Genomic DNA, 54,757 nt, shown 5'->3' with positions numbered 1-54,757 from the left:
TAAGATCAATGTCGCCGAGCCCATTCCATGGCTTCTCGATCTCGGCCAGGCGTTCGGCTCTGCTGGTGAGGACATGCGCAACGACATCCCGCAACAGGGTCGTTTTGCCCGTCCCTGGAGGACCATTCACGGCGAATAGCCCTTTCTCCGAAAGATCGCGGACGGCGGCGTTGACAGCCCCTTGTTGCAACAGGGTCAGAGAATGGAGCCCTGGGCCGGGCCACCGGGCGAGGGGAAAAAGCGCGGGCTGAAGGAGGTGCGACAACTGTCGCCTGTCACTGAGCGTATCCCAGCTCTCGTCGGGGCGATCGAGACCGAGATAAGCTCTTGTGGCGGCAGGGACGCCCGGCAGGTCCCTTTCAATCGCCATAAGGTCCCTGAGATAGAAAGTGGCGAGGATATCTCCGCTTGGCGGATTTTTCTTTATCGTCCTGATAGCGCAAGGGGTCACGATCCAGAGATCCTCCGGAACGCCCAACTCGGTCCGCAGCTTGCGCGATACGTCGCGCAGATCTTGCCAACTTAGGGGACGCGGGCGACCTTCGGCATCGGTCGGCGAAAGGCGGGCTGTCACCTCGTGCAGCAGTGGTGATTCCTCGCTTTCCCACGCCGAAAGATCGGCAGTAGCGCCATCGGCGCAGAGCTTCCCGATACCCCAGGCAAAGCTTGCAAGCGCCATACTGTCAGGCACGAGGATCCCGAACTCATCTAGAATTAGAGTTGCGGCGAGGACATTCCCCCGCATCTTACGATCCACGGTATCCTCATCAACCTCATCGCCGAAAACACCGTCGAGGAGTTTCATAGCGCCTGCTGTCGGCATCGCCGCAAGGACGATCTTGTACCAGGGACGAGATTTGAGTTGCCGCTTCCGCGCAGGCGTGGCGTCGCCCTCATTAGGCAAAACAGCTTGGCCATCCGGGGAAGCGATCGGGTCTTCCGCTTCGGTTATTTCGGTCTGCACCTCACCAAACCACGGCGCGATATCGTCGTCTTCAGGAGTATCCCAGAGACTTTGCCCGGTCTGCGCCTCAGTTGCCCTGTTACGAATCTGGCCACCTATTGCCTGTGCATAGCCGTTCCAGCCCCCCGCCTCTACAGTCCCGGGCGTGAGAACCTCAACGCCGATCCAGGATCTCAGCGCGTTGCGAACAGTGTCGGGACTGGATGCTTTGCTAGTCATGCAGGGAGGCTATCCTTGCCGCGCTATCCCGGCAACGAATTTGGCCATGTATGACGCGCAATACGCAAAATCTTGTCGGGATTCCAATGTCTTGGGCCTGAATCAGCTGACCTTTTGTGTGCCCTGTACTACAGAAAGCAAGAAATGCGTATCACGAGAAGTACGAGATTAAGGATATGAAAGAAAAAGAAACTTTCTCCGCAGCACCCGTGCGTAGGGTCCATTACAAACGGCCTCGCGCCGTGCGTCCAGCCTTACGCAGCGCGCTCGCGCTGCGCAGCCTCGTGCCGGAAGGCGCGGGGCAACCTTGCTTCAGAGGATTGTTGTTCACCGCTGCAGCGGCATGAGGGACGAAGTGCATGGGTGGGGCCTCCCCGCAAGCAAAAAAAGGGGCCCGGCAAGAGCCCGACCCCGAAAGTCATCCGCTATCATTCGCCGGGGCACGGAGGCTCCGGATCGCTGTGGAAAATATTGTAATGGGCGTTGTAGACGATCTGTGCGGTTTCGTCGGTCCGTCCCTGTGCCTTGAGGATCAGATAGGCGTTTGAGGTCGCCGCGATCCAGCCGAGGTTATGGGCCTTGGTCGTTGCCTCATCATATTCAGCGTCGCATTCGCCGGTGATGACAAGGTCGTGGGTTACCGGGTCGGTGTAGCCAGTGTAGCCACCGGCATAGTGGTCCGCCCGTCTGACCTGTTCCTCGATCTGGGCAATGAGCGCGAATCCTCTGATTTGCGCTGCCCGGTAATCGGGGTCATTGGGTCCGACAAAGCGATCGAGATGGGGATCGGTGATTGACATGGCAGTCTCCTTGTCTCCCTTGCCTGCGCAGGGGAGGAATGATGGGAAGATGAGATCTCGGGAGGGCATGGAGTTGCGTATCTGAGCCGCCGGTGCCGGTATAAGCGGCGTTCGGCCCTTGCCTCCACGAGTGGCTATGGCAGAATGCACCGTGACGGGCAGGCCATCGGGGAAGGACGATGGACATGCCAAAGATGACGGAAAGGGATCGGCTCGCCGATCTGGAAGCGCGTCAGCGCAAGATGAATGATGAACTGGAAGGCGCGCGCCGTGCCCTGCGCGGCAAATATGCCGCAATGATCGCGGAGATGCCGGTGGAGAAACTCACGGAAAGGGAGTTCCGCGAGCTTCTCACACAGGCGATCCGGGTTGGTGGCAGTGCGGCGCTGACGGCGGTTAAAGGGCTGCCAGCGGCGATCTGATCACGCCGCTGATCATTCACAGGTTCCGGCAGGGATGCGCCTCGAGAAAGCTGTCCCTGTCGGAATCCGACCTCAGGGTGATGAACCGCGCTTCGGGCCCGAACCAGATCATGATGAAGCGCCGCTGCGCCGCCAACCGGTGGATATTCGCAAGGCTCCCCCGGCTGCGACCGTCCCAGATCACGAGACCGCTGAAGGCATCGCGCGCCATCGCCGCATCCTTCGGGACATGGAAGGCGGCGGTGCCCTTTCGCCCGGAAGAAGGAATGTTCCGGACAGGCCAATCGCCCAGATTATTACGTGGTCCCTCGCCGGAGCAGTAGACCGTGACGGCAGCGATATCCCGGTCGGCAAGATGGCGCTGGACCAACCGATCCACGCCCCGCGCGTCCCCGATCAGGATGGGAAGCGCGCGCTCGATAATGCCGCCGATGCGTTCGATGACAGGTTCGGGAAGCGTGGTAATGGACAGCGATCCGGAAATGAAGACGGCCGAACCGGAGAGGTGTGATGGGGTATGCTCGGACATGGCTTTAATCTCCTTGAGTGAGCCACCCCTCTCTCCCCTCCTCTCCTCTGGTGGCAGGACGCGGGCCTTGCCACCTCAGCCAACCCCGCCCAGACCGCACCCGAAGGGTGTCCCTGCGGCGAGCACGGCGGAGCCGCGCGCAGACGGCCGGGACCGCCCTGGCGGTTCCGCATCGCGCCCGCGACGGACCCGCTTGCGGGTCCCTGAGCGGGGACGAATGTGACGCTGGATAAAAAAAGATGAGGACCGGCCCGGCGAACCGGACCGATCCTCAGCCGGAACCTCACTGCGCCTCCCATCCCTGATCGCTGAGCCTGACGAACCGCGCCGGGATCCGCTTTTCCTTAACGAGGCGCGCGAGGTGAGACTGCAGTCCCGACCCTTCGCAGACCAGCGCCTCGACAGGCCGCAGTCCGACCATCTGTTCGTTGCGCACGAACCCTGCCCTCTTCCCCAGCTTGGCGCTGAGGCGGAACGTGATGAGCTTCACCTTACGCGAGGCGGCCCACGCTGCGGCCATGGCGTCGCAGCCCTTGTCCTGTGCGGTGGTCGCCAGCAGCATCATCGGGTTTCGCGCTTTCGTTTCGTCGAGCTTTCCCCAGATAAGGCGCTCGTCGAACCAGCAGTCCGCGCCGCCGGAGAAGATCACGACGGACCCTTCCGGGTAGTGCGCTTCGTTCTTGCGGAGGCGGCGGGCGGCGAGGAAATCGGTGGCGGCGATCACCGAGGCGGTGCGCTTGCTCGATATCAGCGACCCCTTCGGAGCGGACCACGGGCGGCCGGTTTCGGTGTGGAAGACGTCGGCGGCGTAGTCGCGCATGCACCGCAGGGCGTCGGTGGCTTCATCGAGGAATTCGAGATTATCGCGCGCTTGCTCAAGTTCGACGCCGTGGATTTCACTGCCGTCGGCGCACCGCAGCAGCTCCTGAACATCGCGCGTCGCCTTGTCGGCTTGGCCCGCCCACTGGTCGGCGACGTGATGGAAACTGTTGACGATGCCCCATGCGAGGCGCTCCGCGGCTGGCTGCAACCGGGTGTCCCGAAGCACGTCGAAGAGTGTCGTGACAATGAGTTCGACGGCAAGTTGGGCTTCCCGCGGATCGGGCATGTCGGTCGCCATTTCTTCCTCACCGCGCCCGATGCGGATCCCCTCGAGATTGGAGGCGAAGGCGGCGTGGAAATCGTCGGTGGTGGCGGCTGTCTCCTGCGCGATGAATTCGGCGATGTCGGAGAACGGGCGGACGCTGCGGTTGATATTCGTCATTGGAACCTCCTGCTGAAACGAAAGAGGTTCCCCCTTGGGCACGGGCTCCGAGCGGCGGGGTCAAGGATCGCGAAGCGACCGGCGCAGCCGGCGATGGGGGTCACGATTTTTTTGGGCGGCCACCTACATTGCAGGCCCGGCGCGACGCCCGACCCGCCCAAAAAAATGGTGGGGCCCCGTCGTCCTTGAGGCCGACGCGGTCCCGTGCCAACATAGGAATTCTTGAGAGAGAGAAGAGGCTTTGCGAATCTGGGGCTCGATGCCCCTGATTCGCAAATGGGTGCCTGCGAGCGCTGCCCTCAATGTCCATGGACGGTGAGGGCCGGGGTCAAGGACCGCAAATGCGGTCGCGAAGCGGCGGCGGGGGCAACGATTTTGCAAAGCAAAATGGTGGGGCCCCGCCGTCCTTGACGCCAACCGACACCTCCATGACGATCATGGGAATGGGATGCCCGCACGTCCTTCCACCTGATCGGGCGCGCGTCCTCCTCAGGGCGCTGGCGGAACATAGGCGGCAAAGGGATCGCCGTCATGCAAGTGCCCGAACGGCGTGAACAGATATTCCTCCCCGCTCCGGCCGACGGCGCAGACCACAAAGCGGGGTTCGCCGGAAACCGCATCGACGCATTCCATCAACGCGAGATTGCCGTCCATGGCGGCATCCAGCAAAGTTTGAAAATTGGCTCGGTGATGATCGGGTATCGCCATCATGCGCTCCCATAAAAAACGGGGACAGCGCGTAGCGCCGCCCCCGACAGGATGAAGGAAGTTCGCCGACGTTACGCCGCCCGACGCAGCCGACCCCGCTCCGGCGGAGCGACCTTCTCGGCCGGAGCCTGATCCGCCTTGCGGAAGGCATGGATAGGGACACCTGCCTTGCGCAGGGCCTGATAAAGGTTGGCCTGAATGCCTGACCCCTCCCCCAGCAAGGCTTCGACGGGTTTGAGATCGACCAGCTTGCGGTTGCGCGCGAAGGGCGCACCGCGTCCCGAGCCTGTCAACGAGTAGGTCACGAGCTGGACCTCGCGGTTCCCCGCCCATGAAGCCACGATCGCATCGAACCCCTTGCGCTGCGCGGTCGTCACCAGCGTCATGTGCGGGATACGCTCGAGGATGGAATCGAGCCGGTCCCAGAGCAGTTGCCAGTCATGCCATTCGGCATGACCCGAGGCGACGACGATCGGACCACGCGGGCGGTAACGCTCGCGGTCGGCCAGTTCCCGGGCGCGCAGGAAGTCCTGTATGGACACCTGCGTGGCGGTGGCGGCCTTCGAGACACGCGAGCCGCGCGCGGGCGACCAGGGACGGCCCGAGAGCACGCGGAAGGTTTCGGCGGCATAGTCGCGCATGCACTCGACCGCCTCGCGCTGTTCGGACAGTGACTGGCACAGGAGCTGCTTCTCCTCCAGTTCGGTGTTGAACACTTCGGAAGGCTCGGAACGGCGCATCATGTCGCGCAGCTCGTCGACTACTGCGTCCTCCTGCTTTTCCAGCTTGCCAGCGACGAAATGGAAGCTGTTGACGGTGCCCCACGCGATTTCGGGCGCGAGCGCATCGAGCCTTGTATCGGTCAGCAGGTCGAAGATCGTGGCGATGATCCCCGCGCAATCCGCCTGCGCGTGCAACGGATCGGGCATGTCATGCTCGCCCGGTTCGTCGCCCGGCTGGATGATCGAAAGCGGGATAGGATCGCCAAAGGCGCGCTGGAATTCCGGCGTTGCCGTCATCTCGGCGAACAATGCCGGCAGGTCTGCGAAGCGGCTTATGCTGCGCGAACGGTCTTGGGTCATGAGACTTCTCCTGCATGATGGAAAAGAAAAGGGGCGAGACGCGATGGCGTCCCGCCCCCATGGTGTCGGATCAGTGCATGCTCGCCCGGATGCCGGCGAAGGCAGCGGAGCGCGTCAGGCCGGCCCCGACGATTTCAGCGGCATGCGGGGCAAAGGGCGTGCCCTCGAGCAGGTCGTAAATGGCAGCGATGATCTCGCCGCAGGTGATCCCGGCCGGGATTTCCGGAACATGGGCCGCAGGAAACGGCGGCGAAAGCATATCCCGGATGGCGGGACTGGCCATGATCGCTGCGCAGAGCGCGGAGAGATCGGCGAAGGGGGCGAGGTCGTGCAACGAAGGGAGCGGCATGGGCTGCCTCCTCAGACAAGAGAAAAGAAAAGGGCCGGGGAAGCCTGACGCCTCCCCGGCCCGGAACCTGTTCCGATCAACCGGCGATCAGAACGGATCCTCCTCGCCGAACGGCGCACCCGCGCCGGTCAGTTCGCCATTGGCACCGGCAGTGCTGCCGCCGAAGCCATCCTGATCGCGCGGTCCGCGATCGTCATAGTTCGTGCGGCTGACGCCCATGCCACCGCCGAAGTCGGAACGCATGGTGTCGCGCCGCCACGCGACCATGTAGCCCCCGTGATCGGCCGGGAAGAGCGCGATCGGCATCGGTTCGGGCAGGCTGGGATCGTCGATGTTCCCGGCGAGGAACACTTCGCCGGTGCGCTTCGAGACGGCTTCCCACAGCGCGCCGATCTGGACCCAGCGGCGTGCGACGTTCAGGGCGAGGATCTCGTAGACCGGAGCCTTCTCGTTCTCGCTCATCACCTTGCGCAGCCCGATGCGGGGCAGGTCGATCGTGCGGGTGGCGATCGAGCCCGTCAGGCGGTTGTTCACATTGAAGATTTCACCGATGTTCATCGTCTTGACCTTTCGAATGTCGCTCGAAGACCATTCTCCGGCGACACCCTCCCCGGTCCTTCTCTCCTCTCTGTCCTGCCCTCTCCCCGCGCGCCGCCCGCCCGTGGGACAGCGCTCCGCATGCCTCCCGCGCGACGCCTCCCCGCCTGCCCCACGCGCAACACCGCGGCCCGCCCACAACTCTGCGCGACCACCGCGGCATGGCGCGGAGCCGGGGTGGAAGATGCGGGGCCGAAGAGGGGTTGGGGAGCGAGGCTGGAGGCGCGGCGGTAGCCGCGCTGGCGCTACGCCGGCGGGAGTAGCGGTAGCGGCGGGGGCGGCATGATCAGGCGGTTCCTGCAGGCAGACCGAACGGGTCCATGCCGGGCGGCACCGGCCGGTGCGTTTCCGGTAGCGGGAACCATCAGGGGGTGGTGGCGGGCCGCACGGCGGGATCGCCGAACACTTCGTCCCTATCGGGGATAGCTTATGGCACGCACAGCAAAGCGCATGGATCGCGATGGACTACGAAGCGGCGGACGACGCCTTTGTGCTGACTGCACTGATCGTTTCAGCCAACGTCCGTGATGGGTGCCAAGGCCGCCGGCACCAGATATGTCCCATGCCGCGCTGGAGCCAGGGATCAAGCCGTCCGGGGGAGGTCATCCGGATCATTGGCGGGCGGGGGAGCACAGGCTGACCGGCATTGAAACGCTCGATCCATGTGCGGATATGGGATCGTTGCTCGATCGGAACAGCAGCGGCCGCACGCTGGAATTCAAGAAGATCGAGAGGCGCGTTGGCGATGATCTCGTCGATCTCGCCGGGATCGAGTAACCCTTCGGCACGGATGAACGCGGTCATCGAACCGGGACGTTTTTTCGTCGATTTGCGCCATAGCCCTTCAACGGTTCGAAGCCTCGGCGCGGCGCGCGCTTCAAGCAGGACGATGAGCCGCAATTCCTCGCGAGGCAGTGCGCGGACCTCCGAAATCTGCATTGCCGTGCAGAAGAAACATGAACTTTTACAAAATCTTGGCAAGCCAGCATCTGCGATGATGTGTTCACAATCCTCGCGCGTGAGACCCCATTCCCGAAGGGGGTACCTGTACTCAAAAAGATCTGAAACATGCCCTTCGCGATGAGCATAACGCTGGTTGTCCCGGGCGGAGCAGTCGTAGCCGATCAGGCGGATAACCTTGCGCCCATTCGCCCAGGCATGCTGCGCCGGAGGCCATGCCTTGACCCACTTATCCTGCGGCGAAATTTTATGCCGGGCCGAACAGCTGTGCTGCCCGGAGGAAATCGACGGCAATGTGCCGTTCGTCAGGCACGCATCGAGCAGCGAGGTGTAGGGTGGCCAATGCTTGAAGAACCGGGCCTGATATTCGACGACCTCGTTGGGAACGCCATGATCGTCCATCCACTGGTGGAAGACAGGGATAAGCCGCCTCGTGTGTGGCTGCTCGGGCATGGCTGCCAGCAACGTCATGTCCGGGATTTCGCCGCGGCGGACCAGTTCGATGATCATCGCAGTCGAATTGGTGCCCGCACCCCATGCCGCGACGACGGGCGCACGACTGCCCGCGCTCATGCGACCATCGCCAGCCAGCGGTCCGGCCAGGCCGGCGGCCGCATCGTAACCTTGTAGGATTGCAGGGGTGCGACGCCGTGCACGACATAATGCGGAACCCCGGTTTGACCTCGCAGTTGCTGTGCGGTTCTGAGGGCATGATCGAAGGAGGAAAGTTTCTTCCTCAAGGGCGAGAAGCCGTTGCTTTGGTCTGGCGGGGACATGGAGCCTCCAGTAGAATAGGCGAAAAATCAGGCCGCGATCGACAGATCGTCGGCAGCGGCACCAGTATTTCGAGTGGTACGCCGATGGGGATTGGTAACGTGCTCGCGTAGATCATCAGCCTGATCGGCTCGGAGAGCCTAAAACGCGATCTCTTGGGGATCGTGTGGGCTTCGTCGTTCAGTCCGAATTCCGCAGGATGCCGGGGGACGGGCTTCGGGCATAATGGACGCCCGCTACCCCGAAGGTCCGCTCGAAACTCTCGGCCGTTTCGCCACGGGCACAATAGTCGATGCAATCCTCGCAAAGGCCATAGCCGGTATCGCGATTCCAGTGCTGCTCGAAATGGCCGGCATATTGACCGCAACAGCAACAGGTTTTCCAGGCAGATGGCATGATGTCCTCCATCCGGTTTGACGGTGGGTGTCGAGGATCAGGGTTGTGAGCAGCAGCGCAGAGTGCCGCCATTGCTTTCCAGAACTTCCGCTTGCGCCAGTCGCCATTCGGCCATGGCGGCGTCTTCGCGCTTCTGGAAGGTGGGGCGTTTCTCGAAGGGGCGCGGATCGCAAACGATGCGCCATTTGCCGTCGGGATAGTTTCGGGAGACACAACCGATCGCACCATTTGGGTAGCGGACGCCGTGAACATACCAGCCGCCATGTCTCCAGCGGGAATAGGTAAATTCGGGTCGTGCGGATAGTGACGCGGAAGGGCCGCGATGGTCAGACGATGACATGGTGACCTCCGTGCTGGAACAGGATCAGGCAGCGAGCGGAAGGTCGACATCGACCGCGTCCGCAGGATCGAGCGCGAGCAGGCTCTGAAGCGTGACAGGCGTGCGATTTGCCCGCCGGGTCTTCGGGCCTCGGACAGGCCTTGCAGGATCGTTGAACCGACAGCCGATACGCGCGGCATGCTTGCCGATGACGGCGGGATCGCGGCCCAGCGCCTGGGCGACATCGACCATCGAGACGCCATATGTCCAGGCATTGCGGATCGCCCTGTCCTCGTCGGCGCTGAACGCGCGCATGAACCCGTGGGTAAGGCCCATCCGGTTGGCATGGTAGAGAACGGCGCGCACCCCGCGGCCAATCTGGTCGGCGATCTGCCGTGTCGGAATCTTGCCATAGTCCTCCCGCAACCGGGCTTCTTCCTCGGCTGTCCAGACGGGCCCCTGCCGAAAGCCGTCGCGATGGACATGGGTGCCGCGCAAGCCCAGCGCTTCGACCCGCCATCGGATCGAGTGCGGCGTACGCCCAAGACGTTCGCGCAGCGGCGTCAGGCTCGCGCCGGTCGTGTAGGCATGGCGCAGAAGATCGTCTTCCTCAGCAATCCATGGACGTCCCCAGCCCCGACCATAGCCCAGTTTTCGCAGGCGTTGCCCGAGGCTGCGACCGTTGCGGGCCGGATAGCCTTCGGCCGTCAGAACCTGCGCAATGGCGACATAGCGTGCGCCGGTCGATGCCAGTTCGAGCGCACGGGTCATTTCCGCGTCGCTCCAGTCGTCGGGCTGACAGGCATGGCGCAGGCCCAATGTCGATGCGCGGGCAATGATGCCAGTGAACGGACGGCCGATCAGGCTCGCGATCTGGGCGACGGGAACGCCCTTCTCGTAGCCGGCGCGAAGTTGCGCATCTTCCCATCCACTGTAGGGGGGCGATCCGGGCTCGGACAGGTCCAGGAGCCGTGCGCGAGCATAGAGCGCACTTACACCGCGGCCGAGCCGGGCGGCCAGCGTTGCCGTCGGTTCGTACGCATAGCATCGTGCCATCTCCTCGTCGTCCCATTCGGCCCAGGACCGCCGCGAGTTACGGCGCAGGCCAAGATCATGGATACGCGTGGCGACGCCCGCCCGAGGCCTGCCAAGCATGGCCGCTATCTCATCGATCGTGCGATCGTCGGCGAAAGCGGCGCGCAGACGCGCCGTCTCATCAGGGAGCCATGCATCCGCGCGGAAGGCCAATTCTGCAAGCGGCGCGGTCGGAAGTGCTTCCGCCTCGGGGACGAAGGGGATCAGTTCGACGATATCGGCGTCGAGATCGAAGCTTTTATGGGTCATGATGCGCTTCCTTCAGACCAGACCGACGACGGGCGTATCGACGACGCGCAGGCGCAACCGGGCCGACAGACGCGCAATACGCGTATCCCCGCGCGGCATCGTGTCGGACGCGCCGATGGTAGCGAGCAGATCCAGTCCGGCGTCGACATCATTGGCGGCAAGCGCAAGATGGCGGGCAAGATCGTCGGACGTAGTGGCATTAGGTGCAATGTTTCCCAGGGCACCGACAATGCGTGCGGCGGCGGGAGCGGCAGGGTCGAGCAGAAAGGCATCGAGCGCGCGCTGCCCCCGCATGGCAGTATGGGTGGTCCTGACCGGCGCAACCTCGCGCAGATTTTCAAGGTCGAGCAAAGTGCGGCTTTCGTCCGGGCCGAGGTCGGCAGCGGCCACAAGGTCAGGCGTGCGGCCGATATGCGGCGTGATCGTCGGATCGATCTTCGCGAGCACGGGCGTGGCGGACAGCGCGGGACCGAAGGCGAAGAACTCGCCGGGTGGAAGCAGGCGCAATAGCGCTGCCTGATCGCTGCCGAACCCGAGCAGGTCCGCGGCGCGCGCCACATCGCGGTCGAAGACGTTGAGGCCGATCAGATGATTATGCAGTTCCGAGACCACCGAACTGGCGAGTTTGGCGAGGCGCTGCGTAGCGATGATTGTGCCGATGCCGCGTTTGCGCCCCCGGGCGCACATGTCGGTCAGCGTGGCAACGCCCAGGCGGCGGGTTTCCGCATCACGGGCGGACGCTGCCATATGCGGTGCCAGCAGATGCGCTTCGTCGATGCATACCAGCACCGTGTGCGCCCAATGTTCGCGTTGGGCTGACAGAAGCCCGGCGAAAAAGGCGGCCGCCTTCTCGATGCGGTGATCGGGTTCGAGATCGGTGAGATCGAGGTGCAACGCGATCCGGTGCTGGCGCGTGCGCAGCGCGAGTGCGGTGAGCCCGTCATTGGCATAGTCGCGCGCGACCACGGTGGTGGCGCCGATATGCGCGGCGAGATTGGCGAACTCTCCCTCCGGGTCCACGATGATGGTCGTGAGATAGTCGAAGGCTTCCTCGATGATCCGGCGCAGCGTCTGGCTCTTGCCCGCGCCCGATGATCCCTGGATCAGGCAGCGACCCGACATCAGCTTGCCGAGATCCAGTTCGAGGGGACCGGTCGAGCAATGGCCGAGCGGGACGCGGGCATCGCGGGTGAAATTGCTGATGGGAATGTTCATCGGACATACTCCTTGACCGACCGCCAGAAGGCGGTCGTTCGCGTTGAATGTGGAGGGGGAATTCAGGCGGCGATCGCAGCCGGAAGAATGATGGGTCCAGCATTGCGCCAGTCATGACCGGCCGCTTCGAGCGCGTCGGCCACAAGAGTGAACTGGTGATCGCGGTCATCGTGGAGGATACCGAGCGCGCAGGGGTCGGCCATCACCTGGCTGAGCAGATCAGCTCGATAGGCGTCGAAATCCTGCCCGGCCCCGAACGGTTCTTCGCAGGTGATCCAGAGCGACGCCTCGATCTCGCGGATCAGCGCAGCCGCGCGGTCGAGCATCGGATCGTGGAACAGCGAGCGGCGGCGCAGCAGAAGTTCCGGTTCCCAGCGAGGCCCATCGGGCTGGTCGATTTGCCGTGCGGCAGCCTGCCAGCCGGTTTGCGACAGCGCTTCGGGCGGCAGGAAGGCGAAGACATCGTTGAACCAGCGCATTTGGTGCATGCAATGGATCCGCGCGCCGATAGCGTCGCGTCGGTCCAGCGCATCGGGATGCTCGGCCTCGAGCGCCGCTTCCAGTTCGGCGGGTATCAGCGCTATGAAGCAGGCACTCAGCTGCGGATCGGGAACGGCGCGGGACGCATAAAGTTCGGCCAGCGAGACTGGTGAAGGGACGGGAGCTGGAGCTTCGACAAGGGCGGACGCGACCGCGTGCCAGAGCGCATCGGGATAATCGGCCAGGGCGACGACATGTTTGAGCGTGCCACTGTCGTCCGCGTCGATCAGGTTGAGGCGCGCGCCACTGCGGATCGACGCAATGGATGCGGGATCGAAAAGAGCGACCTGCAAGGCCGAGCGCTCGAGGCTGCTGAGCGCGACATGGGTGACAGGGTGGTCGATGGAGGCCGATGGCATGGTCATGCTGCAATCTCCGTGGTTTCAAGGATCTCCACGACCAGTGTCGTGTCGTTCTCGCAGGCTTCGCAAAAGGCTGCGTCGAACACCGAGCCCAGCACCCAGTCCTGGGTGTGATCGTCCCAGCAGGCCCAGGCGTCGCGCATCACATCCGCGCTGCCGCAAGAGGCGCAGCGCACGGTCGTCCCGGCCACAGGCCTCGCGGTGGCCACCGGTTCGGCAAGGTCGCCGGATTGCGTTGCCGCTATTTCCGTAGTTGCGGGAAAGACCGGAAATCGATCGCAGGGCGGTTCGTCGCGGTCGAAGCTGATCCAGTTGGCGCCGGTCGTGCGGGCGTGGGTCAGCAGAGCCCAGATCTCAGGGGAAAGGTCGTCGGGGCGCTCCGGCCAGTCATCGAGCAGGCCAAGATGGATCCAGAAGCCATATTGGTGTGGCTCGATCGACAATAGCGGATGATCGACAATGAGGCGGCCGCCGCTTCGGCGTGCGTTCCGGATCAGACCGTCAATAGTGTCGCGCTCGGCAAGGGGAAGATGCGCCGTCGAGCAGGCGCAAACGGGGAAGCGGCGCATGGCCGGTCTCCTTCATTGGGGCGGCGGATAGGAGTAGCGGGAGCGCCAGACACTCCCGCCGGCGGTTCAGTTCGAGAGGAAATCCACGGTGAAAGCGTCGCGCTCAGCGTGGATGACGATCTTGCGATTCTGCGGGATCAGCCAGGTCAGATGCTCCCGTGCGTTTATACTGATGGCCTCAAGGACGGCTGCGTCTTCTCCGAGAAGAATCCGTGTCGCTTCCTGCCGGGCATCGCGCTCGAACGTATATGACTGGGTTTCCCAACTATCGCTGTCGCCATCGTCGATCGAACAGAATAACGTCGCGTAGATCAAGCGCCCCAGGCGGTCCGGTTTCATGCCGCCCTCGTGCGTTGCGAGAATGATGGCTTCTTCGAGATCCCAACCTCCATTGCGACAGACAAGAGCCGGGATTTCGACGGAATGGATGCTCCGCAACGCACCCTCGTGCCTGGTATTGGCGACGATCAGCTCGGCCACGATTCTGTCGACGAGGCCGGAAGCCAAATCAGCGGGCAGGCAGGTCTCGTCATCATAATGATATTCAGCACCATCACGGTGAATGCGAAGGGAGGCCTGCTCTATGATCGGCACTTCGTCGTACCAGGCATAGCCTTGTAGTGAGCTTTCCGCTTCGACCAGGTGAAAATCTTGAAGCGGCATCTTGTCTCGAGCGAGCGCCAGAGCTTGAGCGATGTCGGGGTCCGTCGTGGGAACAATCAGCATTGCGCCTTGAGGAGCCATGATTGCGCTGGCGCGTCCATGGCAGTCGTCGGCCGTTTCCGGGCGCCACATTGAAAGCCCGGAGCGGGCCTCAGGAAGTGCAACGCCAAGTTCGTGCGCCCGTCTCCAGGCGGAGAATGGGAGGCGATGATCGGGCTGGGTGGCGATGAATTTGTATAGGGCCCGTTCCGCGGCTTCGCGAAGAACCTTCAGTGCGGTGCTTTCGATAACGTCCTTGCGGGCCGGGAGTACCAGATGGATTTCAGGCGCGTCGACAATATCGATCCGGACGGCCCAGTGGTCGAAGCTGTCCTTGACTTCGCGAATGGTGGGCAAGGGGCATTTGACACGCAAACCGTGAAAGTTGATGCGGCGGCCATCTTGCCAGTCAGGGTCGAGATTGTAGCCGCCGATACGGCAGCCGCAGGCGTCATCGACCAGCAGCGCATCCTTGAGGAAATCCTCCCGCGGCTGCAACACCCCGTTCATCGTCATCGGCAAGGGAAAGTGGAGCGCGATATCCGCGACAATGCTGTGTAAACCGAAATGCCAGTCATCGGGCATTTCGATCGAGATCAGCGTGCCCCAGCCGATCGTGCCTTGTTCAAGGGCAAGCGGTGCGCCGCTGTCCCATGCCTGGGCCGGTATGCGCACTTTCCATGCCGTGCCGGCGGATGGCGAAAAGGACTGGATTTCGACGGAGCGGCCGGCAAGGCTGAACATGCCCATGCCGGCGGGGTCTTCGGACCGTGCGATGTCATGGTCCCAACCGGAATGTCCGAGCAGCAGCAGGGCGGCCGGATCGTCGATGCCGCAACCATCGTCGCGAACATGAAGGGAGAAGCGGCCGTCCTGCCGGGTGAGATCGATGGCGATGCGCGTAGCACCGGCCCGCCGCGCATTCTGGCACAGCTCCTGGAAACAGTCGCGGCTATCCCCCGAGAAAAGGCGAGATGCGCGGCGGATCGCGTCCTGGCTGACGGCCGTCTGGATGGTGGCGGGAAGAGGCATGATCATCTCCGGTCTCGACGACGGACCGTCTGTCCGCCTCCCTTGCGCCGCCCCCTCCCCCTTCATCCCGGTTTGCGGATGCCAGTTGGGCAAGACGGTTGCCGCCGGGATGACCGTCCTGCAAAGGGAGGGTGATGAGCCAATCAAACGATGTGAAACTGCGCGACCTTGTGCGGCGATTGCCCGACTGGATGCGAAAGGATCTGGCCTCGAGCGATGCGACAAGGCGGGAGCGCGCGGAAGATGCCCTCCATGTGATGCTGCTGTCGTTGCTGGAGGGTAGCGCCGATGGCGCATGATGTGGTGGGACGCGCTAGCGGGCAGCATGATCGTCGGCGAGGAAAGTCGACCAATCCCCATATAGGATGCCGCCATATTCGATGAGATCGTCGATCACGTTGAACTGCCAGTCGCAAAGCGGCCCATGACCGTTACTGACGCCGCTGGCTTGCCACTGCGCCATGACCTCCGGGAAAAAGCGTTCAATGACATCCGGGGCCGCGGCGAATTTCAGATGACACATATAAGTCACATGGATCGAGGCGAGCGGTCCGATAACGGGGCCATCGCTGCCCCAGTCCTCCATCTGCTCGTCGGGCGTGGCGCGGCCATGGTAGAGCCGAAGATAAAGCTTGCCTCGTTCCAGCGGTAGGGCGGGAAGTGGCGGCGGTGTCTGCGCACTGGCCGAGCAGCTGGGTGCCGCGGCGCGCTCAAGCGTTCCCATCATCGGGATTTCCTTTAGAGTGTGGGATCACCAGTCGTGGACCGGCAAATCATCCGAGCGGTCACCGTCGCAATCGAGCAGCAGGAACTGGAAGCCTCGGCTCCTGCCGAAGGCCATCAAGCGCAGCAGGTCTGCCGGCAGTTGCGCCTGGCGCGCTTCTTCGAGCGACCGCGTGGGCACGAACCAGCCGTAGACGGAGGCGGCGATGTCGATCGGCCGCTCGGTCGGCGGCCAGGATGCCCAGCCATCGAGAAGGCCGGCGGTCTGGACCGTGAGATGCGCGGTCGAGAGCACACAATAGCGTCCCATTTCCACCGGTTCCGAAGTGCTGGTTGCCTTGAGACCTGGCGGCACAACCTGCAGCTGGTCCTTTGCGCATCCGTCCGACGGATGTCCGTCGAAATAAACGGCGATCACCGTCTCATCATCCAGCGTGGCGGGATCGCGTTCATCGCCGGTTTCTTTCCACCAATCCCGGCACCACGCGGCGATTTCCGCGTCCAGCGTGGCCGCATCGATGGCGGCATGGATATTGGTGCCATAGCGGTGCTCGATAGCGGCGGCATGAAGATGGACCGGCCAAGGCAAGGGCGATCGTTCGATTCGATCCTCGGCGCCGCGGATTTCCGCGATCAACTGGGTCCGTGCATGGTTTGCGAGGTCATCGGGATATTCGATGGCGGAGCGTGCCCGCGCCAAAAGGGCGAGGTGATCCTGGCAGCTGGCTGTATCTGTCGGTGCCGACGATGCCGCTTCTCCAATGCCGGTTGGCGGAGCCTGTTCAGCATCCTGTCCCGTCATATCGGAGTGCAGGACCGGGTGGTGCGGATGGGTCCAGTCGACATTCTCGACCATCCATCGGCCTATATAGGCCCAGTCGCAACCGAAGGGGCAATCGTCATCGACGTCCTGCCATGCGCGTTCGATCTTAGGGGTCCAGCTGAGTACAATGGGACGTAGGGAATCAGCTCCAATCCTGTCGAATGCCCTATGGATGGCGAGGGCACGCTGGAGGGCATCGGGATCGGTGGGAGGCCGGTCGCGAAAGTTCAGGACCGTTTCCCAAAGGCAGGCGGCGATTTCGAGACGGAATGAGGCATGGCTGGTCATGGGCTGGATCCTGCTTCAGGCTGCGCGGCGTTGATTGTCGGTGCAAAGCCCGAGATCGGCGGCCATCAGCGTCTCGATCCGCGGTGCGAGGCTATCGAAGGCTGCGTTGAGATCGATGCCGGATATGCGATGGCTGGCCTCGCCAGGACCATGATCGATCTGAAGCATCGGCGGAACAAGACGCGCGGTCATTTCAGGGAAATGGCGTGCAGGATGATGGCCTCGACACGCCGCGAGACGAGATTGAGCCGCGCCGCCAGGCCGCAATGCATGGCGAGATAGCGCTCGAACCAGCGGTTCGGCGCCAGCACGTCGGCGAGCCGGGTACAGGGCTGTCGTCCGGCCGGTGTCACGGCATGAAGAATGACCACACGATGACGACGGAGGGGAGTGAGCTGGTCCAGCGGGACAAGGACGCGGTAGCTGTAAAGCGGAGCCTGCCCGCCGATGCGGGCCCTGCAGGTGATCATATCCATCGGTGGGTTTCCTTCACATGGGCGCGCAATGCTGCTCGCGGTTTCCCACACACCCCCTCCCCCTCCGCTCCGCTTCGCGGTCCGCCGAGCGGTCTGGAAACTCTGCAGAAATGGGCCGGATTGGGCTGAAGCGGATGTCAGCTCTCGGCCTCGCCGCCATGGCAAGCTGCGTTGTCGTAGATGGGCCTGTCGCCCGGCCGCCATGGGATGGGATGCCAGATGCGGCCGTTATAGCTGATGCGGCCGACGATGACGCCGTCGCGCATGAGTTCGGCTTCCGGGAAAGCGCTGGCGCCAAGGCCGGTCTGATCGCGGCGTTCGCAATAGCCGCGCGACGCATGCTCAAGCGTTTCCACCAGGAGGTTGGGATATCCGGCTTGCCTGACGATCAGGGACACCGGCTTTTGCTGGCCTGGTTCGGTATATGTGATTTTCGTGGTCGGGCGCATGGCTGCGTTCCTCAATGGCAGGGCATCATGGGCGGGGAACGTCGTAACGAGGGTCGCATCCTGGCTCGCCGGGATAGAAGCCCATCGGATCGGGCAGGAGGAGCTGAACGACGGCATATTCATCATGGCCGAGAAAGCGCCCAACCTGGATGGTGAATGCGGTGCGAGCCTCAGCCCCGGCAAGGCGGGGACGGATCGGGAAAGCGCCGCCGATATCGATATCCTTGTCGGGCACATGGTCCGTCTGGCGCATTCGCTGGCCCACTTCGTTGAGAACCGATGCCATCAGGATCGGCGCGAAATTTCCGATAATCAGCAGCTCGGGGAGGCCCGGGCGCGCGTTGCCGATCGTGTAGGCAAAGCCCGCATTGTCGGCGTCGGGGAAGATTGCGAAGATATGCTGCCCCGTCCTGTCGATGTTGGATTGAATGATGGCCCTGCCGGTCGTGGGGATGATCATGATGGGTTTCCAATCTCGCGATGCGAGCCCGCGTCGCGTGGTCGAAGAGAGGTCAATAGCGCGGGATCGCGGAGGCGAAGCGGCGCAGCATCGCCGCCATATGCTTGCGCAAATGCGCCTTGTTGGAGATGATCGCTTCCGGCTTGAGCAGGTCGCCCTGCGGCGTCATGAAGCCGGTTGCGGACGTTCCGTCTGTGAGCTCGACGACGATCTGATGGCCGCGCGGGCGGACGGGACCGCCATAGCGGGCGATAAATTCGCCAAGGCGGCCGGAGAGCCCCTGGGCGACCTTCGTCCAGCAGATATGCCCGCCGGCCATGATTTCGCCGGTATCGAGCCCACGATCGATCCAGGCGCGAAACTGGCCGCGTTGCTGGATCACCGAGTTTCGCGTCCGCTCCATCGTGCGGCAGAGGGGAAGGAGAGCGGCGTGATGGTCGATCCAGTCGAGATCATCGCCGTCTGCAACGACCAGAATATCGTCGGGATCGACATCGGCGAGCAGGACAGGCAAGGGGTTCTGCGCACATTCCGTTTCGGCATTGCCGACGCTATCCCAAAGGCAAAATCCCTGGCCGGGAACGGCAAGGATCATTGTCATGTCCTGATGGCCTGACCGGGACTGGAACATGGCAGGAAGCGCAAGGCCTGCATCCGCGGCGGCAGTCGCACCTATGATCAATAGGCGCCTGGACCATCGCGTGGGACGCGGCGCATCTGTCGGGAAAGGCCAACTGCTTGGAAGCGGCCGGGACATCGGCTGGACAGAGGCGGTTCGTGGTTCACGCTGCGTGGCGGCCGCGGCGGCGGCATAGGCGCGCCGCGCGGCATCGAACGGATCGTCGAAGCAGCCATCGCCATCGCGAAAGCCCTGGGCATAGGCGCTGTCGAGGGGATCAGCGCTAGCGCCAGACGAAGTATGGAAGCATCGGCGCGGCTCCCAGCCTGATATTGCTGCGATACTGCCATCCGCATAGTAAACCGCGTCGTCCCAGTCATAGCCATGGCGTACGGAGGCCTGGAGGATGAAATGATCGCGCGCGTCGGCCTTCCCTTCGGCGATGCGGCGTTCGACGAAGGCGAAATTCCTGCGCTTCCGCTCGCGCTCCCCTTCCTTGCGGATGGCGTCGTTGAGGGGGCGAAGCGCCGCGACGCGCTCGCGAATGCGGGCCATCCGGTCCTGGGCTGGCGCCTCGTTCGGAAGATCGGGGAAGTCAGCCCATGCGAGAGCGAGTTGCTCTGCATGATATTCGGGGCGGCCCCGCGCGACCCAGCATCGCGCGTCGGCGGGATCGAAGGCTGTCGAAGCTTCAATCATGGCGGAAGGCCTCGGCACCGGAGGAAGGCAGCGACGGCCCGCAACCATGCTGGACGGAATTTTTGAGAGGATTGTCATGCATGCGCGATCTCCTCGAGGATCACGCCATCTCTCCCCCTCTTCTCCAGGGATCGGATCATGACGGGCGTGGTTGGGATCGGCATGCGACGGATTCGCCGTGCCATCTGACGACGGATCGCAGCGACGGTGGTCCTGCTGGCGACCGCGACGCGGTTATGTCATTGTCCGGTCGTGATCGATCCGTCGCTTTCCGAGGCCGTCAAAGCCGTTGCTTCGTTGCAGGGGGCGTTTCGCCTGCGATCGGGGCAGACCTCATCGACATATTTCGACAAGTATCGCTTCGAGGCTGACCCGGCGCTGCTAAGGCACGTGGCGGCCGAGATGGTCTCGCTCTTGCCCGAGGGCAGTGAGGTTCTTGCCGGACTTGAGCTTGGCGGCGTGCCGATCGCAACCGCCATGTCGCTTGAGACCGGGCTGCCGGCCGCTTTCGTAAGAAAGAAGGCAAAGGATTATGGCACCTGCCAAGCCGTCGAAGGTGGCGACATCGCGGGCAAGCGCGTGGTGCTTGTCGAAGATGTGATCACGACCGGCGGCGCGGTCGCGGACGCCGCCCGGCTGATCGAGGAGGCAGGCGCGCAGGTGATCGCTGTGGTCTGCGCCATATGGCGGGGAGATGGACCACCCGCAATTGCCGCTGCGCCCGGCCTTCCAGTCTTTGCTGCGATGCAGAAGGGTGATCTTCTCGACTGACGATGTCGGACTGCTCAGTCGAGATGACGGCTATGTCGACGATAAGCCGGCCGGCAGGTGAACAACGGGCTATGATGTGGCTGGCGCAGTTTATCGGTCTATGTGCGACCACGTTCTCTGCCCGCGACAGCGCGGCGGATGCGATCCAGCACAAGCTGGTGATCATAGGGCTTGGTCACCGACGGTTCGCTCTCGCACAAATCCCCGGCCTTTTTCGTGGCCGTCTCGAGCGTACCAGCGAGAATGACATCTATCGCAGGGCGCTCCTTTCTGATCCAGGACGCAAGGGCAAAGCCATCCTCATCCGTTCCCCCAATTTCGGCCAGAACGAGATCGATGGAGGCGTTGACGTCAGTAAGGAACATGCGCGCTTCGGCGATGCTCGTGGCTTCGATCACCCTAAACCCGCATTCACGAAGGTAAGCCGCGAGTGCCGTGCGCACCAGAATATCGGCTTCCACCAGCAGAAGGCTTGTCATTCGGTGTCCTGTGGCTCCAGACCTAAGGTCGAGAATATCAGTGTTCTGGCGTCCTTCACAGCATAGGGTTTCGCGATGAACGGGATCCCGGGATCGAGGCTGTCGACCGGGATTGCGCCCGAAGTGACAATAACGGGAATCCTGGGTTCCGTTTTGCTGATCCTGTGTGCCAGACCAATACCGTCCATCGAGCCGGGCATCTGCACATCTGTAAAGACAAGGTCGACAGGTGCGTTCGACTGGCAATAGGTCAGCGCTTCGTCGGCGTTCGATGCTTCGATCACCGTCATGCCTTCCTCGCGGAGATCGTCTGCCAGGAAGGCTCGAAGCAACGGATCATGGTCGACAACGAGAATGTGGAGCTGCCGAAGATCTTCGGCGACGGATGGTATCACCACTACAGTCCCCCTATGCGCCTTTTCGCTTTGCTCTGCCGGGTGAACGATTCACGCGCTGATTGGTCCCCGACTGAACGAATTTATTTTGGCGGGGCTGGAACCATTTGCCGCAAGGGCGTGTGATAGCCATCCAGGGGCCTGGCTATCGACGTTACAGAATAGGGAACGACGCGAATCGACGTCTATTTCAGCATGTTGGCTGGTCTCCTGACGGCGGCTGCAGCATGGAGTCACCGTCAGGAGTGGAGGCCATATGCTGCTTTGAAGCCGCGGCCCGGCGCGCGCATAGGCGGGAAGCCGGTGACAGGCCAGAGCATCGGGTTCATCCGTCGACGGATGGAGGCCGTGATGCGACGTGAAGATTGCGGGCGTGCGATCAGGTCTTGCCCGAGGGCTTCTGCACGATCGACATCGCCAGCACGCCGTGGCGCATGATATATTCGAGAATACGCATCGGCATCGGTTGATGGAGCGGCGCGCCGTCGTCGCAGAGCCTGCCGTCCTCCATCCATCCGCCAATGAATATAGTGATGAGGGGGCCGTCGGAATTATCCTTGTGCCAGACGGATCCGATGCGTTGGCCCTGCTGCTTGGGTCTTATGCCGCAGGTGCCGGTGGGGCGCTTCGGCAGGGGAAAGTCCGAAGGCCCCATGATCGCGCGCAACGGCTGGAAACGCGGATCGCCGGCGAGACAGCGCCGCAACGAACGGACGGATCCGGAAACGAGAAAATAGTGATCGAGGGATGCAGGCTCGAAGCCGACGATCGGATGCGGCGGCGTGTCCCATAGCTCGAGAAGCCTGTCCACATCGCTTGTTGGCGGGGCGAGGCTGTCGATATCGGTCCCGCGCAAGGGTATGACGGGAATATCGAGCGCGGCCATGATGATCGCGGGTTCGACCGAAGAACTGATCGCGAGAAAGTCGCTATAATGGGAGGCTGCCTCGCGGATGAGGAGCCAGGCCCTGCCGAAGGCAGGGTGGCGGATCGCATCGGGAAAACCGGCGCGCAAACCCAGCAAAGCCGCCGGATTCATCGAGGGCAGGATGACCTGGAGTTCGGTGAGGATTGCCCGATCGACCGCCTGCGCAATGGCCGCCCTGTCCTCGCCGTAGCGTTCAGCAGCAGCCACATTCGCCTGGGCCACATTGAGGAAGAAATGCGAGAAGATATCCTGTTCGAAGGGCGCGCCGTCGAAGCTGTAACGATCGGTCATAGGCTAAAGCACTAAAGGCCTCCCGCGCTCAAAGGATGGACATGGCCGAACGTGGCCGGCACGCCGCCTTGCCATTTGATTGTGGATATAGCGGTCATAGGCATCAACCAGGGCAAGGTGTCGCTTGGGAAAGTTGGTGCCGAACCCTGGCGCCGGGCCTTTAGCTATTGTCCTCGATGGGCGCTTCAGGGCCATTTTTCTTGATCGAGTCGATCGCATTCTTCGCCGAGGCTTTGCTGCTGTAGCCCTCGGTCGAGAACAATATCTCGGCATTGTACCTGAAGCGTACGCGAAACTCGCCAGCCTTGTCCTTATAGATTTCGAACTTGTGCGCCATGTTGCGTGGCCCTTCTCCCAGACAATGGTCGAACAAGTCTACAGCCGGAACGATCGCTTGCAAGCCGATCGGCATGTCTGCCGACAAGATCGAGGGTCCTGGACACCGGGCGAAGCGTAGACCGCCTCTGCGCGTAGAAGACCAATTGAGGTCGGCGTGGCACAAGGCGTTCGCCTCATGGCCTCAGAGAGCGGGCGGCGCGTGCAGGAAGCGGATCAGCCAGTGTGCGGCAAACAGGGCCGCGATCGATAGCAGGATCGAAGCGGTCACATAGGTTACGGCCAGAAGCGGCTGGCCCCGTTCCCACAGCAGCACGGCTTCGAGGGAGAATGTCGAGAAGGTTGTGAAGCCGCCGATGACGCCGGTTGTCAGGAACAGGCGCACAGACGGGGGAAGACCGGTCTTGAGTGCCCAATATTCCGCAACGAGGCCGATGAGGAAGGAGCCGACGATGTTGATGGCGAGCGTTCCGAAAGGAAAGGCTGCGCCAAAGCATCGCAGGGCCAGAAGGCCGACGGCATGGCGCAGCATGCCTCCGATACCAGACCCCACGAACACCAGAAGATAACCCACGCACGCCTCCTTCTGCGCCCGGGAGCGCGAAAGCAGGCGTCATCAGCAATAGCGCGGTTTTGAGGGAGACACCATTCCCTTCGGTATCGGGATAGCAATGCTGACCATCGTCGGCAAGAAGGTGCCGCAACTGGCGAGAAGATGCCTTAACCGGCGGCTTTGCCGGAACCGGCAAGGGGGCGGCCGGCCGCATCATAGCGATCGGGATTGGCTGCCTCGACATGCCATCCGAACATGGCGCCGGCTTGCATGGCTGCGATCGCGGCGGGCCTCGCATTGAAACTGGCATTGAACGTATCGACGGCGATGAGCGAAGGCATCGGCCAATAGCCGGTCTCGCCGCGCTTGATGATGATGGTCTCGCCGGTCTCCGGATGAGGACAGGCGCACATATCTGGAAGTTTTTCCAGATTGGTGAGACGCCGCGCCGCGTTGTCGAGGCGAAGCCTGGGCAAGTCCCAGAGCCAGGATGGCCCGAACTGGTTGCGGATCATGCGAAGCGATGCGCTATTTGGCTCCCGTTCGTCATCGCCGTTCATCCATTTAAGAGTGAGCGCGTCCTTCCAGCGCCGGCCATGACGCGCGCGGAAATCGAGCAGCGCGCGCCACATGCAATCGTCGGGTTCTTGCATGATGATGTCCTTGATCGGGACCGGCCACTCCGCCGCACGATGCGCCGGAGAGGCTGGCTATGGCCGACTTGATCGCAGATGAGCGTCAGGCGGACCGGACGGTGGCGGTGCGACGGAGATCGGGAATGCGCGCATTATCGTAGACGCTGTTCACCGACATATGCAGCGCCTGCTGCTGCGCGCTGAACCATGTCGCGGCAGGGATCCGATATGTCTCGGTGGCGAAAGGGTCCGACCCGCTGAAAAAGGCGACGTCGACGGTGAATTCCTGGAGAGGGGCGGATTTGTGGGGACGCATGAGGGCATCCTTTCATGAGAAAGGGCATCCTGGCGCGGGACCAGGATGCCGGACTGGAAAGGGAAGAAGCGGACGAAGGCCGGACGTCAGAGCGCCTGTTCGAGGAGCTTTCGGGCCTTGGTTTCCAGTTCGAGGCGGCTGTCCTGATGGGGCTTTGTCCGGGCGAGCGCGGTTATGCCCTGCACGAAATCATAGATGGATTCAGGCGGCCGGCCTTCCTCGGCGAGCACCGTCTGGATGATCTTCGTGGTTTCGGCCTTCGAGAAGCCGCGCCTGCGCAGGAAAGGCTCGCGATCTTCGTCCTTGCGCGCCACGATCCGTTCGCGGGCGGCCTTGATGCCGGAGATGAAATGCGACGGCGAGGAATTCGCGAAATGCTCGAGTGCCGGAGCGGCCTGATGGGCAAAACGGGCGCCGGCGAATTTCGAGTGACGGATGTTGACTTCCTCGAAATTCTCGACACCCCAAAGGCATCTGTTCGCGCATACTCCGCGCAAGTAAAATGTCGCGATGCCGAGCGTTTTCGAGCCGACCTCGCTGTTCCAGGCATAAAAGCCGCGAAAGTACAGGTCAGGATCGCCATTTGGCAGTTTTCCTGCCTCGATCGGATGCGTATCATCGACGAGGAACAGGAAAATATCTCTGTCCGATGCGTAGAGTGTGGTCATCTCCTTGGTGATATCCACGTGGGGATTGTAGGTCATGCTGCCCCACTGGATTGTGCCAGGCACCTTCCAGCGCGTATCGCCGACACCATCACCGGCAAAGGCCATTACAGCCTGGACCAGTTCCCAGTCGAAAATGCGCCCATATTCGGAACCGGTAGCAGCGCGCAGTTCGGTTCTGCCATTGTCCGTCTGCAGCAGTTTGACCTGCTCGCCGCGGTGGGTCATGAGCCCATGTTGCAGGTTGATGCCCGCAAGGGCCGCTGGAAGCTGGCGCAGATAGGAAGCCGGTGCCCCAACGAGGCTCGCCACCTGGCCGAAGGACCAGTTGGTCGGCGCCAGGGGGCGATCATCGCCGGGCGCCATCAGCATCAGGCGTTCGGGATTGTCACTTTTCGCCTCGACCCGGATCGCGCGGCTTTCGACGATGCGCGTGGTCGCCCGGTCCGCGCGGCCACGAACGGCATCATAGAGGCTGGTGAGCGAGAGATATTTCTCATCGTCGGGCCGGGAGAACCATTCCGACGATACGCGGCTGCTCATTCGGCCACGCGAGACATCGATGCGATAGGGGGCGGATGCGGGGGGCGCTTCGTTCATGCGGGCAAGGGTCGCCATGGGAACCATCTCCTTGAGATAGAGGAACGACGGGACGATCCACGTCTCCCGTCACATTCCCGCCCCTCCCTTCCCTTTCCGGCGTCTCGCGATCCCGGCTTCGCAACAGCCTGATTTGCCGCTAGGATAAAGGCCGCGTTCCGAATCTTCCTTCTGGCTCTTCCATCGATCGCCAGGAGGCCATTAAAGTGACAACGTTCGGCATATTGGTCCGGCTGAGGCGGCTGATGCTGTCTGCGGACCTCGGTGCCAGGCGAAGCCTGACGGAGGCTTTTGCCCTGGAAACCCTCGTGATCGCGATGGGCGTCGCCGGTCCCTATGCGCTCAAGCTGCTGATCGACACGCTGGCCGGACCAGTGGGACCGCCCATGCAATTGTTGTTGTACATCCTGCTGTTCGTGGGATGCTGGGCGGCCGCCGCCATCCTGGAAACGGCCAGGCTTTCCTGCACCGCGAAAATGGTCGATGCACTGGCGCGGCAGCTTAAAACCCATGCGCTTGGCGCCGCCCTGCCTCGAATCACGGCGGCACGCGACAGCCGGAGCGGACGCGTTCCCGGCATGCTGGAGCGATTGCCCTATAGCCTGACGCTGGTCGTGGAAGGATTGATCTGGCGGCTGGGGCCCGTGTTCCTCCAGGCTCTCGCCAGTCTTGCGGTGATCGCCAGCCTGATCGAGCCTCGCTATGTCCTGATCCTCGGCATGACGCTTTTGGGGTTCCTCGGGGCGACCTGGATGGGCGCGGCACGCCACCGTGTGCATGCCGACGCGACCAATGCGGCTGCATCGCATGTGTCCCGCACGATCAGCGACATCGTGCGCAATGCCCGCCGTGTCATCCTCAACGGCGCTCTCGACCGCGAACTCCACTATGTGGGCAGGACATTAAGCGCGAAGCGGCAGGCCAGCGCGGCCATGTACCATTCGCTGACTGTCATGGCGGCGCTGCAGTTCTGCATCGTGGGGGCCGGGCTTGTGGCGCTGCTCATGCTGGCCGGTCTCGATGTCGGCAAGGGGCGAATGACGGCGGGCGAATTCGTGCTGTTGCAGACCTATGCCTTCCGACTGACGGTTCCGCTGAGTTCGCTGGGCTATATTCTGGCTCAGGCCGGTGTCGCGATCGCCAACATTCGCGACGTTCTGGCATTGACGAATGCCGAGGATGAGCGGGGTTCCTGGCAGCCCGACCGCTTTGCCAACGCCGATCTCGCCGCCGAAAATCTCAGCTTCCGCTATGATGATGGCCTGCCCGCCCTCGCCGGGATTTCGCTGCATATCGCCTCAGGCCGATTCGTCGCCATTGTCGGCCCGAACGGGTCGGGCAAGTCCACGCTTGCCCAAATCCTTGCCGGCGTGCTCGCACCTGCCGCGGGAAGAGTTGAAATTGCAGGGGTCGATATTGCGACGATCCCCTGGGGCGAGCGTCATCGCTATATTCTTTACGCCCCGCAGTTCATCGGCCTGTTCAACCGGTCGTTGCGGGAAAACATCCTCTATCCCCCGGCGAACCAGCCCATCAGCGACGTCGAGGAACTTCTTCATGTCTGGCGCTTCCACGAACCTGGAAGACCGATCGACTTCGATATGGAATTGGGGGAACAGGGCGAACGCCTGTCGGGAGGCCAGATCCAGAAGCTGGAGCTTGCGCGCCTGGCGGGGGTGGACGTGCCGGTCTTGATCCTGGATGAAAGCACGTCCGCGCTCGATCCGCGCAGCGAGGCCGATGTGATCGCGAGGCTGCGGGGCAGGACCAATAGCGCGACGACGCTCATCATGATCACCCATCGGCTGGCGACAGCGAAGGGTGCCGACCAGGTCCTTTTCATGAATGGCGGTGAGCTGGTCGGCAGCGGAACGCATGCGGAGCTGATGAGGCGATGCGTGACCTATCAGGATCTCTGGCTTGCTCCGCAAGAATGATGCTGGCAGGCCGCTTCCCGCCAACGCCTTGCATGTTTTACAAAATGGCCTATATGTTCAACGCAAGGAGTTTCCGATGGCGACGAAGCACGAAGATCATTTGTCCCTGAGACATGAAGCGGTCGTGGCCGCCGCGAAAGCGGCAGGCTTGCTGTCAGGCACGAACAGCGCCGTCGGCGCGCGCGTGCCGCGTGAACTCATCAATCGCGCCAAGATGCGCAGCGGGATTGCCTCGACCACAGATCTCGTCGAATATGCTCTTGCCAAAGTGGCGCTCGAGGATGATTTCGGCGCCAGGCTGGTAGGCCGGAAGGGTTCCATTCCTGCGGATGTTGCGCTTGGGATTTGATCGCAAGGCGTCGCTACGCAGGATCAGGCCGCAGCGGCGGGCAGCAAGACTGACACGGCGGTCCGAAGAGGAATTGCCGCTCGTTCACAAGGCAGCCGTCGTCGGCCGGGAGCTCCTGCTTGACACCTGCGTCTATATCGACGTGCTTCAGGGCAAGACGTCTCTCGAAGTAGACCGCTTGCTGGAAAACCGGATCGTCAACCATTCAGGCGTGGCGCTTGGTGAAATGACCCATCTGATGGGTGCGCTCGATCCGGCCGACAAGCGCACAGCGTCTGTTCTCAAGATGCTGGGGCGAACGATCGACGATATTCCCGAGCATCGCCTGAGCGTGCCCTCTTCGCGTGTGTTCGGCGAGGCAGGCATGCTGGCAGGAATGGCAACACGCCTTTCCGGTCAGCCGCATTCCATCGCGCTGCTCAACGATGCCCTACTGTTTCTTCAGGCTGCGGCGACAGGTTGCGATCTGCTGACGGGAAACCGGCGCGATTTCGATTTTCTGGATCAACTCATGCCGGGGACGGGCCTGATCCTCTACTGACCGCTGGTTCACCTATTCGTGTCACGTTTCATCGCGCAGGATGGAATAGACGTCATCACCGTATAGGCGCGCGGCCTGGCAGCTTTCATCCCAGAAATGCGTTCCGGCGCGGAGGCGAGCGGCCACCCAGAGTCCGGTGTCCAGGTTGCGCCAGATGCCGATGGCGGTCCACAGTCCGTGCGGAGAATATTCAAACCAGAGTTGGCGACCGAGCTGGCCGCATTTCATCTGAAATGCCCAGCCGCGACGGTGGCGCTCGGCCCTCACCTCGTTCCCCGCATATAGACCGGGCACGATGCGTTCCATGCTTTCGCCGTGGCGGATCATCGAGAGTCCCCGGCGGATTCAAGCGGTTCGGCCTGGAAGATGTCGGCTGCCCATTGCGCGATCCACGGTTCGGAAATTTCGTCGTGCGACAGTTGCCCCTCTTCGATCAGCGTCCGGATTTCGGCGCGCGCCTGTGCAATCGCCTTCTCCCATGGATCGCGTGGCGGTCGGTCATCGGGGCCGAGCGGCAGCTCGCCCTGTATGGGCGCGGGAGTGCGGGCGGATCGCGCATATTGGCGGCGCGCCCATCTTTCCACATGATCGGCGACGAAGGCGTCGGTCTTGGAGATGCCGCGCTGGCGCGCCTCGATTCTGCTGGCTAGCCCGAATGCCTGGCTGTCTGTCGACGCGACACGATGTTCGAGCCCGCGGAGCTTGCTGAGGGCCGTGCCTTTTATGCCGAACCCGTGAATCATCGTCTTGGCGCCGAGAATGCGATCGAGATGCTCGAAGATGGCGATCACCCCATCGCTGCCGCCTACGGGTCTGCGGCACATGGAGCCGATACCAATCAGAGGTACCGCGTCGATGATATCGCTCAGCGCATCGATGCAATTTTCATAATCGCCTGCGACCCGGCCTTGTATTACCGGCATGAAGCGATGGGCAATGCCGCGGTCATGAGCGCCGCGCCAGCAATCGCGGTTGACCCGGATGGTTCTCGAAATCCGGTCGCGCACCTCTTCGCGATCGGGTGCGATTTCGGGTTCGACGCAATAGTCCATGCTGGCGAACCAGCGGAACGGATAGCTTGCGGCGAGATCGAGATAGTCCTTAGTTGCCCAAGGATATGCGGAGTATCGCGACAAAGCCACGAATCCCGCACTGTCCAATGCAATGCGGGACAATCCGCCGGCATTTTTCAGTAAATCGAGGCGCCACCCCTGCCATTCAGGCCAGCCCTTGCTGCGATGCCAGCGCGAGAGCGCGTTCGCCGAGATGAGTGTCGGCACCTGCATGACACGGGCGCAGTTCAATATCGGCCCCTCGCGCAAGTGCGGAAGGCCGACCATGATCTCGATCGCCATGGGGCTCAGGCCGCGTGCCAGCAGCACCAGCGTTCTGCGGCCTGCCGAGCGCGGAGCAGGCCATGATGCGCGCTACACCATCTGCGGAAAGATGGATCGAGAGCAAGAGCGGGGTCACCGAGCTGACCGATCACATCCTGGACGAAGACATCGGCCGGATCCTTGCCGAGCCCGGCGCGCGCAGCGGTGATGGCCGTCTGAAGCCGCGCCGCCATCTCCTCGGCTTCCTCGATAGAAATATCCTCGACGGCGCGCATGCCGCCGCGTGGTCCGCAGATGGCAAGCGTTATGACTGTCATCCCGGCCGGCGTCCGGCTGAGCGCGGTGATATGGACATGATGGAACATGCCGGTCTCCAGATATGTGAAATCGTGGGGTTCAGAAAAGGCTCAACTGTTGCGGCATGGCCGGCGGCGATGCTCGGGGCTCGCGCGACGGTGAAACTGCGTGATTCATCGGGGCCGGCGCAGGCGGCGCTTCGACAGCATGGACGAGCGTCTCACCGGCAGGCTCTTGGCGTCGTCGATGGGCGAGCCGGGCGTTCCATCCGCCCAGAATATGGGCCGGTGTGTACCAATGTTCGCTCGTTTCGCCCGATAGGGAGTTTCCAACCATGAGATGCGCCGGGATATGCAGCAGCGAGAGCTGGACATAAGCCATGTGGATCGCGCGCGGGTCGATATCGATCGCGGTGACATGAAGATGGCGCTGATAGTTTATACCAAGGTCGCGCATGGCCTCAGCAAGCGCGATCACCATCGCCCCCGCGCCGCAGGCCGGTTCCATGGCGGTCACGAAGCCATGGCCGCCGATGATCGCTTTGACGCTTTCGCAATCGCCGATGGTCACCTGGGCCATGAAGCGACTAAGGGTGTAAGGGGTGAAGAACTGGCCGCGCGCCTTGTTGTGCAGTTCAAGGTCGTGAAACAGCGCGCCCAGCACATCGCCCGGGCAGACCTCGAGAGCTTGCACCAGTTCGGCGAGGACTCGTGGAAACAGATCGATCACATCCGGCCGGTACTGCCCGACAATGTCGAGATAGCGCGCCTCGCGTGGCTCGCGCTGCCGCAGATCGACGCTGTTGGCCATTGCGAGTGCCATGGCCTCCATACAGTGGCCGAAAACGGTGTAGAGATCGTGGCGCGGCTGGCTGCGGCGGAGCAGCGTCGCCATCGCCTTGAGATAGGGCTCATGCATCGGAGCCTCCGGATCGGTGATTGGGGGGGCGCGTGGGCGTGGGCGGATGGCCCAACCGCAGCAGAATCTCTTGCGAGGCGCTTTTCGTGACCGCCCGGAATTTGCGCGGACTGAAGAGGGCAGGCGCGGATAAGGCCCTGCTCAGGCGGCGTTCAGGCGAATCCACTCGTACAGCAGGTGGTCATCCGGACCATATTCCGAGCCGATGGCGATCCGGATCAGACGGCCGTCACAGGCGAAGGCCGATGCTCGGGGGAAGCTGAGGTAGGAGCGTCCTTCAAGGATCAGGTCGCCGGAGCGCACCTTCGTGATTTCGCGGGTCGTGCCGAGCAGGCGATGACCGGCCGGTGCGTCGATCAGTTTCAACTGGTCGCCGGCTTTGATCCGCTTCTTGAAGGCCGCCAACGATATCACCGTATCGACCGGATTACGGCTACCGCTGCGCTTTGCCAACGCAGACCAATAGGCCTGGGCGATGCGGACTTCGCAGTAGAAGCTGCACGACCAGAAATCCTGCAATGGATTGGTCCGGGTCGAACCAAACCGTTCCATCTGATCGCGAACTTCAACGATGAAAGCGTTCTGCGCGTCGCGGCCGGTCAGGTCGGTTGGAGCATCGAGAATCTCCGCGATGACCTTGCGCCCGCCGGAAAATTTCTCCGTGCGGATCGCGAAGGTGGATTCGGCAAAATGCTGTGCCAAATGGCGCTCGATCCGGGAGGCAAGCGACGGCAACGCTTCTCCGGCGCGATAGAGGTCGCCTTCATAGTGGAAGTTGCCGCGGTCGTCATGTTCGGTCTGGCTATACAGGCGCGCGGATGCGCACGGCGCGGTGGCGTCGGTCATGATATTGTCCTTCTGGTTTGAGAGGATTTTGTAGTGTGAGCCGGTCAGGCCGGCGGAGGCACCGTCAGGGCATCGGCGCTATCGCCTGCTTCAATCCGGGCGAGTGTCCAGTCGAGATAACCAAGGCGCGTGTCGCCATTCAGGACCTCGGCAATCCAGTCGACTGAAGGATGGTCGGGGTCGTCGATCCATGGATCGGGCGGGTCTCGCACTGGCGCGATGGCGAATATGGCCAGTCGTCGCGCCAGCTGCTGCTGCGTGGTCTCGAACTCGACATGATCGGCGAATATCGCGCACCACCCTCCCCCGAAGCTGTCGCGAAGGGGACGTGAGCAGCTGTAGCTCCAGTCGAAACCGACGGGTTTGACCTTCAAACTCTCCTGGCAACAATGGCGGATGAGTTCGGCGATCGGGCCTGGCTGGAAGTCCGTGGTGCCGTAGATCGAGACGACACAGTCGACGCTGCCCTCAATTTCGATCTCCGCGCCGAAATCGGGAAAGGCGGGATCATCGAAGAGCCCGAGCAGGCCGTTGAACGGATTGCCGAGGTCCGTCGGCATGAAGGCGGCGAGAAACTCCGCGCTCGGTTCACCCGGCGTGAAGTTACCCAGCAGGTCGGCAGCATGCTGCCACGCCTCCTCGATCAGCGCACTTTCGGCTGCCGTGCAAGTGAAAGCGAAGGATCCCTGGACATGATGCTCAGCCATGGAGAATCTCCGAAATAGCCGGATCGCCCGGATCGTCGTCGGCAAGGATCAACGGGGGCGGATTCATGCGCGCAAGCCGGTATTCCGCTTCGATCGCCTCGACACTTCCCAGTTCCCTGATGCGTTCAATTGGGAAGACTTGCTCGTCCTCCTCGGTTGTCAGAACCAGTTGTGGCTCGCCATGGCCAAGGTAAATAACCCGAACAGACGGAAAACTGCCGGGATAGCCGCCGGACCAGCGAACATAGTGGAGGCCATGACGGCGACAGACATCTTCGATCTCTTCGAAACGACCATCGGCGACGTCATGATCCATCAGCGCGAGTGGCGTATCGGAGGGTAGATCTTCAGGGCTGAACGGCGTGCCATCCCAATCGATAGCGGGATTATCGTTGCCTATAGCCTTGATGAGTTGAGGATATGTGGAGCGGGCAAGCACGCCGCCAATCATGATGTGGGCGGATACGTGGTCGGCCATGGTTCGCCTTTCATGGAAACAAGACCTTCAATCGGTCCTGATCTTCCCCTCTTCCTCCCCTTCTCATTTTCGGTCCCATGCGCGCGATGCACAGGGTGCTTGCATGAGCAGCGCTTTCCCGCTTAGCTGTTGCCCCCAACTTCTTCCCCACAATCACCGCCATCTTCATGGCCTTCCAATTCAGGGAGTTTTAAGTGGCCGACACCGAACAGCCCGATTCCACCGCCATGACGGTGCAGTTATTGAGCGCCTATTTCTCGAACAATCAGGTGCCGGCGGCCGACATTGCCGGGATCATCGAAGCGACCCGCGACGCGCTGGAACGAAAAGCCACGGTGGAGACGCCGGCAGCGCCCGAATATGTTCCGGCTGTGTCGATCCGCAAAAGCCTGGGTTCGCGTGAGCACATCATCAGCATGCTCGACGGCAAGCCCTACAAGACGCTGAAGCGGCATCTTGCGACCAACGGGCTGACACCGGAGGAATACCGCGAACGCTATAATCTTCCCAAGGATTATCCGATGATCGCGCCGGCCTATTCGGAGCATCGACGTGCCGTCGCGCAGCAGCTCGGGCTTGGACGGCGTATTGGCGCACAGTCGGCGGCTGAAGCGCCCGCAGTCGAAGCAGCGCCTGTGGCCGAGACAGAAGCGGCAGGGGCTTCGGCGACTGTGCCGGAGGTTGCACCGGTGACCGAGGCGGCCCCTGTCCCTGAGAAAAAGTCCCGGCGTGTTCGTGTCAGGGCTGCTCTTGCCGATCTGGGCGATGCGGCCGGGACCGCTGCATCTGAACCGACGCCGGAGCCGGTAGCTGCGCCTGCACAGCCCGAAGGCGCCGCTGCAGCAAAGCCGGCAGGCAAGAAAACAGCTCCCAAGAAATCCGCTGTGAAGAAGGCGCCGGCCAAGGCGAAGACGAAGGTTGCGGCGAAAGCCCCGACGCCGGCGCCCGCAGAGGAAGTTGCGGCCGCGCCGCCAGCGGCGGAAGCTGCAAAGCCGGCGGCCAGAAAGAAGGCCACAACGAAAGCCGCAGCCGTGAAGGCCGCTCCAGCCGCGAAGCCGAAAGCGCCTCGGCGGCGTGCCGCGGCGGCCAAGCAGGATGCGAGCGAGGCGGAGGTGCCCGCACCGGCGGAATGACGATCTTCGGCGAAGTGCGGCGGAAGCGCGCCGCACTTCGCCTGCCCGGTGCGTTACCGAGCCGAGATCAGCGGCGCTCGGCGATAATCCTGGCAAGGATGTCCCGCGCCCGTTCAGGCGGCAGGAACAATCTGGTCTTGAATTGCACGACCTCGCTGAATGCGCCGCATGCTTTCAGCCAGGTACGATCTTCGGGGCGATAGTCCCGGATCTCGAGACGGGGACTGTCGTTGACATGAACCCGTGCGAGCCTTGCAGTTCCGAGTCCGGGGATCGAAACGCCGGTCCCAACACGCGCGCCGGCGATGATTTCGTCAGGACCAAGGGCGATGCCGCCATCGAGCCCGAACTCCCTTTCGAGCCGTTCGAGGGCGGCAGGATGGATGATACGCCCGAGGATGGATGTGCCGGCGCCATCGTCGATCCGCCACACCCGCACATCATCCTCGGGCAGCTTGTTCCAGACGGGCAATAGCAGGCCGGTGGCGAGGGTGATCGTCTCGACCAGAAGATTTTTGCCCGCTTCAGCGGCCTCCTGTTCCCAGAGGTGCTGGAATGTGTCGCGCTCGATCTCGTTCCAGTGGCTGGCCGCCAGGGCTGCGACTTCCATGCGGGACTGCCCCGTGGGGCGCAGAAGATAGCATCGCTCGATCCAGTTGCCCTCTTCATCCTGCCCCGGCCATGTCGGCACGCGCAGTGCCACGCGGCCGGAGCGGGCATTGCGAAGCCAGGCGATATCGTCCGCATCCTTGCATTCGAGCTGGAGCATGGCCCAGCTGGTGATCGGAGGCCGCCGGTGCAGTTCCAGGCGCAATAGCCTCGTCTCGGCCCCGGTCACGGGATCGGTTCGCAAGAGTTGATCGGACAGCAGGTCCATGCGGTCGGCGCGGATGGTCTCGATGCCCAGGTCCAGTGTGCCTGCCGTGCGCGCTGCTTCGACGCGATCCTCGACCAGTCCCAGAAACTCCTCGAATATGCTGTTCTGGGTGGCGATCCGCAGCGCCAGGATGCGGTTGAGCCAGCGATGGATAGGAGGCAGGCGCTCGAGCAGTTCCCCGCCCTCGTCGCACAGCTCAAGTCCCGTCATCGCCTGAAAGGCGTCGAGCGAGACGCTGCGCAGCTTGCCCTCGTAGAGAAGATGGAACCACTGCGTGAGTGCGTCGCGAGCATAGTCCGATTCCAGATTGTCGGACGGATCGAAGAGGTTCTGCGATCCAGTCTGGCGCTGCCCCCTGGTCAAGGCGCCCAAGGCTTCGAGACCCCGGATGATGGTGCTGAGGAAGCGGCGCTCGCCGCGGCAATCGGTGGTGAGCGGGCGATAGACAGGCGCGGTCATCTGATTGGTGCGATGACTGCGCCCGAAGCCCTGTACGGCCGAGAGGATGCGGAAGCCCAGCTCGAGAAGGAAATGCGCGCGCCGGCGGTGGGCGGTCGGGCAGTTCCGGTCGGAATGCATGGACCGGCCGGTGCTGCCCGCGAGCGAAAAGGCGGCGATCGGCTTGCTTCCGTTCTGGAATGCCTGGACTTCGAGAACATTGGCGCGGGCGCCGCGCCTCTCGATTTTCTGTTTCCCGGTGACATCGGTCACGATGCGCCGCGAGCGTCCGGTGATCTCGGCGACGCGATCGGTTCCGAAATGCGCGATAAGGGCGTCCAGTGCAGTCGGAATCGCCGGAAGCGCGCACAGATCCTCGATCAGTGCGTCTCGAGCCGCAATCGCCTGTCTGCACAGCACCGGATTGCCTTCGGCATCGGTCATCGGTTCGGCGCGCACGGCGCCATCGTCTGCCCGGAAGACCCGCATCTGGCGTATGGGAAAGGCATTTTTCAAATAGTCGATAAGCGTCTCTTTGGGCGAGACCTGAACATCCAGCATGGGCCGCTCCTCGGCGGTCAGTTCGGAGAGCCACCGGTCCATGATGGCTTCACCCGTGCTCGCAAGCTGTACCAGCACAGCGTTGTCCGACGCCAGTTCCTGTTCGATCGCCCGGATGAGCGAGGGAATTTTCAGGCTCACGAGAAGGCTCGAAAAGAACCTTAGCTTGGCCGACTCGAAGGAACTGAGCGCCGATCCGCGGGCCCGGGCGTTCTGCGTCTTGCCCGATATCCGGTCGACGATGCCGATCTCGGCCAGCACTTCGCGAAGCCCGCGATGAATGATGCTCCAGCTATCCGCATAGGCGTCGTAGATCGCGATCTGGTCGGGCGTCAGCACATGTTCGAGCGGCTCATATTCGACGCCCGCGAAGCTCAGTGCCCTGGCGGTGTAGAGGCCCATCGCCTTGAGGTCGCGGCAAACGACCTCAAGTGCCGCAATGCCACCCTCCTCCATCGCCTTCATGAACATGTCGCGCGTGGTAAAGGCCGTGCCCGGTCCCCAGAGGCCAAGGCGAACGGCATAGGAGAGGTTTTCGGGCTTCGCCGCGCCGGTGGCCGACATATAGAGAATGCGGGCCCGGGGCAGGGCATTTTGCAACCGGACGCCTGCCAGCCCCTGTTCCGACCCTTGAGCCTTCTCGAAATCGGTTTCCGTTCCGCCGGCATGGGCCATGGCGTGGGACTCGTCGAAGACGATCACACCGGCAAAGTGCTCGCCGGTCCAGTCCAGCAATTGCTGCAGGCGCGATGCCGTGTCATGGCGGGCGGACCGCAGGGCGGCATAGGTCAGGAAGACGATGCCGCTTTCCATCGTGATCGGTTTGCCGAGAGGGAAATTCGCGATCGGCTGGATATCGATGGCGAGGCCGCCCAGTGCCGTCCAGTCGCGGCGCGCGTCCTCGATCAGGTCTGCCATGGAAATCCAGATCGCGCGGCGATTGCCGCAGTTCCACTGGTCGAGAATGATGCCTGCCGCCTCGCGGCCCTTGCCGACGCCGGTGCCGTCGGCGATGAAAAAGCCCGTGCGATAGTGGTGACCGTCCCTGTCCTCGATCAGGCGATCGCCGGCGAGATTGGCCGAGAAGCGACCGGCAAGATCCCGCTCATGGGCGTCGCCCGCATAGATGATGGTTTCGAGCTGCGCCTCCGACAGCGCCTTGATCGCGCGGTCCTGGAGCATTGGCTGATAGCTGGGCGCCGGAAGCGACACAGAAGCCATGGCGATGGATTCGACCAGGTCGTCGGGATGCCGGGAAGCATCCTCGATGGCGATCCGCGCGAGGCGCCAGGCGGAGTAAATGCCGATGGTCTCGCCAGGCGCAAGCGGCGCCCGGTGCGCGGTATAGATAATCGGTCGCGCCTCATCCGCCGTGGCCGCGATCCGCGAGGGTGGCGTAAGCCGTTGGCCGTTCATGCGCGCGAAGAGCATGGCGGGCGCTTGGGCGGCAGGGACAAGGGAACGGGGTGCAGCGACGGCCGGTAGCGGGGCAAGCGGCGGCGGCTCGAGAGGATCGAGCCGATCGGGCATGGCAAGCACGAGGCGCAGCGCCGCTTCGATGTCACCGGCGACGTGGCGCTCGGGTGTGCCGGTCCATCCCTTGTCGAAGACCAGCAACCGCACATCGACCCCCGTGCCATGCTTGGCGTAGGGACTGCCCGATATGGTGAGTTCGGCGCGGGGCGGCACCAGTTCGGCGACGGCATTATAGCCAAGCGCCGCGGCCCCTTCAGGCGAGAAGCTGGTGGGCATGATGGCGACGCATCGCCCGCCGGGGGCGAGGCACGCCAATGCGGCGCGCAGGTGGCGCGCGCCGGCATGACGGTCGATCCCGCGCCCGGTGCTGCGGCTGAAGGGCGGGTTAATCAGCACCAGCGTCGGCTGCTGCTCGCTGGTCAACAGATCCTGGATATGTTCGCCGTCATGGCGGGTAACAGGCTGACCAAGATTTCGGGACAGGAGGTCGGCGCGCGCCGGATCATGTTCATTGAGAATCAGGTGCGCGCCTGCCCGCAGGCCATGGACGGCCAGCATGCCGGTGCCGGCCGAGGGTTCGAGCAGGATATCGTCCGGTCGGCAGCGCGCCGCCATGGCCACGAGCCAGGCCAGGGTGATCGGCGTGCTGAACTGCTGGAGATCGACCTGCTTTTCCGAGCGGTAGGTCTGGGTTGGCAAGCCGCGCTCGAACTGCCGCAGGCGTTCGAATATGTCGGCGGGCGTGCCGCCAAGGAGCGAGCCTTGTGGATCGGCGAGGAGGAGGACCTGGGCGGTTTCCAATGCGTCATAGGCATCGCGCATCGACCAGAGCCCGCCGGCATCGTCGTCGCCGAAAACCACGGTCATCAACCGCTTGAGGCCCCGGCGACTGACGGCGGTGCCATTGCACAGGCGGTGGGAAAGAGAGCGGGCGACCTCGGACAGACATGTGGTGCTGTCATGGGTCTGCGACAGGGCGAGTTGGGGCAAGTTCATGGGCACCTCTTGGGACAACAGGACAATCCTGCTGTCTCCTTCCCGCTCTCCTCCATTGGGGTGCTCGGATTTGGGCGGTCGATACTGCGCGGATGATTGGACCGTGTCCAAGGGGAACCGCGCAGTTCTTCAGGCGCTGACTGCCATCCCCGGGCCTGCCTCGCTGCCAAGTTTGAAGGATGGTGCAAATGGGATTAAATCAGATCCACAAGGAGTGCTATCCATGCAGACAACCCAACAGTTCAGCGTGACGCTGCCGAACGACATGGCGGCGCCAGTGTGCGCCAAGGTAGCGTCGGGCGAATATGCCAGCGAGAGCGAAGTCATTCGCGATGGGCTGCGCGCGCTTGATGCACGGGACCGGGCCGTGAATCGATGGCTGCGCAACGAGGTCGTCCCTGCCTATGATGCCTATCAGGCCGATCCCTCGCGCGGAATTCCGCTCGACGACGTGCGCGCCGGGCTAGCCGAACGGCACAAGCGGGTGACCAAGCGCAACTGAAGGTGGCCCATTCCATCATCGTCACGCCGGAAGCGCGTGACCATGTTGATGCCATCTGCGACTATATCGCCGCTGCCGCGTCGCCAGCGCAGCGCTTTAGCCTTCGATCTTGACGTCGATCAGCGTCGGAATGGCCGCTTCGATCGGAGTGTAGAGATCGACTTCCGCCTCCGGCGTCTCAAGACTGACGACGAGGGCGTAGCGCGCTCTGTCGTTGAAGCGCTTGAGGCCGGTTCGCTCCCGCCACCAGCCGGTGATCGGGTGGATATAGAGCATGTTTCGGGCGGCCAGTTCGACGGCCGGGCCTTCCCAAATATCGACGTGCAGCGATCCGGCCGAGATGGTGCGCTCGCCGAACAGCCAACCATCATTATTCTCGCTGACCGGCCGCGGGTCATTTTCCTCACGCCCTTCGGCGTTGTTCCTGCGCAGGAAGTTCGCGGTGGTCTCGCGTGACCGCTTCAAGTCGAACCGCAGGCCGAAGGATTGATAGCGCGCCGGGTCGATCGCCGTGGCGAAGCTGGGATTGGGCTCGATGAAATAGGAGAGCGTCACCTTCAGCCGCACGCGCAGATTGTCGAGGTCTTCGAGAATCTGGCGTGGCCAGGGCAGCGGATAGACATGGGCCTCGTTGAAGCGGATGCCTGACGACTCCTTGCGGAAGGGCTGAATCTCCCTTTGCGCGACAAGGGCGAGATCGTCGATCGCGGAGGCGCGCGCGCGGGCGAGATCGGGAAGGCCATATCCATAGCGGCGAAGACAATCCGCCTTGTCGCGCTTGGCGGCGCAGGCCGTGATGGCATCGGTCATCAGCGGCGTCCAGCGCGCGCTATGGACCATCAGCGCGCGGATGGTCTCGGGCCAATAGTCGGGGTGATCCGCCGCGATCTGCGCGGCTAGGCGCGCCGCCTGCGCCGTGGCGGCGCTGGTAGCCCAAAAGCTGTCGAGCGGACGCTGACCGACATCGCGCGCGGTGGTGAGAAGCGAAAGGGAGTCGAGGCCGGCAATCGCTTCGGTTTTGGCGGGGCTGATCGCCCGGTTGCCCGCCTCGAATACGAGGTCGGGCTTGAACGGCGATTGACCGGCGCGCCAGAGATAGGAGGTGCGGCTGTAGGGGCTTCCGGCGCCGACCGCCGCCATCGGCGACCAGTCCTCATAGCCGGCCTCCGCGATCTGGCTCTTTTCGGTGTAGCCGCCGATCGCCAGCGCGTTCCACGCCTGACAAGGATCTTCCGCCGGAAAGGCGTCGGCGTCGGTGATCTCCGCCGGATCGGCGTGGTCGGGGACGTTGCCCGCCGCGAGGACGATGAGCCGCTTGGGCGACGGGTTTTCCTGATCCTCGGATTCGGCGCCGGCCGCAGCCTGGTCGATGGCGGCGCTCCATGCGGTCGCCTCGGCGCCGCTGCGTCCGCCATTGGTAACGGCCATGCAGAACAGGCGCGCGCGGTCGGGGTTCTGGATTTCGGCGCGTGCGATGGCGCCTTGGGTGATCGGACCGTAAGCGTGCGGGTCGTTCGCGGGAAACCCTGCGGGCGGCAGGATTTTGACCGATTCCAGTCGGTGGGTCAGGCGTCGCTGTTCCTGATCGGCCAAGGGCGCCACGAGGTCGCCGTGCAGAGCCAATCCCGCCATGCCGGTGCCGTGGCCGGAGCCGGGCGCATGATCGTCGCCGCCCCAGGCGGGATCGACACTCAACAGGTCTTCAACCGCCAGGGCGGGTTCGATCAGCGGATGGGCACGATTGACGCCGGTATCGAGGAGGCAGATGGCCGGCGCCTCGCGGCCGGGCCAGATCGTCCGTTCGGCAAGGTCTTCGATGAACGCGCGCGCCTCGTCGCGCAGGTCATGGGTGAAAACATGGGGATTGTCGCTGGCACGCCGCAGCTCGGCGATGCCGCCCGTGGCGAACAGTAACAACTCGATCGCGGCGCGGCGACCATAGACCGGAACGACGATGGTTTCGGGAAAGCGCAGGAAGGTGTCGGCCTCGCCGACATGGAGCCCAAGCTGGGCGGCGGCTTCGAGAACGCGGTCAACCCGGTCGCGGAAGCACCACAGCGACCACCACATTTCCGCCTGGGGGTCCTCGGGCAATGCGGCGGGATCGTCCCGCCAGAAGGTGCGGATGCGCGCCTCGCGGATATGCTCGATCGCCTCGACGCGGGTTTTCCCTTTGGGCGAGCCGGTGCGTTCGTTGAGCGGCCCGAACGTGTAATCCTGGAACACCGCTTCGAGCGCGTCGCGCATGTCGTCGGGCACGAACAAGGCGATCCGGCGCGCGCCTTGTTCGGTGAACGTCACGGCGCCTTGCCGCGTTTTCTCCCGCGTGCGTTCGAGCGTGGTCGGGCCGGCTTGCGGCGACAGCTCCACTTCAAGGAAAGTGCCGTCCGGCGGTGGAAGGGGCGGCGCCCCATCCCGCATCTGCCGGGCCTGCTCGGCGTGCTGAAAAGCCGAAGCGAGTTCGGCGATCAAGCGCTGGCCGTGGTCCTCGCGGATGCGGATGAGCGGGCGCTGCCGGGCATTGCTGCCCGGCGACTTGAAAGCAACGCTGTGAGCCAGTCCCGAAATGTCGAGATGCGGTCGGTCGTGTTGCGCCACAGGTCAGTGTTTCGCGGAGAACGCGGTGCGCATCGCCTGGCGCTCGGCGAGGCGAGCGGTGATGTCGGGCGTGGTTATCTGGTCGCACTGGTCGAGGATCGCGGCCTTGACGGCTTCGTCGGCCGCGCGCGCGATCTCGGCCTGGCTGAGGCCGCGCGCCGCCTTCTCGATGGTGGACCACGCCAATCGGGGATATTTGAGCGGCTTGAGGTTGGCCTTGACCACCGCCCGCACCTGTTCGGCGGAGGGCAGCTCGAACTCTATCACGTCGTCGAAGCGGCGCAGCAAAGCGCGATCGAGCAACTCGGGATGATTGGTCGCCGCCACGAGCGGGCTATCGGTGGCGCTCTTTTCCTCCATGAATTGGAGGAAGCTGTTGAGGACGCGGCGCATCTCGGCAACGTCGTTGGAGGCGGTGCGATGCCCGCCTACGGCATCGAACTCGTCGAACAGATAGACGGCGCGGCGGCGGAGGGTTTCGTCGAACACGAGCCGCAGCTTGGCGGCGGTCTCACCCATGAAGCGGGTGATGAGCGCCTCCAGCCTTATGATGAAGAGTGGCAGCTTCAACTCGCCGGCCAGCGCTTCGGCGGTCATGGTTTTGCCTGATCCCGGCGGGCCGACGAAAAGGAGACGCCGGTTGGGCGCCTTGCCATGTTCGCGCAGCCAATCCCGTCGCCGCTGCTGGAGGATAGCATTGCCAAGCCGCTCCGACACGGCGGCCGGCAGGATCACGTCGGCTAGCGTCACCGTCGATTCACGAAGGTCGAGGAGACCTTCGAGATCACCGCGCGGGCGGGCGAAAGCGATCGGAATGGATGGGCTGACGCCACGCGCGGCGCGTGCGGTATCGACCGCCGCGCGCAAGTCGTTAGCGGTGTCCCGGCGACCCTGCCGCGCCTCGGCGGCGGCCACCTGCAAAGCGATCGAGTAGAACTGCTCGTCGTCGCCTTCGGCTCGACTGCGCAGCATTGCCAATATCTGCTTGGCGTTAGACATTGAATCTACTCGATTTCTTTCGCACGCAATTTTCCCCCTTCGTTCCTGATTCGATAACGCAAATGCCAAGGGAAATGAAGAACAAGCTGTTGCGGGACGCGATATTTGCAGCCCAGTCGGGTCGATTTGCTCGGCGAAGGGTTGGGCGTATAGGCTCCATCGTCGAGGAGCAATAGTCGTCGGCATAATCATAAATTCGCGCGAAAAGGGGACAAGTTTCATGTTGCTCTCGTTGGAGGTGGGTCCCAAATGGCGCGATTTCGGCTTCTTGCCGCGTAACGTTCAACTTCGAAGCCAGGGGGACGGGCCGTAGCCCATCCCCCGGTCCCGATCAGGCAGCCTGGGAGATCTGATCGTCGTTGTCGGCGTCGACGATCTCATTCGGTGATGCATCACGATCATCGCTCGATGCGCCCTGTTCACCAGCGATTTCGGCAGGGCCAAAGCGCATGGCTTCCGGAAGCCATGCAAGCGCCCGTTCCTTGATCTCGGGCTCGATGATGACGTCGCCTCCGAAAAGCCGCTCGGCCGAAGCCGAAAGATCGTGCTTCTTGGAACCGGCATAGCGCGATTGCAGCTCCAGTCCACCGACCTCCTGGAACAGGCTCAGAATGGCAGGTTTGGTCAGCTTGTCGAAGTAGGTGAGTGCGGTCGGCCGCCACCAGGCCGCGACATCGATCTCGAGTTTCGTTCCGACGTGATCGAGGAAGCTTGCCTCGCGGCGGCCGATCGGGACGGCCTGCAGCGTGCGCGCGATGGCCCAGCCGAGCCAGGCTGCGCGCGCCTCATCGGGGAGAGCGGAGAAGGCGTCATAGCGATCCGCGATGGCCTGGTGATTGACCCAGCTTCGATCGAGCGCCTCATCGAGCTTCTTCCATTCCGCCACAGCGGCCGTTTCCGGCTTGAAGTCTGCGAGGAGGCGGGCGGGAGCCGAGGCGCGCAGATCGCTCGGAATGTCGGAGGACGAGAAACGACATTCGCGATCGACCATGATGAAGGTGCCCAGATCCAGCGCGAATGCGGGATTGCTGGCGACATGGACCGCGAGCAATTCGGTCTTCATCATCGCGAGCATTTCACGCAGGCGCTGGCTCATCACCGGGGCGCTGTTTCGCGCTTCGTCCTCGCCGGCTTCTTCGGCGAGGATTTCGCCGACGGTTTCGCCATCATCGAGGCTTTCATCCTCGTCACCTTCCTCCTCTTCGTCGGTGGCGACGGGCGCGATGAATAGTTCCTGGTGAATATGGGGCTGGCCGTCCGGCCCGATCACGAGATAAGCCAGCGCGTTCGCCTTCTGCTCGGCATCGACGACGGGTTCGCGTTCGACGATAGCCGACAACTCGGTCTGGAGGGCAGTGTAGCGGTTCTGGTCCTCCTCGTCCGGCTCGCAGCCTTCATCCTCGAGTTCGGCTTCCAGTTCGGCCAGTTCCTCCTCGATTTCGAGCTTGCGCTGTTCCTGCTCCTCGCTGAGCGCAGGCGCCTCGACAGGCAGCGGCGTCAGGGCGTAGGTGTCCATATAGGGGACGCGGGTGTTGGCGACGGGACGGACTTCGGCAAAGCCTTCCCGTTCGCGCAGCATGTCCGCTTCGGCTGCGAGTTTCATCATTGCAAGCTCGTCGACGATATGGGTGTCGATCCAGCGTTCGTCGTCCGCGTCCGAATAGAGGTCAGCGTCCTCGATCCGCCCGCCCGCAGCCGCATAGGCATCGCGACCGACCAGCAGCACGCGGGGATCGTTGCCCCGATAGCTATAGTCCTTAATGCGGCGGCGGATTTCACTGACGGAATGGCCGCAGTAGCTATCCGAGAGCATGTCCCAGATCGCTTTCTGGCGCGCGCTGTCAGCCGTCGTGCAATAGGCCTTGGCGACATCGAGCGTGATCTCGCCATTCTCGAGTGCCTCGAAGATCGGCTCAGCTAGGTTGGCGAGACGCAGGCGGCCCATCACGAAGCGTTCGGTGAGCCCGAACCGCTTGGCGACGTCGGCCGCCGTCTTGCCTTCCACCTCGATGATATCCCTGAAGGCGCGGCATTCGTCGCCCGGCCCCATCGGAAGCCGCTCGAAATTTTCAACGAGACTGACCTCGCGGCCATTCTTGGCGTTGTCGAGGACCAGGACAGGGATTGCATGATCGACCGGCAGGCTGCCCTTTTCGATCAGGCGATGCACGGCATCGAGGCGGCGACCGCCGGCGGTAATCCGGTAGTGGCCCTTCTTGCGCGAAACCGGCACGCCGACCAGATTCTGGATGAGACCGTGGGCAAGGATGCTGGCTTCCAGTTCCGCGTCGGCGTCCGCGTCGCTGCGGGTCCGGACATTGACGGGTGACTTGGTGAGATTGGCAGCGGGTACGGGAATGGGAGTCTGGGACATGGGTTTCTCCATTGGTGCGGCTCGCTCATCGAACCGCCCATCCCCTCTCCCTTCCCTCTTGCTGCGCCGGGCCGGGGCGGCACGAGACAGGATTGCAGGCGACATGGATTGTCAGCGATGGAAGCGCCCTTGCGCTCGTGGCAGCGCACAGATTTCCGCATTGGAGTGATCGTCACGCCGCGCGCGGCATGTTCTCGAGCACATCTGCCCAGTCATTATGAGGAACGGGGGGCCATGGGCTGAACACCTCCAGACCCGTATGCTGATGGGCTAGACGGATCTGGCGGTTCGCTTTCCATCCCGCCGCATCCCTGTCGAAGAGCAGCACCAGGCGTTCCAGTCGGCTTGGCAGCAGGACATGCGCAGCGCGTTCGGCGCCGAGCGTTGCCCAGACCGGGATTCGATGAAGGCGCATCGCCGCGAGCGCCGTTTCGATCCCTTCGGCAAGGCCAAGAATAGTGGTCGCAGGGGCCAGTTGCACGGCGCCGCGGCCGGGGCGTCCGAGCATCATCCGCGGGTCGGTCAGATCATTGGCTTTCAAGGCCGCTACGGGATCGAGAAAGGTTCGATGGATGGCAACGATCCGATGGTCCTCGCGGACTGCGGCGATGAGCGCAGGTCGAAAGACGGCCGCCCTCCCTCGCCCCAATGGCGTGCGCGGGTTGTAGCGAAGGTCGCGCCAGGGCGGCGTGAGGAAACGGCCAGCGAGATAGGCCTCGGCAGGGGTGCCGGCTATCGGATTGGAGACATCCCAGACCCGCAGCGCCGGCCCCGATCCGATTTGAAAGGGGCGGTGCCCGATCGATGAGATCGGGGTGCCTCGCTCGGGCAAGTCCAGGTGAAGGCGGCGGATAGCCCGTAAGACGGCGATCGTGTCGCAGCCTGCGAAGCATTTGAACAGCAGGGCAGAGTCGCCGACGCGGACGGAGAGGCTTGGGTCATGATCGTCATGGGCGGGGCAGAGACAAAGCCCCTGTCCACCGCGCCATCTGCCGCCCAGACGTTTGACTAGATTTGCACCCGCAGCCTCGACTACCTGCAACCGGAGCGAGTCGGCACATAGGGCGTCGCGGCGATGTTGGTCAGGCTTGACATTGCTCATGCCATCATATCCCTGAATGGCCGGCGATGAAGTTCGCGGGGGAATCGAGGTGCAGTGGAGTGGGGATCAGACCTGGCTATGATTTGACGATAGCGCTGGAGATGCCGGCCAGCTTGCGAGCGCAAACCGTTCAAGACATGCGCTCCTCTCCAAAGCGGTGTATTGCGCGCAGCAGGTGTCGGCGCACCGTTTCCGGGGATAGATCAAGCCGAATCGCGATATCGTCGACCGGGCATTTCTCGATGAAATAGAGTTCGAGTATCCGTCGGCCAGGTTCCGGTTCGGAGCGGATGATGCGTCGCAGGCATCGTGTATCTTCGCGCAACTCTTTTGCGGATCGGTGCCTGTTTCGCATGCGCGAAAGCATCGCGGAAACAGCTTGAACCATTTTGGCGGGAATCCGGGGAGGCATGGCGAAGCTCGCGATGTTGTTGAAATCCGGGCGTAAGCCCGCCTCTCGCCTCACTCTCCCCTTCCCACGGACGACCAATATGTGCGCGTGAAATGAGGGTTGTTACCTTGTTGAAGTAACAACTAAATTTTTGCTTTGCAGCATTTTTGATAGGTTTCGGGGCCGACGGCTCTGGAGCGGCGGCCGGCGGACAAGGCTTTTTCGCAGCCCGCTCCAGAAGGAGCCAGTCATGCTACATTCCCAGGAATATCAGTCGATCATTGAGGCATTTTACGAAGCAAAGGATAACCAGGAAATACAGGGTGTTCTTGAACATCTTACCTATTTCCTGGGTTTCCGGCATTTCGCGATTGGCCATCATGTCGACCTTCTTAGTCCACCATCCACGTCCTTCGGCATCTCGAACTATACCCCTGGCTGGCTCAGCGAAGTCTTCCATGAGGGTTACTATATGGATGACCCCATCCATTTCCTGTGCAACGGTCGAAATACGGGGTTTATCTGGCCCGATCCTCATTTGTTGAACCGCTTGAATGAGCGGCACCGCCATATCCTCGAACGAGGCGCACTGCGCAATTTTCGGGCCGGCTATACGATCCCCGTCCATCTTCCCGGTGAATATTCAGGGAGCTGCACCTTCGCCACGCCCTTGTCGGGGGATATCTCCCGCGAGGTTCTGCCTGCCGCCTTCTACGCCGCCTCTCATGCGTTCGAGGCAATGCGGCGGCAGGCACGCATGGCCGCGGGATTGAGCGTTGCCTGCCCTCCGGAGATCACTCCACGACAACGGGAAATCGTGTTGCTGTTGGGCCAAGGCAAGAGCTACGCGGAAATGGGAGATATCCTCGGAATTTCCAGGAATACGGCCCATCAGCATTGTAAGACCGTGTTTCGCTCATACGGCAACATCCAGCGGTGCAATCTGATCGCCCGGGTGCTGTTCGACGGTCTCGCGAGCTTCCCGGAGATGCTCCGCAAGCACTAGCAATACCCAGTTCCGGTTATGGAAGTCTGTTGTTGATCGCACCGATGATGCCCTTTCCACCAATGAAGGAGCATCATCATGATCGAGATTTTCGAAGGCGCGGAATGGGGCGAAGGCTCTCCCGTGCTGAACGGCATGTATCGTGACCGGAAAAGGATATTCGTCGATCTGCTGGGTTGGGACGTGCCGGTCGTCGACAGCGTCTATGAAGTAGACCAGTTCGACGACGAGCATGCGATCTACGTCGTCGCGACCAATGAGCGCGGCGAGCATGACGGCTCGATCCGTCTGCTTCCGAGCGTTCGCCCGCATGTCCTGGGCAATATCTTCCCCGAACTGTGCGATGGCCCGATCCCATCTGGCGAACATATCTTCGAGCTCAGCCGCGCCTGCCTTTCGCCGCGCAACCGCGCGGCGCGGAGACTGCAGGTTCGCAATGCGGTCACGACGGCCGTGGTCGAGTTTGCGCTGCTTCGGGGCATTCGCCGTTTCACGTGCATCGCGGATTCAGGATGGCTGAGCCAGATCCTGTCGCTCGGATGGGACTGTCGGCCGCTGGGCCTGCCCAGGGAGATCGCGGGCCTGAGTACCGGCGCTCTCGTGATCGAGATCGACGGCGACACGCCCGACAAGTTGCGGACTGCAGGCACTTATGTGCCGATGCGCATCGTCCACGCCCACGCTGACGGCCGCGCCGCAGCCTGACGGAGACATCCCATGACCATCATTGCTCTTGACCGGCTGGTGCCGGATACAAAGTCGTGCTGCGAGCGCCTCGAGGCGGAAGGCTATTGCATCATCCGCAACGCCGTTCCGTCCAGCCTGGTCGACAGGCTGGCATGCGATCTCGAACAGGATTTCGCAGCGACCCCGCATTCGGTGGGGCCGTTCTATGGCGAGACGACCCGGCGTTTCCACGGTCTCCTGCGGCGATCACGCCACATGGGGCGCTTTGCGCTCGACCCGCTTGTGGTGGCGGTCGTCGAGAGGTTCCTCCAGACCTGGTGCGACACGATCCAGCTCAACCTGACGCAGGCGATCGAGATCGAACCAGGCGGCGTGGCACAGCCCCCGCATCGCGATCAGGACATGTGGCCCGTCCACACTGCCGGCGTCGAATATATGATCAACGTGATGTGGCCCTTCTCCGCGTACCGGGCGGAAAATGGTGCGACGTTGATCTGGCCCGGCAGTCACCGACGGCAAGACGAGATCGTGATGCCCGCCGAAGATGCGATCGCAGCAGAGATGGATCCCGGCGATGCGCTGATATTCCTTGGGTCCACCCTGCATGCGGGCGGCGCCAACAAGTCGGCCAGTTCCCGCCGCGGCATGATCATCAGCTACAGTCTCGGTTGGCTCAAACCCTATGAACTGCCGTGGCTAGCCTATCCGCCCGAGATTGCGCGATCCCTGCCGCGGTCTCTCATGACGCTCGCCGGATATCAGGCGCATCGACCGAATCTCGGAACCCATGAAGGGCGATGCCCATCCCTGCTGCTCAATGCCATAGGCGATGGAGCGCAGGGCGCGATCGATGTTCTTCGCCCCGAGCAGGAACGGCTGATCGCGGATTATCGTGCGGGCCGGATCCTGCCAGGTTTGGGCGGTTCGCCGGCCGAAGATGGATGAGCCGAGATGGTCCGCCGCCGCATCTGCAATGCCCTGGTCGAACAACCCGGCTTCACCGAAAGTGAACTGGGCCTCGGTCGACGCCAGTGGCCGGTATGGATGATGTTTCTCGATCTTTACATGATCGAGCAGAAGGACATGGAGGAGGTGTTCAGACAATTTGCACGTCTCTCGGGCCTGTCTGAAACGACAGGCTTTCGCAGGACAGTCGAAATGGTTGAGGCCGGAATGCTCGACCGGATTCCACACCCTGACGATCATCGGCGCAGCTTCATCCGCTTGTCGGCGCGGACAAGGGCAGGGATAGACAAGGTGATGGATGATCTCGCGAAATTGCTGTTTCCGTGATAAGCGAGATCATCTTGATGGAGGCAGGGCATGATCCGGGGCTATGCGACAGCTTCTGGATCGATATAGGGTCGGCCTGGGATGAGTGACGATATCGACACGGGCCGGATCGACGCGGCAGTGCTCGCGCTGTTGTGGTACAATTTGCGCGGTACAGGGATGGCCTGGAAAGGCTTTGACTGGGATGCGATGGAACGGCTCCATCAGCGCGGGTTCATCACCAATCCGGTCGGCAAGGCCCGCTCCGTCGAACTGACGGCAGAGGGACGGGAAGAAGCCGGACGCCTTTTTGATGAGCTGTTCGCCCGCCGCTAAAGCTGCGTCATTTGCCGGCGGAAGTTGGGGTAATGGAACGTCCCGGCACCGCCTGTTTGTTGGGCTGCTCCTACCAGCGCCACACCGCTGAGGAGCTAGCTATTACTTGGCAAATGCTATGGTCCGGCGACGCCTACACAGCCCGTTCCCAAAGGGGGCCGGCGGGAGAAAATCGAGGACTTAATCGCGCAGACGCTGGCGGCTCGTCAGTTCAACCATGGACCGAGGAATGCGGCCATGACATCGGCGGCGCGCCTTTGGCGGAGAAGCCGGGCATTGCGAAGTTCCTCGTCGACATCGACATCGGCATCGTCGTCCTCGAACCGGGAGACGGCAACGGGTCCATCGCGCAGATAGCTCTCGTCGGCATTGGGATCGCGGAAGCGGGCAGTAAGTCGAGCAATCGCCTCGTGGATGACGTCAGCGTGCTTGCCTTCGAGTGCCTGGTGGAATGCTTTGTGGACGGCCTCTAACCCGCCGTCATAATGTTCGATGCAATAGACAAGATCATGCGCGTCCTTGCGCTCATGACGCTGGTCGTAAGCGAATGCCTTCAGGCAGGTGAAGCTGACGATGTCGGCATAGCGGATGGTCTCGGTGGCCCGGCCGCCGCCGTTCAGCAGATCCGCCGTTATCTCGACCCGTTCGTGCAGATCGAACACCATCGACGCATGCGGGATGTTGATGGCGGTGACATTGCCTTCGGTCGGCAGTTCCTGAACCTTGCCGCCACCCAGTTCCGGGGAGTCCGCCAGGAATTCGAGAATCATCCTGGCGCCGCCATCGATCTCGGTCTGCCAACGCCAGGACTGCTTGGCACCTTTGTCGTTCTCGGCGCGCTCGAATTTCATCGCCTTCAGATTCTCTTCGAGCGTGCTGTAGGCGTCGGTGTTCGTGAGGATGCCGACATCGACGACAATGTCGACATCGCCGGTCCCGGCGTGGGCCGGCACCTTGGGCGGGCGGGCGGTGACCAGGTATCGGGGCGCCAATCCCCCGACCAGGAAGACCGAATCCTTCCATGGGCCGAGACCGCGCAGCAAGGTCACCAGCACGCGTTCGCATGCCTCGGTTACGGCGGTGCCGTAGCCGCCGATCGTCTGGGGCTTGGTCATTACGCGTCGAGCCTTTCCGACCGCAGGTGCGCGGCCATCTCACGAGAGCGGCCGGAGCCTTGCAGCAAGTCGAGATAGACTTGCAGCGGCGAAGCGAGCCGCACGTCCTGGATGCTTTCTGCCACGGTGACATCGCCCCGGGCGCGGGTCTCGATAAGCCCGAGGTTCCAGCCTTCGCTGACGGCGCGCGCATTCAATCGTTCCAGGGCTTCTTCCTGCCGGCGCCCCGGTTCGATCCGGCATTTCACCTGTGAGATGCTCGACAGGTAAGGCGCATAGAGCTGGGCGGCCGCTTCGGCCGTCACGGCATAGCCCGCATCGGCATCGCGGCAAGCCCGATCCAACTGCTGGGCGAGTTCAAGCGCGTTGCTGCCAGGAACATAGTAGCGTGCGAGTTTCGGCGGCTTCTGGTCGGCGACGTAGCTGGACCATGCGTCGATCAGCGCCTTGGCTGAGCGCAGGCGCCGCAATTTGGAGGGGCCAGCGCCCTCGACGTCGACCCATTCACGTCGCTCCAGTTCAGTCAGAGTCGCTGAGACGGTAGCCGGTGACACTTCGGTCGATTCCGCCAGCTCCTTGACGCTGAGCCATTCGGATCGGCGATCAAATATGGCCTGGACGACCCGCGCTTTCTGCCCGTGGAACAGGGAACCAAAGCTCTTGGCATTCTTCTTCGGGACGGGGCGATCGACATAAACGAAGGCATGGCGGGCGGGGATGTAGAGCGATCCACCAAGGTCGTAGAAACCAACCCGCTCTTCTCGCAGAATGTCACGCGCGCCAGGGGAGATGGCACGCGCGATAAAGAAAGGCAGGATTTCGCGATTGGCCGGCATGTGCGCGAGATGGTTGCGCAACTGCCAGACGGTTTCGCGGACATCGCGCGGAAAGGCCTCGCGTTTCGTTTCGACCAGGAGCTGGACCGCCTGCCCGCCGATCTGGGCGTCAACCAGCGCATCGACCCGCCCACGCGGTCCGATCGCAACCTCGAGCCCATCGATTTCGGCATGGCCATCTGGTAGCATCCCGATCGCACCGATCAGGCCGTCCAGCAGCTCGCGTTCTTCAGCCTCATATTTCAACATATTTTATGCCCAGTGAATATGGCTGATTTATCGAATATTTGACAATCTGTCCATATCTACTGATCAGGAAATTTAGGGCGTGTGCGATACGCGTTGCCGTGCTGGCGACGGTACCAAACCCGCTGATGCCTTGATCGACGGCCGATGAGATGAACCGCCTTTCAGTTCCAAAGGGGATTCAGCCGCGTGGTGTTCGATGCACCGGCTGTCAAATAGCTCTTGCCTCCGCACAGTTCCCATGCACAAATGCCTGTGTGTTGATTTCCACTGAGAAGTGACCCGGGTAGGGCGTAAATTTCCACTGAGAATTGACCCATGTTGAACTCGTCCCTGGCTTTGACAAGCGAGGGTATATGGAGTGTTGGACATGGCGTTATTGAGCGTTATCCGGCGCTGGCATTTTCGCGATCATCTACCGATCCGGGAGATAGCGCGGCGCACCGGACTATCACGCAACACGATCCGCAAATATTTGCGGTCCGAGACGATCGATCCGCGGTTCAAGGTGCCTGATCGACCAAGCAAACTGGACCCATTTGCTGAGCATCTGGCGGCCTGGCTGCGGCGCGATATGGGCCGATCGCGCAAGCAGAAGCGCACGATCAAGCAGTTTCACGCCGATTTGGTGAGCCTGGGTTATGAAGGATCCTACAACCGGGTTGCCGCTTTTGCTCGGGACTGGCGCGAAGATTATCGGCGCCAGCAACAGATTGGCGGGCGTGGGACATTCGTGCCCCTGTCGTTCGCGCCGGGGGAAGCTTTCCAGTTTGATTGGAGTGAGGACTGGGCAATCATCGCCGGGGTTCGGACCAAGCTGCAGGTCGCGCATTTCAAGCTCAGTTACAGCCGGGCATTCATCGTGCGCGCCTACCTGCTGCAAACCCATGAGATGCTGTTCGACGCCCATAATCACGCCTTCCGCGTGCTGGGCGGCGTGCCGCGCCGGGGTATCTATGACAATATGCGCACGGCCGTCGACAAGGTCGGGCGTGGCAAGGAACGCACCGTCAACGCACGCTTCCTGACGATGGTCAGCCACTATCTGTTCGAAGCTGAGTTCTGTAACCCGGCTGCGGGATGGGAAAAGGGGCAGGTCGAGAAGAATGTCCAGGATGCGCGGCACCGTCTGTGGCAACCCACGCCGCAGGTCGAAAGCCTTGATGCGCTGAACCTGTGGCTGGAGGAGCGCTGCAAGGCGTTATGGGAGGACATCCCTCACGGGATCGAACCCGGATCGGTTGCCAATGCCTGGGCCGATGAATCTGAGTGTCTGATGGTTGCGGGCAGGCCCTTCGATGGTTTTGTGGAATATCGCAAACGGGTATCGCCGACGTGCCTCATCCACTTTGAGCGCAATCGCTACAGCGTACCGGCCTCTTTCGCCAATCGCACTGTCAGCCTGCGCGTCTATCCTGATCGCTTCCAGGTCGTCGCCGAGGGGCAGCCAATCTGCGCACATCAGCGCATCATCAACCGCTCTCACGACGGTCCAGGTCATACGGTTTATGACTGGCGCCATTATCTGGCGGTCGTGCAGCGCAAGCCCGGCGCCCTGCGCAACGGTGCGCCCTTCCTTGAGCTACCCGATGCGTTCCAGCGTCTGCAGCGACATCTGTTGCGCAATCCCGGCGGCGACAGGGAAATGGTCGAAATACTGGCGCTGGTTCTTCATCATGATGAGCAACTGGTGCTGACGGCGGTCACCATGGCGCTGGAGGCTGGCGTTCCGACCAAGACCCATATCCTCAATCTGCTCTATAGGCTGGTCGACGGAAAACCGATCTCCACGCCGCCGGTGACGGCGCCCCAGGCGCTCAAGCTGGTCAGCGAACCGATGGCCAATGTCGAACGCTATGATGATCTGCGCAAGGAGAAGCGTCATGCGTCATGACCCTGCCAGCGGCGCCATCGTCGTCATGCTCCGCAGCCTCAAGATGCATGGCATGGCGCAGGCCGTCACCGATCTCATGGAACAGGGATCTCCAGCGTTCGAAGCCGCCATCCCGATCCTCTCCCAGTTACTCAAAGCCGAGACAGCAGAACGGGAGGTTCGGTCTGTGGCCTATCAGCTCAAGATCGCGCGCTTCCCTGTCTATCGCGATCTGGCCGGCTTCGACTTTACCAGTAGCGAGGTCAATGAAGCTCTGGTGCGTCAGTTGCATCGCTGCGACTTCATCGACATCGCCGACAATATCGTGCTGGTCGGCGGTCCTGGCACCGGCAAGAGCCATGTGGCAACGGCGCTGGGCATCCAGGCCATCGAACATCATCGAAAGCGCGTCCGCTTCTTCTCGACGGTCGAACTGGTCAATGCGCTCGAGCAGGAAAAAGCACAGGGCAAGGCCGGTCAGATCGCCAATCGCCTCCTGCACTCCGATCTCGTTATCCTGGATGAGCTTGGATATCTGCCGTTCAGTGCTTCAGGTGGCGCGCTGCTCTTCCACCTGCTGAGCAAACTCTACGAGCGCACCAGCGTCATCATCACCACAAACCTGAGCTTCAGCGAATGGGCCACCGTGTTCGGCGACGCCAAAATGACCACGGCGCTCCTCGATCGGCTTACCCATCACTGCCACATCCTGGAGACCGGCAACGATAGCTTCCGCTTCAAAAACAGCTCTGCCAAGCAGGCCAGAACCCAAAAGAGAAAACCACGGGTTGACCCACCCGTGACACCCGAAACATAATCCGCAGACGGGTCACTTCTCGATGGAAAACCCGGGTCACTTCTCAGTGGAAATCAACA

Annotated in this window: 60 protein-coding genes and 1 riboswitch (1 of these 61 cut by a window edge); of the genes, 14 read left to right on the top strand and 46 right to left on the bottom strand. The window is 62.6% G+C overall.

What is annotated here, in order from left to right:
• Window positions 1–1,183, bottom strand: partial view of a DEAD/DEAH box helicase family protein gene (locus RLDS_RS0129025; RefSeq protein ID WP_031299099.1) — the 5' portion only. Its footprint begins 209 nt before the window's first position; only the first 1,183 of its 1,392 coding nucleotides appear in the window; its start codon is at window positions 1,181–1,183; the stop codon falls past the left edge of the window.
• Window positions 1,184–1,611: 428 nt separating this feature from the next.
• Complete coding sequence (locus RLDS_RS52015) at window positions 1,612–1,983, bottom strand: hypothetical protein (protein WP_021228391.1); 372 nt, start codon at window positions 1,981–1,983, stop codon at window positions 1,612–1,614.
• 185 nt (window positions 1,984–2,168) lie between these two features.
• Here RLDS_RS52015 and RLDS_RS52010 point away from each other — a divergent pair, with 185 nt between their 5' ends.
• Window positions 2,169–2,405: a hypothetical protein gene (locus RLDS_RS52010; protein WP_031299098.1), complete on the top strand. Its 237-nt coding sequence runs from the start codon at window positions 2,169–2,171 to the stop codon at window positions 2,403–2,405.
• A gap of 16 nt (window positions 2,406–2,421) precedes the next feature.
• Here the strand turns inward: RLDS_RS52010 and RLDS_RS52005 are convergent, their stop codons facing one another.
• The 21 genes from RLDS_RS52005 to RLDS_RS51925 form a co-directional block, all read right to left on the bottom strand.
• Window positions 2,422–2,934: a hypothetical protein gene (locus RLDS_RS52005; RefSeq protein WP_021228389.1), complete on the bottom strand. Its 513-nt coding sequence runs from the start codon at window positions 2,932–2,934 to the stop codon at window positions 2,422–2,424.
• Between the two features lie 283 nt (window positions 2,935–3,217).
• On the bottom strand, window positions 3,218–4,198 hold the full coding sequence (locus RLDS_RS52000) for an SLOG family protein (RefSeq protein WP_021228388.1): 981 nt from the start codon (window positions 4,196–4,198) through the stop codon (window positions 3,218–3,220).
• Between the two features lie 489 nt (window positions 4,199–4,687).
• Window positions 4,688–4,906, bottom strand: coding sequence for a DUF6117 family protein (locus RLDS_RS51995; protein ID WP_031299094.1), 219 nt, complete (start codon window positions 4,904–4,906; stop codon window positions 4,688–4,690).
• A gap of 71 nt (window positions 4,907–4,977) precedes the next feature.
• Window positions 4,978–5,988, bottom strand: coding sequence for a DUF2493 domain-containing protein (locus tag RLDS_RS51990; RefSeq protein WP_021228386.1), 1,011 nt, complete (start codon window positions 5,986–5,988; stop codon window positions 4,978–4,980).
• Between the two features lie 70 nt (window positions 5,989–6,058).
• Window positions 6,059–6,337, bottom strand: coding sequence for a hypothetical protein (locus tag RLDS_RS51985; protein ID WP_021228385.1), 279 nt, complete (start codon window positions 6,335–6,337; stop codon window positions 6,059–6,061).
• A gap of 87 nt (window positions 6,338–6,424) precedes the next feature.
• Window positions 6,425–6,895, bottom strand: coding sequence for a DUF736 domain-containing protein (locus RLDS_RS51980; protein ID WP_014076245.1), 471 nt, complete (start codon window positions 6,893–6,895; stop codon window positions 6,425–6,427).
• A gap of 504 nt (window positions 6,896–7,399) precedes the next feature.
• On the bottom strand, window positions 7,400–8,404 hold the full coding sequence (locus RLDS_RS51975) for a hypothetical protein (RefSeq protein ID WP_236616936.1): 1,005 nt from the start codon (window positions 8,402–8,404) through the stop codon (window positions 7,400–7,402).
• A gap of 444 nt (window positions 8,405–8,848) precedes the next feature.
• Window positions 8,849–9,064: a hypothetical protein gene (locus RLDS_RS0129020; protein WP_152528141.1), complete on the bottom strand. Its 216-nt coding sequence runs from the start codon at window positions 9,062–9,064 to the stop codon at window positions 8,849–8,851.
• A gap of 37 nt (window positions 9,065–9,101) precedes the next feature.
• Window positions 9,102–9,404, bottom strand: coding sequence for a hypothetical protein (locus tag RLDS_RS55610; RefSeq protein ID WP_084515001.1), 303 nt, complete (start codon window positions 9,402–9,404; stop codon window positions 9,102–9,104).
• Between the two features lie 24 nt (window positions 9,405–9,428).
• Window positions 9,429–10,727, bottom strand: a complete 1,299-nt coding sequence (locus RLDS_RS51970; protein ID WP_021228381.1) for a hypothetical protein — start codon at window positions 10,725–10,727, stop codon at window positions 9,429–9,431.
• 12 nt (window positions 10,728–10,739) lie between these two features.
• Complete coding sequence (locus RLDS_RS51965) at window positions 10,740–11,942, bottom strand: ATP-binding protein (RefSeq protein WP_021228380.1); 1,203 nt, start codon at window positions 11,940–11,942, stop codon at window positions 10,740–10,742.
• 62 nt (window positions 11,943–12,004) lie between these two features.
• Window positions 12,005–12,847, bottom strand: a complete 843-nt coding sequence (locus RLDS_RS51960; protein ID WP_021228379.1) for a hypothetical protein — start codon at window positions 12,845–12,847, stop codon at window positions 12,005–12,007.
• On the bottom strand, window positions 12,844–13,413 hold the full coding sequence (locus tag RLDS_RS51955; RefSeq protein ID WP_021228378.1) for a DUF5983 family protein: 570 nt from the start codon (window positions 13,411–13,413) through the stop codon (window positions 12,844–12,846). Before RLDS_RS51955 ends, RLDS_RS51960 begins: the two co-directional genes overlap by 4 nt.
• Before the next feature lie 66 nt (window positions 13,414–13,479).
• Complete coding sequence (locus tag RLDS_RS51950) at window positions 13,480–15,522, bottom strand: sensor histidine kinase (protein WP_236616935.1); 2,043 nt, start codon at window positions 15,520–15,522, stop codon at window positions 13,480–13,482.
• A complete protein-coding gene (locus RLDS_RS0129015) occupies window positions 15,461–15,874 on the bottom strand; it encodes a hypothetical protein (RefSeq protein WP_021228375.1) in 414 nt (137 codons plus the stop codon). The genes RLDS_RS51950 and RLDS_RS0129015 overlap by 62 nt, the downstream gene beginning before the upstream one ends.
• A gap of 24 nt (window positions 15,875–15,898) precedes the next feature.
• Window positions 15,899–16,981 carry a DUF5983 family protein gene (locus RLDS_RS51945; protein WP_021228374.1) on the bottom strand — a complete coding sequence of 361 codons (1,083 nt, stop codon included), beginning with the start codon at window positions 16,979–16,981 and terminating at the stop codon, window positions 15,899–15,901.
• Window positions 16,982–16,996: 15 nt separating this feature from the next.
• Window positions 16,997–17,173, bottom strand: a complete 177-nt coding sequence (locus tag RLDS_RS56410) for a hypothetical protein (protein ID WP_021228373.1) — start codon at window positions 17,171–17,173, stop codon at window positions 16,997–16,999.
• Window positions 17,170–17,457, bottom strand: coding sequence for a hypothetical protein (locus tag RLDS_RS51940; RefSeq protein WP_021228372.1), 288 nt, complete (start codon window positions 17,455–17,457; stop codon window positions 17,170–17,172). The genes RLDS_RS56410 and RLDS_RS51940 overlap by 4 nt, the downstream gene beginning before the upstream one ends.
• 137 nt (window positions 17,458–17,594) lie before the next feature.
• Window positions 17,595–17,906: a hypothetical protein gene (locus RLDS_RS51935; protein ID WP_021228371.1), complete on the bottom strand. Its 312-nt coding sequence runs from the start codon at window positions 17,904–17,906 to the stop codon at window positions 17,595–17,597.
• A 25-nt stretch (window positions 17,907–17,931) separates the two neighbouring features.
• Window positions 17,932–18,366, bottom strand: coding sequence for a DUF4262 domain-containing protein (locus RLDS_RS51930; RefSeq protein ID WP_021228370.1), 435 nt, complete (start codon window positions 18,364–18,366; stop codon window positions 17,932–17,934).
• A gap of 52 nt (window positions 18,367–18,418) precedes the next feature.
• A complete protein-coding gene (locus tag RLDS_RS51925; protein WP_021228369.1) occupies window positions 18,419–19,684 on the bottom strand; it encodes a hypothetical protein in 1,266 nt (421 codons plus the stop codon).
• A 207-nt stretch (window positions 19,685–19,891) separates the two neighbouring features.
• On the opposite strand from RLDS_RS51925, the gene pyrE reads away from it, so the two are divergent.
• Window positions 19,892–20,455: an orotate phosphoribosyltransferase gene (gene pyrE, locus RLDS_RS51920; protein WP_021228367.1), complete on the top strand. Its 564-nt coding sequence runs from the start codon at window positions 19,892–19,894 to the stop codon at window positions 20,453–20,455.
• 98 nt (window positions 20,456–20,553) lie between these two features.
• Here the strand turns inward: pyrE and RLDS_RS51915 are convergent, their stop codons facing one another.
• The 8 genes from RLDS_RS51915 to RLDS_RS51885 form a co-directional block, all read right to left on the bottom strand.
• Window positions 20,554–20,934, bottom strand: a complete 381-nt coding sequence (locus tag RLDS_RS51915) for a response regulator (RefSeq protein ID WP_021228366.1) — start codon at window positions 20,932–20,934, stop codon at window positions 20,554–20,556.
• The gene (locus RLDS_RS51910; protein WP_021228365.1) at window positions 20,931–21,332 is read right to left on the bottom strand and encodes a response regulator; all 402 of its coding nucleotides are present in this window, start codon (window positions 21,330–21,332) and stop codon (window positions 20,931–20,933) included. Before RLDS_RS51910 ends, RLDS_RS51915 begins: the two co-directional genes overlap by 4 nt.
• Before the next feature lie 376 nt (window positions 21,333–21,708).
• Window positions 21,709–22,548, bottom strand: coding sequence for a hypothetical protein (locus RLDS_RS51905; RefSeq protein ID WP_021228364.1), 840 nt, complete (start codon window positions 22,546–22,548; stop codon window positions 21,709–21,711).
• 160 nt (window positions 22,549–22,708) lie between these two features.
• Window positions 22,709–22,885: a YegP family protein gene (locus RLDS_RS51900; protein ID WP_084515015.1), complete on the bottom strand. Its 177-nt coding sequence runs from the start codon at window positions 22,883–22,885 to the stop codon at window positions 22,709–22,711.
• 183 nt (window positions 22,886–23,068) lie between these two features.
• Window positions 23,069–23,458, bottom strand: coding sequence for a fluoride efflux transporter CrcB (gene crcB, locus RLDS_RS51895; protein ID WP_021228362.1), 390 nt, complete (start codon window positions 23,456–23,458; stop codon window positions 23,069–23,071).
• 26 nt (window positions 23,459–23,484) lie between these two features.
• Window positions 23,485–23,546: riboswitch (Fluoride riboswitch) on the bottom strand.
• Between the two features lie 58 nt (window positions 23,547–23,604).
• Entirely contained in the window at window positions 23,605–24,090 is a 486-nt protein-coding gene (locus tag RLDS_RS54790) for a hypothetical protein (protein WP_021228361.1), read from the bottom strand.
• 85 nt (window positions 24,091–24,175) lie between these two features.
• Window positions 24,176–24,388, bottom strand: a complete 213-nt coding sequence (locus RLDS_RS51890; protein WP_021228360.1) for a hypothetical protein — start codon at window positions 24,386–24,388, stop codon at window positions 24,176–24,178.
• An 86-nt stretch (window positions 24,389–24,474) separates the two neighbouring features.
• Window positions 24,475–25,671 carry a hypothetical protein gene (locus tag RLDS_RS51885; protein ID WP_021226100.1) on the bottom strand — a complete coding sequence of 399 codons (1,197 nt, stop codon included), beginning with the start codon at window positions 25,669–25,671 and terminating at the stop codon, window positions 24,475–24,477.
• Between the two features lie 188 nt (window positions 25,672–25,859).
• On the opposite strand from RLDS_RS51885, the gene RLDS_RS51880 reads away from it, so the two are divergent.
• The 3 genes from RLDS_RS51880 to RLDS_RS51870 are packed head-to-tail and all read left to right on the top strand — an operon-like array spanning window position 25,860 to window position 28,480.
• Window positions 25,860–27,590, top strand: coding sequence for an ABC transporter ATP-binding protein (locus RLDS_RS51880; RefSeq protein WP_021228359.1), 1,731 nt, complete (start codon window positions 25,860–25,862; stop codon window positions 27,588–27,590).
• The gene (locus tag RLDS_RS51875; protein ID WP_236616934.1) at window positions 27,574–27,939 is read left to right on the top strand and encodes a hypothetical protein; all 366 of its coding nucleotides are present in this window, start codon (window positions 27,574–27,576) and stop codon (window positions 27,937–27,939) included. The genes RLDS_RS51880 and RLDS_RS51875 overlap by 17 nt, the downstream gene beginning before the upstream one ends.
• On the top strand, window positions 27,920–28,480 hold the full coding sequence (locus RLDS_RS51870) for a type II toxin-antitoxin system VapC family toxin (RefSeq protein WP_021228357.1): 561 nt from the start codon (window positions 27,920–27,922) through the stop codon (window positions 28,478–28,480). The genes RLDS_RS51875 and RLDS_RS51870 overlap by 20 nt, the downstream gene beginning before the upstream one ends.
• Window positions 28,481–28,501: 21 nt before the next feature.
• Here the strand turns inward: RLDS_RS51870 and RLDS_RS51865 are convergent, their stop codons facing one another.
• The 7 genes from RLDS_RS51865 to RLDS_RS51835 all read right to left on the bottom strand — a co-directional run bounded on the left by RLDS_RS51865 (window position 28,502) and on the right by RLDS_RS51835 (window position 33,063).
• The gene (locus tag RLDS_RS51865) at window positions 28,502–28,786 is read right to left on the bottom strand and encodes a hypothetical protein (RefSeq protein ID WP_236616933.1); all 285 of its coding nucleotides are present in this window, start codon (window positions 28,784–28,786) and stop codon (window positions 28,502–28,504) included.
• Window positions 28,787–28,803: 17 nt separating this feature from the next.
• Window positions 28,804–29,862, bottom strand: coding sequence for a deazapurine DNA modification protein DpdA family protein (locus tag RLDS_RS51860; RefSeq protein WP_021228355.1), 1,059 nt, complete (start codon window positions 29,860–29,862; stop codon window positions 28,804–28,806).
• Window positions 29,841–30,182 carry a hypothetical protein gene (locus RLDS_RS51855; RefSeq protein ID WP_021228354.1) on the bottom strand — a complete coding sequence of 114 codons (342 nt, stop codon included), beginning with the start codon at window positions 30,180–30,182 and terminating at the stop codon, window positions 29,841–29,843. Before RLDS_RS51855 ends, RLDS_RS51860 begins: the two co-directional genes overlap by 22 nt.
• Before the next feature lie 31 nt (window positions 30,183–30,213).
• On the bottom strand, window positions 30,214–31,032 hold the full coding sequence (locus RLDS_RS51850; protein WP_021228353.1) for an N-6 DNA methylase: 819 nt from the start codon (window positions 31,030–31,032) through the stop codon (window positions 30,214–30,216).
• A 141-nt stretch (window positions 31,033–31,173) separates the two neighbouring features.
• Window positions 31,174–31,878 (bottom strand): hypothetical protein, encoded by a 705-nt coding sequence (locus tag RLDS_RS51845; protein WP_021228352.1) that lies wholly within the window; start codon window positions 31,876–31,878, stop codon window positions 31,174–31,176.
• 44 nt (window positions 31,879–31,922) lie between these two features.
• Window positions 31,923–32,585 (bottom strand): hypothetical protein, encoded by a 663-nt coding sequence (locus RLDS_RS51840; RefSeq protein ID WP_021228351.1) that lies wholly within the window; start codon window positions 32,583–32,585, stop codon window positions 31,923–31,925.
• Entirely contained in the window at window positions 32,578–33,063 is a 486-nt protein-coding gene (locus tag RLDS_RS51835) for a hypothetical protein (RefSeq protein WP_021228350.1), read from the bottom strand. Before RLDS_RS51835 ends, RLDS_RS51840 begins: the two co-directional genes overlap by 8 nt.
• 194 nt (window positions 33,064–33,257) lie before the next feature.
• Between RLDS_RS51835 and RLDS_RS51830 the strand changes: the two genes are divergently transcribed.
• The gene (locus RLDS_RS51830) at window positions 33,258–34,196 is read left to right on the top strand and encodes a MucR family transcriptional regulator (protein ID WP_021228349.1); all 939 of its coding nucleotides are present in this window, start codon (window positions 33,258–33,260) and stop codon (window positions 34,194–34,196) included.
• Window positions 34,197–34,263: 67 nt separating this feature from the next.
• Here the strand turns inward: RLDS_RS51830 and RLDS_RS51825 are convergent, their stop codons facing one another.
• The gene (locus RLDS_RS51825) at window positions 34,264–38,544 is read right to left on the bottom strand and encodes a strawberry notch-like NTP hydrolase domain-containing protein (RefSeq protein ID WP_021228348.1); all 4,281 of its coding nucleotides are present in this window, start codon (window positions 38,542–38,544) and stop codon (window positions 34,264–34,266) included.
• Window positions 38,545–38,767: 223 nt separating this feature from the next.
• Between RLDS_RS51825 and RLDS_RS51820 the strand changes: the two genes are divergently transcribed.
• On the top strand, window positions 38,768–39,046 hold the full coding sequence (locus tag RLDS_RS51820; protein ID WP_021228347.1) for a ribbon-helix-helix domain-containing protein: 279 nt from the start codon (window positions 38,768–38,770) through the stop codon (window positions 39,044–39,046).
• 96 nt (window positions 39,047–39,142) lie between these two features.
• Here the strand turns inward: RLDS_RS51820 and RLDS_RS51815 are convergent, their stop codons facing one another.
• The 5 genes from RLDS_RS51815 to RLDS_RS55600 all read right to left on the bottom strand — a co-directional run bounded on the left by RLDS_RS51815 (window position 39,143) and on the right by RLDS_RS55600 (window position 46,585).
• Window positions 39,143–41,644 carry a S8 family peptidase gene (locus RLDS_RS51815; RefSeq protein WP_021228346.1) on the bottom strand — a complete coding sequence of 834 codons (2,502 nt, stop codon included), beginning with the start codon at window positions 41,642–41,644 and terminating at the stop codon, window positions 39,143–39,145.
• Between the two features lie 3 nt (window positions 41,645–41,647).
• Window positions 41,648–42,643 (bottom strand): AAA family ATPase, encoded by a 996-nt coding sequence (locus RLDS_RS51810; RefSeq protein WP_021228345.1) that lies wholly within the window; start codon window positions 42,641–42,643, stop codon window positions 41,648–41,650.
• A 331-nt stretch (window positions 42,644–42,974) separates the two neighbouring features.
• Window positions 42,975–45,017: a ParB/RepB/Spo0J family partition protein gene (locus tag RLDS_RS51805; protein ID WP_021228344.1), complete on the bottom strand. Its 2,043-nt coding sequence runs from the start codon at window positions 45,015–45,017 to the stop codon at window positions 42,975–42,977.
• A gap of 172 nt (window positions 45,018–45,189) precedes the next feature.
• Window positions 45,190–46,119 (bottom strand): DUF7146 domain-containing protein, encoded by a 930-nt coding sequence (locus RLDS_RS51800; protein WP_021228343.1) that lies wholly within the window; start codon window positions 46,117–46,119, stop codon window positions 45,190–45,192.
• A gap of 130 nt (window positions 46,120–46,249) precedes the next feature.
• Window positions 46,250–46,585 (bottom strand): sigma factor-like helix-turn-helix DNA-binding protein, encoded by a 336-nt coding sequence (locus tag RLDS_RS55600; protein ID WP_152528140.1) that lies wholly within the window; start codon window positions 46,583–46,585, stop codon window positions 46,250–46,252.
• Window positions 46,586–46,760: 175 nt separating this feature from the next.
• On the opposite strand from RLDS_RS55600, the gene RLDS_RS51795 reads away from it, so the two are divergent.
• The 5 genes from RLDS_RS51795 (at window position 46,761) to RLDS_RS51775 (ending at window position 49,811) form a co-directional block, all read left to right on the top strand.
• Window positions 46,761–47,516, top strand: a complete 756-nt coding sequence (locus RLDS_RS51795) for a helix-turn-helix transcriptional regulator (RefSeq protein ID WP_021228342.1) — start codon at window positions 46,761–46,763, stop codon at window positions 47,514–47,516.
• A 78-nt stretch (window positions 47,517–47,594) separates the two neighbouring features.
• Window positions 47,595–48,221, top strand: coding sequence for an acyl-homoserine-lactone synthase (locus RLDS_RS51790; protein WP_021228341.1), 627 nt, complete (start codon window positions 47,595–47,597; stop codon window positions 48,219–48,221).
• A 12-nt stretch (window positions 48,222–48,233) separates the two neighbouring features.
• Window positions 48,234–49,148, top strand: a complete 915-nt coding sequence (locus tag RLDS_RS51785; RefSeq protein WP_021228340.1) for a phytanoyl-CoA dioxygenase family protein — start codon at window positions 48,234–48,236, stop codon at window positions 49,146–49,148.
• A 6-nt stretch (window positions 49,149–49,154) separates the two neighbouring features.
• Window positions 49,155–49,496, top strand: a complete 342-nt coding sequence (locus RLDS_RS51780) for a helix-turn-helix domain-containing protein (RefSeq protein ID WP_021228339.1) — start codon at window positions 49,155–49,157, stop codon at window positions 49,494–49,496.
• Between the two features lie 81 nt (window positions 49,497–49,577).
• Window positions 49,578–49,811, top strand: a complete 234-nt coding sequence (locus RLDS_RS51775; RefSeq protein WP_021228337.1) for a DUF6429 family protein — start codon at window positions 49,578–49,580, stop codon at window positions 49,809–49,811.
• A 206-nt stretch (window positions 49,812–50,017) separates the two neighbouring features.
• Here the strand turns inward: RLDS_RS51775 and RLDS_RS51770 are convergent, their stop codons facing one another.
• The gene (locus RLDS_RS51770; protein WP_021228336.1) at window positions 50,018–50,926 is read right to left on the bottom strand and encodes a hypothetical protein; all 909 of its coding nucleotides are present in this window, start codon (window positions 50,924–50,926) and stop codon (window positions 50,018–50,020) included.
• Window positions 50,926–52,011 carry a type IV toxin-antitoxin system AbiEi family antitoxin gene (locus RLDS_RS51765; RefSeq protein ID WP_021228335.1) on the bottom strand — a complete coding sequence of 362 codons (1,086 nt, stop codon included), beginning with the start codon at window positions 52,009–52,011 and terminating at the stop codon, window positions 50,926–50,928. Before RLDS_RS51765 ends, RLDS_RS51770 begins: the two co-directional genes overlap by 1 nt.
• A gap of 367 nt (window positions 52,012–52,378) precedes the next feature.
• Here RLDS_RS51765 and istA point away from each other — a divergent pair, with 367 nt between their 5' ends.
• Both istA and istB read left to right on the top strand, forming a co-directional pair.
• A complete protein-coding gene (istA, locus tag RLDS_RS51760; protein ID WP_009823850.1) occupies window positions 52,379–53,902 on the top strand; it encodes an IS21 family transposase in 1,524 nt (507 codons plus the stop codon).
• Window positions 53,892–54,698 carry an IS21-like element helper ATPase IstB gene (istB, locus tag RLDS_RS51755; protein ID WP_009821099.1) on the top strand — a complete coding sequence of 269 codons (807 nt, stop codon included), beginning with the start codon at window positions 53,892–53,894 and terminating at the stop codon, window positions 54,696–54,698. Before istA ends, istB begins: the two co-directional genes overlap by 11 nt.
• Window positions 54,699–54,757: the final 59 nt, after the last annotated feature.

The organism is Sphingobium lactosutens DS20 (genome assembly GCF_000445105.1).
Classification (GTDB): domain Bacteria; phylum Pseudomonadota; class Alphaproteobacteria; order Sphingomonadales; family Sphingomonadaceae; genus Sphingobium; species Sphingobium lactosutens.
This window is presented reverse-complemented; position numbering and strand designations above follow the sequence as displayed.

What these genes read in the sequence shown, in the direction of transcription:
- RLDS_RS0129020 (WP_152528141.1), bottom strand. Translation starts at nt 9,064, where the DNA reads ATGCCATCTGCCTGGAAAACCTGTTGCTGTTGCGGTCAATATGCCGGC.
- RLDS_RS51800 (WP_021228343.1), bottom strand. Translation starts at nt 46,119, where the DNA reads ATGAGCAATGTCAAGCCTGACCAACATCGCCGCGACGCCCTATGTGCC.
- RLDS_RS52015 (WP_021228391.1), bottom strand. Translation starts at nt 1,983, where the DNA reads ATGTCAATCACCGATCCCCATCTCGATCGCTTTGTCGGACCCAATGAC.
- RLDS_RS51995 (WP_031299094.1), bottom strand. Translation starts at nt 4,906, where the DNA reads ATGGCGATACCCGATCATCACCGAGCCAATTTTCAAACTTTGCTGGAT.
- RLDS_RS51915 (WP_021228366.1), bottom strand. Translation starts at nt 20,934, where the DNA reads ATGACAAGCCTTCTGCTGGTGGAAGCCGATATTCTGGTGCGCACGGCA.
- RLDS_RS51805 (WP_021228344.1), bottom strand. Translation starts at nt 45,017, where the DNA reads ATGTCCCAGACTCCCATTCCCGTACCCGCTGCCAATCTCACCAAGTCA.
- RLDS_RS51835 (WP_021228350.1), bottom strand. Translation starts at nt 33,063, where the DNA reads ATGGCCGACCACGTATCCGCCCACATCATGATTGGCGGCGTGCTTGCC.
- RLDS_RS51960 (WP_021228379.1), bottom strand. Translation starts at nt 12,847, where the DNA reads ATGACCATGCCATCGGCCTCCATCGACCACCCTGTCACCCATGTCGCG.
- RLDS_RS51865 (WP_236616933.1), bottom strand. Translation starts at nt 28,786, where the DNA reads ATGGAACGCATCGTGCCCGGTCTATATGCGGGGAACGAGGTGAGGGCC.
- RLDS_RS51840 (WP_021228351.1), bottom strand. Translation starts at nt 32,585, where the DNA reads ATGGCTGAGCATCATGTCCAGGGATCCTTCGCTTTCACTTGCACGGCA.
- RLDS_RS51985 (WP_021228385.1), bottom strand. Translation starts at nt 6,337, where the DNA reads ATGCCGCTCCCTTCGTTGCACGACCTCGCCCCCTTCGCCGATCTCTCC.
- RLDS_RS51935 (WP_021228371.1), bottom strand. Translation starts at nt 17,906, where the DNA reads ATGCGCCCGACCACGAAAATCACATATACCGAACCAGGCCAGCAAAAG.
- RLDS_RS51770 (WP_021228336.1), bottom strand. Translation starts at nt 50,926, where the DNA reads ATGACCAAGCCCCAGACGATCGGCGGCTACGGCACCGCCGTAACCGAG.
- RLDS_RS51965 (WP_021228380.1), bottom strand. Translation starts at nt 11,942, where the DNA reads ATGAACATTCCCATCAGCAATTTCACCCGCGATGCCCGCGTCCCGCTC.
- RLDS_RS51885 (WP_021226100.1), bottom strand. Translation starts at nt 25,671, where the DNA reads ATGGCGACCCTTGCCCGCATGAACGAAGCGCCCCCCGCATCCGCCCCC.
- RLDS_RS51950 (WP_236616935.1), bottom strand. Translation starts at nt 15,522, where the DNA reads ATGGCGGCATCCTATATGGGGATTGGTCGACTTTCCTCGCCGACGATC.
- RLDS_RS52000 (WP_021228388.1), bottom strand. Translation starts at nt 4,198, where the DNA reads ATGACGAATATCAACCGCAGCGTCCGCCCGTTCTCCGACATCGCCGAA.
- RLDS_RS51820 (WP_021228347.1), top strand. Translation starts at nt 38,768, where the DNA reads ATGCAGACAACCCAACAGTTCAGCGTGACGCTGCCGAACGACATGGCG.
- RLDS_RS51870 (WP_021228357.1), top strand. Translation starts at nt 27,920, where the DNA reads ATGTTGCGCTTGGGATTTGATCGCAAGGCGTCGCTACGCAGGATCAGG.
- RLDS_RS51785 (WP_021228340.1), top strand. Translation starts at nt 48,234, where the DNA reads ATGACCATCATTGCTCTTGACCGGCTGGTGCCGGATACAAAGTCGTGC.
- RLDS_RS51945 (WP_021228374.1), bottom strand. Translation starts at nt 16,981, where the DNA reads ATGACCAGCCATGCCTCATTCCGTCTCGAAATCGCCGCCTGCCTTTGG.
- RLDS_RS51775 (WP_021228337.1), top strand. Translation starts at nt 49,578, where the DNA reads ATGAGTGACGATATCGACACGGGCCGGATCGACGCGGCAGTGCTCGCG.
- istB (WP_009821099.1), top strand. Translation starts at nt 53,892, where the DNA reads ATGCGTCATGACCCTGCCAGCGGCGCCATCGTCGTCATGCTCCGCAGC.
- RLDS_RS51795 (WP_021228342.1), top strand. Translation starts at nt 46,761, where the DNA reads ATGCTACATTCCCAGGAATATCAGTCGATCATTGAGGCATTTTACGAA.
- RLDS_RS51810 (WP_021228345.1), bottom strand. Translation starts at nt 42,643, where the DNA reads ATGTCTAACGCCAAGCAGATATTGGCAATGCTGCGCAGTCGAGCCGAA.
- istA (WP_009823850.1), top strand. Translation starts at nt 52,379, where the DNA reads ATGGCGTTATTGAGCGTTATCCGGCGCTGGCATTTTCGCGATCATCTA.
- RLDS_RS51780 (WP_021228339.1), top strand. Translation starts at nt 49,155, where the DNA reads ATGGTCCGCCGCCGCATCTGCAATGCCCTGGTCGAACAACCCGGCTTC.
- RLDS_RS51765 (WP_021228335.1), bottom strand. Translation starts at nt 52,011, where the DNA reads ATGTTGAAATATGAGGCTGAAGAACGCGAGCTGCTGGACGGCCTGATC.
- RLDS_RS54790 (WP_021228361.1), bottom strand. Translation starts at nt 24,090, where the DNA reads ATGCAAGAACCCGACGATTGCATGTGGCGCGCGCTGCTCGATTTCCGC.
- RLDS_RS51890 (WP_021228360.1), bottom strand. Translation starts at nt 24,388, where the DNA reads ATGCGTCCCCACAAATCCGCCCCTCTCCAGGAATTCACCGTCGACGTC.
- RLDS_RS55610 (WP_084515001.1), bottom strand. Translation starts at nt 9,404, where the DNA reads ATGTCATCGTCTGACCATCGCGGCCCTTCCGCGTCACTATCCGCACGA.
- RLDS_RS51925 (WP_021228369.1), bottom strand. Translation starts at nt 19,684, where the DNA reads ATGATTGAAGCTTCGACAGCCTTCGATCCCGCCGACGCGCGATGCTGG.
- RLDS_RS52010 (WP_031299098.1), top strand. Translation starts at nt 2,169, where the DNA reads ATGCCAAAGATGACGGAAAGGGATCGGCTCGCCGATCTGGAAGCGCGT.
- RLDS_RS56410 (WP_021228373.1), bottom strand. Translation starts at nt 17,173, where the DNA reads ATGACCGCGCGTCTTGTTCCGCCGATGCTTCAGATCGATCATGGTCCT.
- RLDS_RS51850 (WP_021228353.1), bottom strand. Translation starts at nt 31,032, where the DNA reads ATGCATGAGCCCTATCTCAAGGCGATGGCGACGCTGCTCCGCCGCAGC.
- RLDS_RS51790 (WP_021228341.1), top strand. Translation starts at nt 47,595, where the DNA reads ATGATCGAGATTTTCGAAGGCGCGGAATGGGGCGAAGGCTCTCCCGTG.
- RLDS_RS51940 (WP_021228372.1), bottom strand. Translation starts at nt 17,457, where the DNA reads ATGGATATGATCACCTGCAGGGCCCGCATCGGCGGGCAGGCTCCGCTT.
- RLDS_RS51955 (WP_021228378.1), bottom strand. Translation starts at nt 13,413, where the DNA reads ATGCGCCGCTTCCCCGTTTGCGCCTGCTCGACGGCGCATCTTCCCCTT.
- RLDS_RS51825 (WP_021228348.1), bottom strand. Translation starts at nt 38,544, where the DNA reads ATGAACTTGCCCCAACTCGCCCTGTCGCAGACCCATGACAGCACCACA.
- RLDS_RS51845 (WP_021228352.1), bottom strand. Translation starts at nt 31,878, where the DNA reads ATGACCGACGCCACCGCGCCGTGCGCATCCGCGCGCCTGTATAGCCAG.
- RLDS_RS52005 (WP_021228389.1), bottom strand. Translation starts at nt 2,934, where the DNA reads ATGTCCGAGCATACCCCATCACACCTCTCCGGTTCGGCCGTCTTCATT.
- RLDS_RS51905 (WP_021228364.1), bottom strand. Translation starts at nt 22,548, where the DNA reads ATGACCGATCGTTACAGCTTCGACGGCGCGCCCTTCGAACAGGATATC.
- RLDS_RS0129015 (WP_021228375.1), bottom strand. Translation starts at nt 15,874, where the DNA reads ATGATGGGAACGCTTGAGCGCGCCGCGGCACCCAGCTGCTCGGCCAGT.
- RLDS_RS51970 (WP_021228381.1), bottom strand. Translation starts at nt 10,727, where the DNA reads ATGACCCATAAAAGCTTCGATCTCGACGCCGATATCGTCGAACTGATC.
- RLDS_RS51855 (WP_021228354.1), bottom strand. Translation starts at nt 30,182, where the DNA reads ATGTTCCATCATGTCCATATCACCGCGCTCAGCCGGACGCCGGCCGGG.
- RLDS_RS51975 (WP_236616936.1), bottom strand. Translation starts at nt 8,404, where the DNA reads ATGATCATCGAACTGGTCCGCCGCGGCGAAATCCCGGACATGACGTTG.
- RLDS_RS51930 (WP_021228370.1), bottom strand. Translation starts at nt 18,366, where the DNA reads ATGATCATCCCCACGACCGGCAGGGCCATCATTCAATCCAACATCGAC.
- RLDS_RS51980 (WP_014076245.1), bottom strand. Translation starts at nt 6,895, where the DNA reads ATGAACATCGGTGAAATCTTCAATGTGAACAACCGCCTGACGGGCTCG.
- RLDS_RS51990 (WP_021228386.1), bottom strand. Translation starts at nt 5,988, where the DNA reads ATGACCCAAGACCGTTCGCGCAGCATAAGCCGCTTCGCAGACCTGCCG.
- RLDS_RS51900 (WP_084515015.1), bottom strand. Translation starts at nt 22,885, where the DNA reads ATGGCGCACAAGTTCGAAATCTATAAGGACAAGGCTGGCGAGTTTCGC.